The 57,671-nt window shown below is 34.8% G+C and carries 47 protein-coding genes (2 of these 47 cut by a window edge); 27 read left to right on the top strand and 20 right to left on the bottom strand.

Going from position 1 to position 57,671, the window contains the following annotated elements:
• Both FLA105534_RS04710 and FLA105534_RS04705 read right to left on the bottom strand, forming a co-directional pair.
• Nucleotides 1–571: the 5' portion of a hypothetical protein gene (locus FLA105534_RS04710; protein ID WP_173964878.1), read on the bottom strand. It extends 464 nt beyond the left edge of the window; 571 of the gene's 1,035 nt are visible here — the first part of the coding sequence; its start codon is at nt 569–571; its stop codon lies off the left edge, out of view.
• 242 nt (nt 572–813) lie between these two features.
• A complete protein-coding gene (locus FLA105534_RS04705) occupies nt 814–1,443 on the bottom strand; it encodes a nitroreductase family protein (RefSeq protein WP_173964877.1) in 630 nt (209 codons plus the stop codon).
• Between the two features lie 267 nt (nt 1,444–1,710).
• Here FLA105534_RS04705 and FLA105534_RS04700 point away from each other — a divergent pair, with 267 nt between their 5' ends.
• The 4 genes from FLA105534_RS04700 to FLA105534_RS04685 all read left to right on the top strand — a co-directional run bounded on the left by FLA105534_RS04700 (nt 1,711) and on the right by FLA105534_RS04685 (nt 5,555).
• Nucleotides 1,711–2,763, top strand: a complete 1,053-nt coding sequence (locus tag FLA105534_RS04700) for a DUF1852 domain-containing protein (RefSeq protein WP_173964876.1) — start codon at nt 1,711–1,713, stop codon at nt 2,761–2,763.
• 30 nt (nt 2,764–2,793) lie between these two features.
• Nucleotides 2,794–3,825, top strand: coding sequence for a methionine synthase (locus FLA105534_RS04695; RefSeq protein ID WP_173964875.1), 1,032 nt, complete (start codon nt 2,794–2,796; stop codon nt 3,823–3,825).
• A gap of 58 nt (nt 3,826–3,883) precedes the next feature.
• The gene (locus FLA105534_RS04690; protein ID WP_173964874.1) at nt 3,884–4,876 is read left to right on the top strand and encodes a bile acid:sodium symporter family protein; all 993 of its coding nucleotides are present in this window, start codon (nt 3,884–3,886) and stop codon (nt 4,874–4,876) included.
• A 226-nt stretch (nt 4,877–5,102) separates the two neighbouring features.
• Nucleotides 5,103–5,555, top strand: a complete 453-nt coding sequence (locus tag FLA105534_RS04685) for an Lrp/AsnC family transcriptional regulator (protein ID WP_173964873.1) — start codon at nt 5,103–5,105, stop codon at nt 5,553–5,555.
• 222 nt (nt 5,556–5,777) lie between these two features.
• On the opposite strand, the gene FLA105534_RS04680 is transcribed toward FLA105534_RS04685, so the two are convergent.
• Nucleotides 5,778–7,673, bottom strand: a complete 1,896-nt coding sequence (locus FLA105534_RS04680) for a flavin monoamine oxidase family protein (RefSeq protein WP_173964872.1) — start codon at nt 7,671–7,673, stop codon at nt 5,778–5,780.
• Between the two features lie 2,668 nt (nt 7,674–10,341).
• Between FLA105534_RS04680 and FLA105534_RS04670 the strand changes: the two genes are divergently transcribed.
• The 8 genes from FLA105534_RS04670 (at nt 10,342) to FLA105534_RS04635 (ending at nt 22,203) form a co-directional block, all read left to right on the top strand.
• Entirely contained in the window at nt 10,342–12,525 is a 2,184-nt protein-coding gene (locus FLA105534_RS04670) for a lantibiotic dehydratase family protein (RefSeq protein ID WP_173964870.1), read from the top strand.
• Nucleotides 12,522–13,463 carry a thiopeptide-type bacteriocin biosynthesis protein gene (locus tag FLA105534_RS04665; RefSeq protein WP_173964869.1) on the top strand — a complete coding sequence of 314 codons (942 nt, stop codon included), beginning with the start codon at nt 12,522–12,524 and terminating at the stop codon, nt 13,461–13,463. The genes FLA105534_RS04670 and FLA105534_RS04665 overlap by 4 nt, the downstream gene beginning before the upstream one ends.
• A 124-nt stretch (nt 13,464–13,587) precedes the next feature.
• Entirely contained in the window at nt 13,588–15,648 is a 2,061-nt protein-coding gene (locus FLA105534_RS04660) for an erythromycin esterase family protein (protein WP_173964868.1), read from the top strand.
• A gap of 241 nt (nt 15,649–15,889) precedes the next feature.
• Nucleotides 15,890–16,039, top strand: a complete 150-nt coding sequence (locus FLA105534_RS04655) for a class I lanthipeptide (protein ID WP_173964867.1) — start codon at nt 15,890–15,892, stop codon at nt 16,037–16,039.
• Nucleotides 16,040–16,112: 73 nt separating this feature from the next.
• A complete protein-coding gene (locus FLA105534_RS04650; protein WP_217427685.1) occupies nt 16,113–17,327 on the top strand; it encodes a lanthionine synthetase LanC family protein in 1,215 nt (404 codons plus the stop codon).
• A gap of 104 nt (nt 17,328–17,431) precedes the next feature.
• Nucleotides 17,432–19,624 carry a peptidase domain-containing ABC transporter gene (locus tag FLA105534_RS04645; RefSeq protein ID WP_173964865.1) on the top strand — a complete coding sequence of 731 codons (2,193 nt, stop codon included), beginning with the start codon at nt 17,432–17,434 and terminating at the stop codon, nt 19,622–19,624.
• A 3-nt stretch (nt 19,625–19,627) separates the two neighbouring features.
• Nucleotides 19,628–20,920 (top strand): HlyD family secretion protein, encoded by a 1,293-nt coding sequence (locus FLA105534_RS04640; RefSeq protein ID WP_173964864.1) that lies wholly within the window; start codon nt 19,628–19,630, stop codon nt 20,918–20,920.
• Nucleotides 20,921–20,958: 38 nt separating this feature from the next.
• The gene (locus FLA105534_RS04635) at nt 20,959–22,203 is read left to right on the top strand and encodes a carboxypeptidase-like regulatory domain-containing protein (protein ID WP_173964863.1); all 1,245 of its coding nucleotides are present in this window, start codon (nt 20,959–20,961) and stop codon (nt 22,201–22,203) included.
• Between the two features lies 1 nt (nt 22,204).
• Here FLA105534_RS04635 and FLA105534_RS04630 read toward each other — a convergent pair whose 3' ends face one another.
• From FLA105534_RS04630 to FLA105534_RS04620, 3 genes are all read right to left on the bottom strand, one after another.
• Nucleotides 22,205–22,912 carry a tRNA1(Val) (adenine(37)-N6)-methyltransferase gene (locus tag FLA105534_RS04630; RefSeq protein ID WP_173964862.1) on the bottom strand — a complete coding sequence of 236 codons (708 nt, stop codon included), beginning with the start codon at nt 22,910–22,912 and terminating at the stop codon, nt 22,205–22,207.
• Between the two features lie 134 nt (nt 22,913–23,046).
• Entirely contained in the window at nt 23,047–23,571 is a 525-nt protein-coding gene (rimM, locus tag FLA105534_RS04625; protein ID WP_173964861.1) for a ribosome maturation factor RimM, read from the bottom strand.
• A 15-nt stretch (nt 23,572–23,586) separates the two neighbouring features.
• Entirely contained in the window at nt 23,587–24,159 is a 573-nt protein-coding gene (locus FLA105534_RS04620; protein ID WP_173964860.1) for a 30S ribosomal protein S16, read from the bottom strand.
• Nucleotides 24,160–24,355: 196 nt separating this feature from the next.
• On the opposite strand from FLA105534_RS04620, the gene FLA105534_RS04615 reads away from it, so the two are divergent.
• Together FLA105534_RS04615 and FLA105534_RS04610 are read left to right on the top strand one after the other, a co-directional pair.
• Nucleotides 24,356–24,838, top strand: a complete 483-nt coding sequence (locus FLA105534_RS04615; RefSeq protein WP_173964859.1) for a DUF6252 family protein — start codon at nt 24,356–24,358, stop codon at nt 24,836–24,838.
• A gap of 134 nt (nt 24,839–24,972) precedes the next feature.
• Nucleotides 24,973–25,323 carry an RNA recognition motif domain-containing protein gene (locus FLA105534_RS04610; protein WP_068844832.1) on the top strand — a complete coding sequence of 117 codons (351 nt, stop codon included), beginning with the start codon at nt 24,973–24,975 and terminating at the stop codon, nt 25,321–25,323.
• Nucleotides 25,324–25,435: 112 nt separating this feature from the next.
• Here FLA105534_RS04610 and leuB read toward each other — a convergent pair whose 3' ends face one another.
• The 4 genes from leuB to leuC form a co-directional block, all read right to left on the bottom strand.
• The gene (gene leuB / locus FLA105534_RS04605) at nt 25,436–26,497 is read right to left on the bottom strand and encodes a 3-isopropylmalate dehydrogenase (protein ID WP_173964858.1); all 1,062 of its coding nucleotides are present in this window, start codon (nt 26,495–26,497) and stop codon (nt 25,436–25,438) included.
• A gap of 121 nt (nt 26,498–26,618) precedes the next feature.
• A complete protein-coding gene (locus FLA105534_RS04600) occupies nt 26,619–28,139 on the bottom strand; it encodes an alpha-isopropylmalate synthase regulatory domain-containing protein (protein ID WP_173964857.1) in 1,521 nt (506 codons plus the stop codon).
• 122 nt (nt 28,140–28,261) lie between these two features.
• Nucleotides 28,262–28,858 (bottom strand): 3-isopropylmalate dehydratase small subunit, encoded by a 597-nt coding sequence (gene leuD, locus FLA105534_RS04595; protein WP_173964856.1) that lies wholly within the window; start codon nt 28,856–28,858, stop codon nt 28,262–28,264.
• Nucleotides 28,859–29,013: 155 nt separating this feature from the next.
• The gene (gene leuC / locus FLA105534_RS04590; RefSeq protein WP_173964855.1) at nt 29,014–30,408 is read right to left on the bottom strand and encodes a 3-isopropylmalate dehydratase large subunit; all 1,395 of its coding nucleotides are present in this window, start codon (nt 30,406–30,408) and stop codon (nt 29,014–29,016) included.
• Nucleotides 30,409–31,011: 603 nt separating this feature from the next.
• On the opposite strand from leuC, the gene FLA105534_RS04585 reads away from it, so the two are divergent.
• The 3 genes from FLA105534_RS04585 (at nt 31,012) to FLA105534_RS04575 (ending at nt 37,283) form a co-directional block, all read left to right on the top strand.
• Nucleotides 31,012–31,431, top strand: a complete 420-nt coding sequence (locus FLA105534_RS04585; RefSeq protein ID WP_173964854.1) for a DUF417 family protein — start codon at nt 31,012–31,014, stop codon at nt 31,429–31,431.
• A 167-nt stretch (nt 31,432–31,598) separates the two neighbouring features.
• Nucleotides 31,599–36,137: a DNA polymerase III subunit alpha gene (gene dnaE, locus FLA105534_RS04580; protein ID WP_173964853.1), complete on the top strand. Its 4,539-nt coding sequence runs from the start codon at nt 31,599–31,601 to the stop codon at nt 36,135–36,137.
• Between the two features lie 177 nt (nt 36,138–36,314).
• The gene (locus FLA105534_RS04575; protein ID WP_173964852.1) at nt 36,315–37,283 is read left to right on the top strand and encodes an outer membrane beta-barrel protein; all 969 of its coding nucleotides are present in this window, start codon (nt 36,315–36,317) and stop codon (nt 37,281–37,283) included.
• Between the two features lie 452 nt (nt 37,284–37,735).
• On the opposite strand, the gene FLA105534_RS04570 is transcribed toward FLA105534_RS04575, so the two are convergent.
• The 5 genes from FLA105534_RS04570 to FLA105534_RS04550 all read right to left on the bottom strand — a co-directional run bounded on the left by FLA105534_RS04570 (nt 37,736) and on the right by FLA105534_RS04550 (nt 45,003).
• Entirely contained in the window at nt 37,736–37,972 is a 237-nt protein-coding gene (locus FLA105534_RS04570) for a hypothetical protein (protein ID WP_173964851.1), read from the bottom strand.
• 573 nt (nt 37,973–38,545) lie between these two features.
• On the bottom strand, nt 38,546–39,538 hold the full coding sequence (locus tag FLA105534_RS04565) for a Gfo/Idh/MocA family protein (RefSeq protein WP_173964850.1): 993 nt from the start codon (nt 39,536–39,538) through the stop codon (nt 38,546–38,548).
• Between the two features lie 441 nt (nt 39,539–39,979).
• Nucleotides 39,980–42,088 carry a prolyl oligopeptidase family serine peptidase gene (locus FLA105534_RS04560; RefSeq protein ID WP_173964849.1) on the bottom strand — a complete coding sequence of 703 codons (2,109 nt, stop codon included), beginning with the start codon at nt 42,086–42,088 and terminating at the stop codon, nt 39,980–39,982.
• 195 nt (nt 42,089–42,283) lie between these two features.
• On the bottom strand, nt 42,284–44,491 hold the full coding sequence (locus FLA105534_RS04555; protein ID WP_173964848.1) for a TonB-dependent receptor: 2,208 nt from the start codon (nt 44,489–44,491) through the stop codon (nt 42,284–42,286).
• A 158-nt stretch (nt 44,492–44,649) separates the two neighbouring features.
• The gene (locus tag FLA105534_RS04550; RefSeq protein WP_173964847.1) at nt 44,650–45,003 is read right to left on the bottom strand and encodes a hypothetical protein; all 354 of its coding nucleotides are present in this window, start codon (nt 45,001–45,003) and stop codon (nt 44,650–44,652) included.
• Between the two features lie 424 nt (nt 45,004–45,427).
• Between FLA105534_RS04550 and FLA105534_RS04545 the strand changes: the two genes are divergently transcribed.
• Nucleotides 45,428–46,141, top strand: coding sequence for a porin family protein (locus tag FLA105534_RS04545; RefSeq protein ID WP_173964915.1), 714 nt, complete (start codon nt 45,428–45,430; stop codon nt 46,139–46,141).
• Here the strand turns inward: FLA105534_RS04545 and FLA105534_RS04540 are convergent.
• A complete protein-coding gene (locus FLA105534_RS04540; RefSeq protein ID WP_246253163.1) occupies nt 46,136–46,741 on the bottom strand; it encodes a hypothetical protein in 606 nt (201 codons plus the stop codon). The genes FLA105534_RS04545 and FLA105534_RS04540 overlap by 6 nt on opposite strands.
• Before the next feature lie 309 nt (nt 46,742–47,050).
• Between FLA105534_RS04540 and FLA105534_RS04535 the strand changes: the two genes are divergently transcribed.
• From FLA105534_RS04535 to FLA105534_RS04500, 8 genes are all read left to right on the top strand, one after another.
• On the top strand, nt 47,051–49,522 hold the full coding sequence (locus tag FLA105534_RS04535) for a bifunctional UDP-N-acetylmuramoyl-tripeptide:D-alanyl-D-alanine ligase/alanine racemase (RefSeq protein WP_173964846.1): 2,472 nt from the start codon (nt 47,051–47,053) through the stop codon (nt 49,520–49,522).
• A gap of 68 nt (nt 49,523–49,590) precedes the next feature.
• Nucleotides 49,591–50,004, top strand: coding sequence for a large conductance mechanosensitive channel protein MscL (gene mscL, locus FLA105534_RS04530; RefSeq protein WP_173964845.1), 414 nt, complete (start codon nt 49,591–49,593; stop codon nt 50,002–50,004).
• Nucleotides 50,005–50,171: 167 nt separating this feature from the next.
• The gene (locus tag FLA105534_RS04525) at nt 50,172–51,161 is read left to right on the top strand and encodes an aspartate-semialdehyde dehydrogenase (protein ID WP_173964844.1); all 990 of its coding nucleotides are present in this window, start codon (nt 50,172–50,174) and stop codon (nt 51,159–51,161) included.
• A gap of 191 nt (nt 51,162–51,352) precedes the next feature.
• Nucleotides 51,353–51,979: a hypothetical protein gene (locus tag FLA105534_RS04520; RefSeq protein WP_173964843.1), complete on the top strand. Its 627-nt coding sequence runs from the start codon at nt 51,353–51,355 to the stop codon at nt 51,977–51,979.
• Between the two features lie 143 nt (nt 51,980–52,122).
• A complete protein-coding gene (locus FLA105534_RS04515) occupies nt 52,123–52,587 on the top strand; it encodes a DUF7832 domain-containing protein (protein ID WP_173964842.1) in 465 nt (154 codons plus the stop codon).
• A 97-nt stretch (nt 52,588–52,684) separates the two neighbouring features.
• Entirely contained in the window at nt 52,685–53,041 is a 357-nt protein-coding gene (locus FLA105534_RS04510) for a DUF5713 family protein (protein ID WP_173964841.1), read from the top strand.
• Nucleotides 53,042–53,126: 85 nt separating this feature from the next.
• Nucleotides 53,127–53,636, top strand: coding sequence for a DUF4303 domain-containing protein (locus tag FLA105534_RS04505; RefSeq protein ID WP_173964913.1), 510 nt, complete (start codon nt 53,127–53,129; stop codon nt 53,634–53,636).
• A gap of 48 nt (nt 53,637–53,684) precedes the next feature.
• On the top strand, nt 53,685–54,188 hold the full coding sequence (locus FLA105534_RS04500) for an SMI1/KNR4 family protein (RefSeq protein ID WP_173964840.1): 504 nt from the start codon (nt 53,685–53,687) through the stop codon (nt 54,186–54,188).
• A gap of 68 nt (nt 54,189–54,256) precedes the next feature.
• Here the strand turns inward: FLA105534_RS04500 and FLA105534_RS04495 are convergent, their stop codons facing one another.
• The 4 genes from FLA105534_RS04495 to FLA105534_RS04480 form a co-directional block, all read right to left on the bottom strand.
• A complete protein-coding gene (locus tag FLA105534_RS04495; RefSeq protein ID WP_026982672.1) occupies nt 54,257–54,574 on the bottom strand; it encodes a 2Fe-2S iron-sulfur cluster-binding family protein in 318 nt (105 codons plus the stop codon).
• A gap of 59 nt (nt 54,575–54,633) precedes the next feature.
• Nucleotides 54,634–55,116: a hypothetical protein gene (locus FLA105534_RS04490; RefSeq protein ID WP_173964839.1), complete on the bottom strand. Its 483-nt coding sequence runs from the start codon at nt 55,114–55,116 to the stop codon at nt 54,634–54,636.
• 217 nt (nt 55,117–55,333) lie between these two features.
• Nucleotides 55,334–55,573, bottom strand: a complete 240-nt coding sequence (locus tag FLA105534_RS04485; protein ID WP_026982674.1) for a NifU family protein — start codon at nt 55,571–55,573, stop codon at nt 55,334–55,336.
• Between the two features lie 89 nt (nt 55,574–55,662).
• On the bottom strand, nt 55,663–56,793 hold the full coding sequence (locus tag FLA105534_RS04480) for an Mrp/NBP35 family ATP-binding protein (RefSeq protein ID WP_173964838.1): 1,131 nt from the start codon (nt 56,791–56,793) through the stop codon (nt 55,663–55,665).
• Nucleotides 56,794–57,210: 417 nt separating this feature from the next.
• Between FLA105534_RS04480 and FLA105534_RS04475 the strand changes: the two genes are divergently transcribed.
• Nucleotides 57,211–57,671: the 5' end (the start) of a L,D-transpeptidase family protein gene (locus FLA105534_RS04475; protein ID WP_173964837.1), read on the top strand. 1,159 nt of this gene lie beyond the right edge of the window; 461 of the gene's 1,620 nt are visible here — the first part of the coding sequence; it begins with the start codon at nt 57,211–57,213; its stop codon lies off the right edge, out of view.

Raw genomic sequence — 57,671 nt, 5'->3', positions numbered from 1 at the left:
TTTCTTCGATCATTTTATTTAGAAGGTTTTCATTTGGTAAAGTACCAAGTGTTACTATTTTATCTACACCCGGGTATGATTCTCCTAACCAACCGCTATTTTGTAGTCTATTAGGCATTTCGGAATTCAATGAAAAGAATCGGATTTTATCAATTCTGTTTTTTTCATCGTATTGGTAAGAACTGATCTTTACGATGCCATTATTATAATCAATGCTTGCTTTTTTATCAATCAGCCCTTTTGGATTGTAGTAATTTCTTATATAGAAAGTTGTGTCTCTTTTCTCTTTATTGTGTCGTATGTTAGTTATACTCACGACTTGGCCATCCGGGTTAAAATTGTAAATATAATTTATCCCATTTTCATCATTATTTTTTAGAACAATACTTTTTACCTTATGGTTCTTCATAAAAGAGGAATTGAAAGGAAAGACTGTTTTTGTAAAATAAATTTCTTCCTCAAAAGGCATGACAGTGTAAAAAGGTTTTACCTGTGCTTTACCATTAAAGATGATACAGCAGATAAAAATGCTGGTCAAAAATGAAATAAGTTTGTATTTTGAGTATAACATTTTTTGCGAAATTCAAGAATAGTAACTTTATTTAAGATCTTATTGTTAACAAATGTATTCTATATTTATTTAGCATTAATAGCCCGCTTATAAACTTAACTATATAAAATTTAATTATATAAGAGGAAATTTTATATTTTCAGATGTTTAATATATTCGAACCTAAACTTCTTAGGTCTTTATTTTGTTGAATTTTTAATAGTTAAAAAAACATTGCGCCATGATTTTGTCACCTTACAACATTAATAAACTTTCGTTATCATTTCATTTATAGGCAAGCGAACTTTTTTCATAGTTGCCATGTAGTCTTTTTCCAAATCACGGTATCCTAATGCAAGTATAACTGTGGAATGCAGCCCTTTCTCTTTCAAACCCAAAACGGCATCGATAATAGAAGCATTAAATCCTTCGATAGGAGTGGCATCCACTTTCAATTCTGCTGCAGCAATAAGTGCCGTTCCTAGTGCAATATAAGCCTGTTTGGCAGCCCAAAGTGCTTTTTGCTCTTCGTTGATATCGCTAAAATAGGAATGCAATCCATTTCTAAATCCTGATAAGGCACCAGCATCAAGACCTCTTTGCTTTTCTGTCATCGCTATGTAATTGTCAATGTAAGTCGAAGAAATGTCAGTGAATGCGGCAAAAACCAGCAAATGAGAGCAAGAGTGAATCTGTCCATTATACGAATCAGCACCTAATTTTTTTTGGATTTCCGGATTGCTTACAACAAAGACACGGTAAGATTGCAGACCACAAGAAGATGCTGAAAGATTTATAGCCTCTAAGATCTGATCGACCTTTTCTTCTGTTACTTTAATGTTATTGTAAGCTTTTGTGGCGTAGCGCCATTTTAAAATTTCTATCAAATTCATTGCTATATCTATCTTAATTTTTGGCAAATATAAATGATATTGTTTTCTTTTTCGAGTTTTTGAAGCGCTCTGGGAAACTCCAAATCACTCATCTTAGGTCGCTAAAGAATAATTATCTGTTTCTTTTCATTATTATACATCTTTAAAGATTAATAATCTTTAAAAACACATGTAAAAAGAATGATTAACTGATTTTGTATATAAATAAAAATATTTAATCTTTTATTTTCAAATTTGCAGGGTAAAAAAACTAAATAGTATCATCAGATGAAAGCAAACATACAAGAAGATAGGGGAATAAACGAAAAGCAGGATATTGAAAACACCCAGAATACAATCAGGAATGGTTTTGCATTCACACTAAAGAGCACTTGTTTAGATGAAAATTATCACCCCTCAAGTGAAACGCGGTTGACAACCAATTTTGCAAACCTGGCTAGAGGAGGTAATCGCCAACAAAACTTACGTAATGCATTAAATATGATTAACAATCGATTCAATGCATTGGCTCATCTGGATAATCCAAAAGCGGATCGTTACCTTGTAGAACTTGAAATCATTACAGTAACGATGCGTATTGATGATAAGAATGGTAGTAGCAATCTGCCGTTGATTGAAGTTTTAAAAACGAATATTTTTGACCGCAAGACTAGTCAGCGTATCGAAGGTATTGCCGGAAATAATTTTTCGTCTTATGTTCGTGATTATGATTTCAGTATTTTATTGATCGAGCACAATAGAAATAAACCTAATTTTTGTATTCCTGAAAATTTTGGTGATTTGCACGGAAAACTTTATAAGTGCTTTGTGGGTTCAGCCACTTATAAAGAGCACTTTAAGATGTCACCGATTATTTGTCTAAGTGTATCGAGCAACAAAACTTATACTCGGACTGAGTATCAGCATCCGGTTCTGGGTTTTGAATATTTGCAGGATCAGTATTCTATTACGGATGAATATTTCTCTAAAATGGGCTTGAAGGTTCGTTTTTTCATGCCTTTGAATAGTGTTGCACCAATGGCTTTTTATCATTCAGGAGATCTGCTTGCTGATTATACTGATCTTGGATTAATCAGCTCAATCAGCACGATGGAGACTTTCCAGAAGATTTATCGCCCTGAAATTTACAATGCAAATTCAGTGGCCGGGGAAATCTATCAACCTAGTCTTAAACACGAAGATTATTCATTGACTCGCGTGGATTATGACCGCGAAGAGCGCAGCCAATTGGCTGTTGAACAGGGTAAATATGCAGAAGAGCATTTCATTAAGCCTTACAAAAGTCTCCTGGAACAATGGTCTGCTAATTTTACCCTTTAATTGATTACAACGCATTAAAATTATATTATTATGAAGAAATTATTATTACCTACCTCTATTGTTGGAAGTTTACCAAAACCTGCCTGGCTAGCACCACCCGAAAAACTTTGGTCACCATGGAAATTAGAAGGCGATCAGCTGCTTGAAGGGAAACAAGATGCTTTACGCATTTCTCTGCAGGAGCAGCAATTGGCAGATCTGGATATCATTTGTGACGGCGAGCAAACACGCCAGCATTTTGTAACGACTTTTATCGAGCATTTAAGCGGTGTAGATTTTGAAAACCGTAAAACAGTAAAAATCCGTAACCGTTATGACGCGAGTGTTCCAGTGGTAGTAGGTGAGGTTGCACGTCAAAAAGCAGTTTTTGTTGAAGATGCTAAATTTTTACGTAAACAGACTAATAAGCCTATAAAATGGGCATTGCCAGGCCCGTTGACAATGGTAGATACCTTGTACGACGACCATTATAAAAGCCGGGAAAAATTGGCGTGGGAATTTGCGAAAGCACTCAATGAAGAAGCAAGAGAACTTCAAGACGCAGGGGTAGATATTATCCAGTTTGATGAACCTGCATTTAATGTGTTCTTTGATGAAGTAAACGATTGGGGAATGGCGGCATTAGAAAGAGCCATTGAAGGTTTACATTGTCAAACTGCGGTTCATATTTGCTATGGTTATGGAATACAGGCAAATACTGATTGGAAAAATACATTAGGTTCAGAGTGGCGACAATACGAAGAAATTTTTCCGAAAATTCAAAAATCTAAAATTGATGTGGTGTCTTTAGAATGTCACAATTCCAATGTGCCTTTAAATTTAATGGAACTTGTTCGCGGAAAAAAAGTAATGGTCGGTGCGATTGATGTAGCAACCAATACTATCGAAACACCAGAAGAAGTAGCTGCGACCCTGCGTAAAGCTCTTGAGTTTGTAGATGCCGAAAATCTTTACCCTTCTACAAACTGCGGTATGGCGCCGCTATCTCGAAACATAGCCAGAGGTAAGTTAAATGCTTTAAGCGCAGGAGCAGAAATTATACGCAAAGAACTTGGGATTTAGTCTCAATATATTAATAATGGAGTCCTTGTCTTCACGGAGGAATAATATTTAAAACACATTGAAGAAATTATTAGAAGTATTAAAAAAAGCAGGTTTCGACGGTTTCCTGTTAATGATAGCCACTATGATTCTGATGGCTTATTTTTTGCCACAGCCAGGTATGGTCAAAGAGCCTGTTTCGCTGGAGGAGATTGCCAATGCAGGCGTTTCCTTGATTTTCTTGTTTTATGGCATGCGACTGAGTGTTGAGAAACTAAAAGCAGGACTTTCCAATTGGAAAATGCACATTGTCGTTCAGTTGACAACCTTTTTATTTTTTCCGCTCATCGTTTTGGCATTTCGTCCGTTGTTTGTCAATAACGGCTTCGAGCTGCTTTGGCTGGGTGTATTTTTTCTGGCAGCTTTACCATCTACAGTATCCTCTTCGGTGGTCATGGTTTCCATCGCTAAGGGAAACATTCCCGCAGCCATTTTCAATGCGAGTATTTCCAGTTTGATCGGAGTAGTCGTTACGCCGCTATGGGTTGGGCTGTTTATAGCTTCTGCCACAGGCGATTTTGATGTTACTCATATCGTCATAAAGTTGATTCTTCAAGTCTTGCTGCCTGTTATCATTGGCATAAGCCTCAATTCCCGTTTCGGCGCCATTGCCGAAAAATACAAGAAACAGCTCAAATATTTCGATCAGTCAGTTATTCTAACGATTATTTACACATCGTTTTGCAAGTCATTTTCTGAACATCTTTTTGAAGGCTTCACCGCGCTTGAACTTGCTGGACTCGCTGCAGGGATGATGGCGTTGTTTTTTGCTGTATTCTTTTGCATCGGACTACTTAGCCGCTTGCTTGGTTTTTCAGATGAAGACCTTATTACTGTTTTATTCTGCGGGTCTAAAAAGTCATTGGTACACGGCACCGTTATGTCAAAAGTACTTTTTCAGCACAGTACCATCACCGGCATCGTATTGCTGCCGCTCATGCTTTACCATGCCTTGCAATTGATTGCTGCCAGTATCATCGCTCAGGGTATGGCTCGACGAAAAGAAGTATAATGTTTATTTATGACGTGGCCCTTTATCTTTTTTCGATAAAGGGCACCAAGGATAACGATTCCTGCTATAAAATAATGCCTTTTAGATTTTTATACTGTAAAAATAAAAGCTGCAGTATGTTATGTTTTTAACTTGCCTAAAATAAGATTTTTGTATTGTTTTTGGTTATATTTGAAGAATTTTATTCTGATTTAAAAATAAATAAACCTGTTTAAAGTAATATTCTATGGAGCAGATAGATGAAATTGATCTTCAATTATTAAATATACTTCACGATAATTCTAAATACACTGTAAAAGAGCTTGCTAAAATGGTGAATCTTTCGGCATCGCCTGTTTTTGAGCGGATTAAAAGATTGGAAAACAGCGGATATATTAAAAAATACATTGCCCTGCTTGATGCAGAAAAATTAAATAGAGGTTTCATTGTTTTTTGTAATATCAAACTTAAACAGCACGATCGTAATATCGGCAATCAATTTGTTAGTGATATTATGAAAATAGAAGAAGTTGTGGAATGTTACAATATTTCAGGAGATTACGATTTTTTAATGAAAGTTTCTGCCAAAGATATGAAGCATTATCAGGATTTTGTGTTTAATAAATTAGGATCAGTTGAAAGTATAGGAAGTACCCAAAGTACCTTTGTTATGTCGGAGATAAAAAATATGTATGGATAGTTCCGCGATGGCTTATTTATTTGAAATTCGCCTTAGCTTTTGTGACAGAAAATGTATTGAGTACATTATGTTTAAATTTGATTTAATTCTTTCGTTATTGTAATAAAATATTGATCTATTTTTTTTTTAGTTGTTCTACTGATAATTTCGAATCAAACATATAATAAAAAAAACGACGCAGAATACTTTCCGCGTCGTTCCATTCATTTCTATTTAATTGATTTAGATACCTTCCACCATCAAACGAGTGTCTGGTAAATTTTTCAATGGCTGTATTTTAACCTCTGGTTTTGCCATTCTCGAAATTGCATTTAATGCAGCTGCAATAGCGCCTTCTTGCCAACCAGGAAGGGAGGAAATTTGATCACCAACAATAAAAAAGTTAGCATTGCTCGCATTTTTTGTTTTCGGATCTATAATTCCAGATCCTTGTGCAATAGCGTTAAATTGTTTCGTTGAGTAGTTCGCATCTCCAACGGCTTGCCAATATGCCCAGCCACCCTTGATATTTGGCATATTTTGCCAAGCTATGGCAACACCTTCTTCCAAGCCTTCGGCAAATTTCTTACCGAATTTACTGGCATCATTTCGTGCTTTGGTAAGTCGCTCATCAACGGGTAATTTTCCCCAATCGTGTGCTACTTTATCAAAATTATAAGCGCCTGTTAGCACGCCTTTTTCGTCTTGATACGCCGTAGATGGATACCAAATTTGTTGAATTTCATTGTCTGTCCAAGAGATTCCTCCAAAAATAGGTACAACTCCCACTTCGGATTTTTCAACTCCCATTGTCTTGAGATTTATTGGGCTTCCTTGCCATAAAGATCGATTTGCTTGCCAGCCCACTTTGGAGGTACAGGCTAAAAAACGCGGAACGTATCCGTCTCTTCGCGGTTTATAACCTGGAGCTTGTGTTGGTTCAAATTGTGCCACAAAAACGGCTGTTAATGCATCTTTAAATTCAGGTTCTAGTCCCGATTTTAGGAGATCAGAGTCTAGAATATTTTTCAAAAAAGGCATCGCAAGGTTGCAAACACAATAATCAGCTTCGTAAAAGATCGGTTCTTCTGTTCCAACTTGTCCAACCGAAATGATGTACTTCTTTTTAGTTGAGTCCCATTTTATTTTTTTTACAGGACTATTCAAAAGAATATTTCCTCCCAAAGCTGCCACTTGTTGAGCAAAAGCGTGTTGCACCTGATCCATTCCTCCAACGGGTTGAAATAAAGTAGGTTGCCAAAGAAAATCTGTAGGTTGATAGAATTTTGTGCCTTCCCAAAATTTTGATTCGAGCAATTTATCAAAACTCAAAACATCGGCTACAATTCCAGCCGCAACACCAGGTAAAACTTCATATCCAGCGCGTGTTTTTCCATCCTCGAAGCCAGGTGATCCAGCCGTTGCGCTATAGGTTCCATCTACATCAAGCTCTCCGAAACTGATCATCAAACTTTGTAATTCTTCAACGCGTGTATTAAGATTACTTTCACTAATTCCCACTTGTGAATTGCGAAGTAATTCTTCCGCATTTTTGTATACCATGTGCGCCAACCAACCTCTTGTATTATGATCCAAACGACGGTAAACCATAGGTTCACCTCCAAAACTTTCGTCCTTTTGAACCAAATTAGATTCAGAGTTCATCACATATATTTCAACGTCTACCGAAAAACGTTTTAAGTAAGAAAGGAGTCGTTTGTGACTGCTTGGAATACGACCAGGTCCTGCATTAAGGTAAGGTTCTGAGTCTCCCACTGGGCGTTTAAATCGAACAACTTGTGGTTTTCCAGGTTTTGAATCGAACAAATCACTGTTTGCATCTTCGATGAGTGTATCCCCTGTGCGTAAGCTCATGCAGCGTCCTCCCGTTTTATGAGATGCTTCCAGAATGGTTACTTTTGCACCAGACCCTTGAGCGAGTAGTTCGTACGCGGTGGTAAGTCCCCCAACACCAGACCCGATGATTATAACCTCCTTTCCTTCTAGTTGATTTGGACTAAGTTTAATCGCTTGATTGGTAATCTTGTCTTGCATTTTTGTTGCTTTGGCCAATGCGGCGAATGCAATTGATCTCGGATTGTTTTCTAAAAATTCCTGACGACTTTTGTACTGTCCCATTTTGTATAAATTTTATGTTAAAAAATAAAAAATTTTGATTTCTATGGTATTCGTATTTTCTTTGGGTTAATCTCGAAAACGCTTTCTAACTCTAGATTTTATTTTCTGAAATGAAATTAATGATTGAAAATAAAAAAAATGAAAAAGATGTCGTTAATGAAGGTTTTTCTGTCGTGAATGGATGTTTTTTTGTTGTGAATAAAATTGATTTATCCCTATAAAATAAATTACTTAAGGTTATTGTATGAATGCGGTTTTATAAAGAAGATCAGGTTCTGTGACATCTAAAGCTAAGTTTTATCTTTGCCTTTTTTAAATTTTCAAATTGATGAATACGATAGCTTAGGTTTACATTAAGCTATCGGGATCTTGAAGAGATCATGAAAATGCGTGGAGTTCATGTTGATCACGCTACTATTCAGCGTTGGGTTTATAAGTTTACACCTATTATTGAGTCAGAGATGAAGAAGAGAAAGGGTAAAGTAGGTACAAGTTGGAGATTGGATCAAATTTATATCAAAGTAAAAGGTATTTGATGTTATTTATATCGAGCAGCAGATAAATTAGGCTATACAGTAGACTTTCTTTTGACCAGAAAAAGACAGAGAATGAGTGCTCAGTCTTTACAAGGCCGCCTTATCTTTTTGTGGTAAAAAAGTATCCCTTCCATCTAAGTTTTGCCGCAATTTTGCCACAGAACTTTTGAGTGTTTTTACAAAGATTGAAAACTGTCATAAATGCAAAAAAACCTGCGAATCCTATGATTTGCAGGTTTTACTATGTTTTTTTGTGGGGAGAGCAGGATTCGAACCTTAAGCTTGAAACCCTTGCCTATACTGCATTTGTTATTTTTTTTTAATCACTGTGCCACGATGTTGCCACAAAACTTAGAATGATCAATTTCTGAGAACATTGTCTTGTTTTTAAATGAGCGATGTAATTCTATTTATATCAAAAATAGACAATTACTTTTGATAAATTAAGAACCTTAGTTTTTTTGTGGCAAAAAAGGTATCCCTTCCAGTCTAAACCCTTGCTTATACTGCATTTGTTATTTTTTTAATCACTGTGCCACGATGTTGCCACAAAACTTAAATGATCAATTTCTGAGAACATTGTCTTGTTTTTAAATGAGCGATACAATTCTGTTTGTATCAAAAATAAGCAATTCTGTTTGATAAATGCAGGAAATTAACAACCTTAGTTTTTTTGTGGCAAAGTAAGAGATAATTCCAAATTTATATAACTCAAAATCCACTACGATATTTTGCAAAACCGCCTTAACTTTTTATGACAAAAAAGTTATCCTTTCCAAAATTCCAATTCGGCAAATATGTCGATTATTTAAAATTTCATTATTCGACTTTTGAATGATGTCAGAAGAATTTTTAATAAATCTAGCTCAGAATATAAGCGTAAGAGCGAAAGCCAAATTTAATAGTAATTTGGAATTTGCACCTGCGTGTAATGTTGATGAAACCAGTATCAGGAGAATTTTAAAAGGAAAACAGAACTTTTCTATCAATATCGTTTTAAAAATCTATAACGCATTAGATATTAAAATGTCGGAACTTCTTTGAAAGCCCAAAATGTAACGTTGGCCTACAATACTTTTAGTCACTCTTTATAAAGCTCTCATATACGTAACAAGATTATATATTCTGCTTATTCTTCTAAGAGTTTTAATCAAATAATAAATTTCTCAAATGTGCTGTTCGAAAATCTTCTGACTTCGTACCCACAATCAAAAGCAAACATAAAAAGTCATTCATAACGGAGTGGTTTTTGAGTTTTATCTGCGATATCAACCGATTACAAGTAAACTAAACTTACAATTTTGTAGTGTATTTAGCACGTAATTACTATGCGATTCAAAAATAATCACGATTCGAATTCAATACTCCCAGTCCTCCCTGTATCGGCTATTTCAATACTAAATTCTCCGATTTAGTTAGTCCAGTTATCCGCCCGTGATATAAAAAGTGTACCTCATTTAACCTCTCCCGCCTATACTAGAGTTTCTTCTTTGAAAAACGGAGCGGAACAAGACCAGCTGTTTTAAGCAGGTGCATGGTCTTTATGATTATCTGTACTAAAATTACGGAGCATCAACAGAAGTCTGATTGTTCTTTACTACTGAACCTTTCCCAAATGGAAAAGGTTGTCACAATCATTTTGTGATCTACATTCCTGATAAAAGACTTCATGAGCAGATTGTGACGGATATTCAGGACGAGTAATGTAAAATAAAGCAAAGTATCCTTTTGAGATAAAAAAAACTCAAGGGAATTGTATAATAATTTGTAAAAAAAAAATATTTAACTGCTACATTACTAGTAAGATCAAATAAATTTCATTTTTCTCAAAAGTTTTTGGAAGTATTTTTTATCAATAATTTTGCTGTAAATGCGGAAAACCGTAAAGATTGAATGGTTTAATATCTTAGTTTTGCTGAAAATTGTGTAGTTGTTAACTGTTAAAAAACAGTGATAATCGCAAAAAAAAGGATTTTTTTTTATTTTTTAATTGTAATTGTAATTGTTGTTTTAGAATAGTGACAATAAATAAAAATTAAAAGATTTAAAAATTTTACAATAGTATACAAAAAAAATAGTTCAAATGATTTATTCTAAATTATTATTATCTGGACTTATCATTTAAAATAAAAGTGAATAAAGAAATCAATTACATACCATTTGATAAATACATATTGAGAACGCCCTATCTTACATTTAATGAGGTATGCGATTTAAATATAAATAAAGTAAGGGAATTATGTACTGATTCGTCAGTTTCTGAAGCAATTTATTTAGCATCACCAGAATTACATCAGGAAATGTTGAAATATTTGGGAAGAGACCATGAAGATACTGATGAAAAGTTAGTGCTTTCGCTGTTTAAATATGTAGTAAGGATGGGAACACGCTGTACTCCGTTTGGATTATTTAGTGGATGTTCAGTTGGTAAAATCGAAAATAAAACAAATATAGTTTTAAGTAATGTTGTTGATTATAAAAGAGTTACACGTTTGGATATGAATTATTTATGCGCTCTATCTCAAAAATTAGAGTCCAATAAAGAAATCAGAAAAGAACTTTTATACTTCCCGAATACAAGTTTATATACTATAGGCGATGAAATGAGGTATGTAGAATATCAATATGTCAATACAGATAGAAAACACTATTTAATGTCGATCGATTCCAGTGATTTTATTGATGAAATACTTGAGAAATCAGAGGATGGTATTACGATTAATGAACTAGCTTCTTTTATAGTAGATACAGATATTTCATTGGATGCTGCGACAGATTTTGTACATGAATTAATAGATAGTCAAATATTAATTAGTTCTATTTCTCCTACAGTTACGGGTGGAGATTATTTTGAAGTATTGAGAGATGAAGTGAAGTCAAAACCGATTGCGGACAAGTTTAACGAAATTAAGGAGAAGTTAGATTCATTAGATAATAAGAAAGGGGATAACTTTTTGTTATATAGTGAGATAGAAGAAATAGGTTCGTCATTAAATATTGAAGTAAATAGAAAATACCTTTTTCAAACAGATCTTAATGTAACTTTTAAAGAGAATAGTCTTGATTCTGATATTATTGAAGATATTAAAGATGGAGTAAAGATACTAAACAAAATGGCTTCTAACTTAGAGAATAAGAAACTGGACCATTTTAAAAAGAAATTTCATAAACGATTTGAAGATGAAGAGGTTCCTTTAGGGTTGGTCTTAGATGTAGAAACTGGAATTGGATTTGGAGAGGAGCATGAAAATTCAGATGCTTTTAGTATTTCAAACCTTGTAGACGATATATCAGTAAAAATTCCACCAGCAAGAAAAAAAAGTAATCCAGTAACAAAGGTTGCTACTACAAAATTAAGCAGACTTTTATTGAATAAGATAGTTTCAGGTTTTGATGATAAAGAAAAAATAATAGAATTAAAACAGGAAGATTTTGTCGATTTTGAAGAAAATTGGGATGAGATGCCAAATACTTTTTCGTCTTTGATTAAAATATTTGAAACGGATAAAGCAAAACCACTGATCTATTTCTCAAATTTAGGTGGCACAACAGCTGCTATTTTATTGAGCAGATTTAGCCATGTTGATAAAGATATATACAATTTTATAGAAGAAATATTGATTAAGGAGAAGCAGAAAAATGTAATTTTTGCTGAAATTGTACACTTACCTCAAGCGAGAGTTGGAAATGTATTATCTCGTTCTAATTTGAGGGATTATGAGATACCTTATCTGGCTAAAAGTGCATTGCCTAAAGAAAGACAGCTAAAGGTGTCAGATCTTATGATTTCTCTAAGGAACGGACGCATTGTGCTAAGGTCGAAGACGAAAAACAAAGAAGTTATACCGATTTTATCTAATGCTCATAATTTTGAAGCGGATCCATTACCTATATATAGCTTTTTAGCCGAGATACAAGCTCAAAATTCCAGAGTTTATTTTGGATTTGACTGGGGCGATATTCTAATAAATCAGCCTTATTTACCAAGGGTAATGTATAAAAATATTATTTTTTCATTAGCAACTTGGAACTTCAAAAAAGAAGAATTTTTGAAGTTAAATACAATCGAGCAATTGAAGAAATGGAAAGAAATTAAATGCATTCCGGACAGAATTCAAATAATTGATTTTGACAATAATTTATTTGTTGATTTTAAAAATGAATTGAGCTGTAAAATGTTCTTATCAGTAATTAAAAACAAAGAATTCTTAACTATTAAAGAATATTTATTTAATGAAAAGAAAGCACTTATAAATAAAGAAAAGAAAGCAGTAGAAAATGAATTTATTTTTTCATTTTATAAAGAAATGCTATGAGAGATATTCCGAATGAGCCAATACGATCGTTTATAGTTGGAAGTGAATGGCTGTATTACAATATATATTTAGGTCCCGAAACCTCAGATAAGTTTTTAATTTATGCACTTGCGCCACTGACGCAGATTCTTATTGAGAAAGGTATTATTGATAAATGGTTTTATATACGGTATATGGATGAGAATGGTTTTCATTTAAGAGTGCGCTTTCATTTATGTGATACTAAAAACAATAGTGAAATTATTTTAAGGTTTTGTCACCTGCTTATGCCTTATTTAAAAGAAAGGACGATATCGGATGTTACCATTAACACCTATAAAAGAGAGTTAGAGCGATATGGATTTAATACTATTGAAGAGTTTGAATCATTATTTTTTATAAACAGTCAGCTAATATTAAAATTACTAATCATAACAGAAGACAGTCAGGAGAATAGATGGCTTTATGGAATGAAAGCAATAGATGCTTTTTTAGAAAGTTTCAGTTACAGTTTGCCGCAAAAGAAAGAATTATTGGAATCTTTAAAAGTAAGTTTTGGAAAAGAGTTTGGTGCTGATAAAGAGATCAGGAAGCAATTGAGTAAAAAGTATAGAGATAACAAATATAAAATTGAAGCTGTATTTAATGATGAAAATCCAGAACTAGATGCTTTAATTAAAGTATTTGCAGAAGAAACTAAAGGTTATTTTGAGATAATACTTAAAAAAGTGAAAGCCGATACTTTGGATAAATCTATAATAATAGAAGATTTTCTGGCGAGTTACATACACATGCATTGCAATAGACTTTTTAAATCCAAACAGCGCAAAAATGAATGGGTTTTATATGACTTATTGTATGAATATTATTATAGTAAAATAGCGAGACTAAAGTATTCTTCGAAACAACAACAACAACAACAACAACAACAACAACAAATAGATCTTATCTCATTCTAAATAAATGAAAAAAATATTTTTAGTACTAATTTTTAATGTTTTTTGCTCCATTAGTAACGGGCAAAATTCTAATCTGAAAGTTTTGAATTTGCCCGAGAATCCTACTAAAGAAGATTTTTCCTTTTTGAAAGAAGAGTTAAAAGGGGTACAGGTGTTACTATTAGGAGAGAAAACACATTTTGATGGGAATGTGTTTGAAATGAAAACTAAGATCATTCAATATTTACAAAAGGAACTCGGTTTTAACACCATTGCATTTGAATCCGGAGTTTACGATGTTTGGAAAGCTCAGAATGAAATTAAGAAAGGAGTCAGCGTGCCATTGGCTTTTAAAAATTCTCTATTTCCCATCTGGTCTGGTAAAAAAGAATTCCAAAGTTTTGTTCAATTTTATGATATAAACAAATCGAATTTAAAACTGTTTGGTTTTGATAATCAAATTACTGGAAGATATGGAGACGAAAACTTATTTATTGATCTGTTTGAATATTGCAACAGCAACCAGTTGGAGCTTAAATTAGACAGAGGGGATTTAGAATTGCTAATTGAGTCGATCAATTCATCTTTTGTATTTGATGAAAATGATATTACTTATAGCCAGTATAAATCATCTTTTGAAAATTTATTAAAAGCAATTTCTAAAAAGTCAAAAACAGAACTAACTTTTTATTGGACGCAAATAATAAAAAGTTTGCTGGTATTAGGTGAAAACTGTTATTCTAAAAAGACACTAATTTTAAGCCCTTTTAATACAACTTCTGATGATAACAGCAGAGATAAACAGATGGCTGATAATCTTTTGGAATACATTAAAGAGCATCCGGATGAAAAGATAATTTGCTGGGGGGCAAATCAACATTTTGTCAATAATATGTCTTCTATAAGTACTCCGGTTCTTAAAGATTTTGTTCCTATGGGGACTTATATAAAAAAAGCATTAAAGGAAAGTATGTACAGTTTAGCGGCTGTGACAGCTTATGACTCGATTTTTTTGGGAGGAAAATGGAACAGGACCTTAATAGATAATAAGTCTTTTGAATATTATTTAAGAAGCAAAAATATTCCTCACATGTTTATTTCGTCCAAACAAGAAGAAATGGTAAAACCGCAGTTAAATAGGCTGTTTAGTCCTGAGGTTTTTGTTGAAGCAAGATTAAATTCAATTCATGACGGCTATTTTTATTTTAATAAAGTAAATCGGTCTACTTTGGTTGAAAGTGATGAGAAAGAATTAGATACAGATAAAAATAGTGTTGTAGAAAGTGATAATCGCTTACCGGTTATTGATAATCAAAAACAATGGAACGAAAAGGGGATTGCCTTAAACGAAATTGTTATTCGAGGACGGAAATATCCATATAGCATTGTAAAAAAGGCAATTATAAATAAAAAAAACAATTATGCGTTAAAAGACTTTAATTCAAAATTCATTTCAAGTATTGATGTTAAGGTTAGGGATACCACAATGTTGAACTTTGATTTTATTGCAAAGCAGTATGAACTTGGTTATGATAAGGTAAATCGAAGTTATTATCAGCTAAAGGAGATACGTTGGAATATAAAAAATGGATATGCTCCAAAAAGCTTAAAATCTGATTTTTTTTATATTTATGGTGATAATCCTATAATTTTTGGCAAATACCTGGATGAAAAAAAGTTTAAAAAATTTGTTTTTAAAGAGGATGAGGAGATAACCTATAACGGCAAGGAAGTTTATGTAATTAATTTTTCTACACTTCGAGATCAATATAGTTATACGAACAGAAGTTTTTTGTGTGATTTTTCTGGTACATTGTACATAAATAAAGATGATTATGCCATTGTAAAAGTAATTGAGAAGTGGGAAGTTAAAAAGTACGATAGCCGTTTTGATAAAAGAATAGAGTTACAAGGCTGGCCGAAAAATTATATTCAAAAAGAATCTACATTAGAGATTACAGAAACTGATTTTAAAAAAATAGATGGGCTTTATTATATAAGTGAAGTAAAAAATAAGGTCTATGGCAACATAGTTGACAAAGACAATAGCACTCACCCGTTTCAAATCGTTGTCAATTCATTTTGGAATGATTTTAATGTTCTCAACCCCGAGAAATTTACATACCGTCAAGAGCAAACTTTATTTGAGAAAGCTCAGTATAATAAATCATTTTGGGATAATTATGACTCTCTCAATAAATTATAAGAGATTTTGGGAATAAAGTAATATCTACCAAAGAAATGAAAATTTTAAAGATGAATCTTCATCAATTCGTAGTGGTATAACTTCTAATAATAATCACGCTTGTTGTCGTTGCCTGGAACAAAAATACAGGAACCACTCTCGCAATTAAACTTTCGAATAAATAATAAATCTGCGCAGATTTTAGGGGTTAGCTGAAAATCCTATCTAACAGAGTAAGCAATAAATATAAAGTTATTTTAAAATGAAAAAATTACAATTAAACAAAAAAACAGTTTCAGTATTGGACAAAAAAGAAATGAAAACCGTAAACGGTGGATTTTTATCAATCTTCAGCTGTAGTGCTTCTAATGGAAATAGAGGTTGCTGCCGTCACGAAGAAAGTAATTACTAAATAGTTTTAGCAGGTGCTTGTTTACAAGTACCTGTTTTTTAATATACAGTATGAATTAAGCTTTAGTTAAGAAATGGATAGTTTGTTTAAGAAGATTGATAAAATTTTATTTGCATCTGCAAAAAATATGTCGAAACCGGTAATTAATCATGATTTAGGAGTTTTGATTTATTTTGCCACGAGATATAAAATAAATAAAGAACAGTTATATAAAAAGAGATGTATTTATTTACTAAATAAATTTGTTACTATTTTTAATGATCATGAATTTTCAAGAGGGTCTTTTGATGGTTTTGAGAGTGTTTTTCTAACTTTCGAATATCTTCAGAAATGTGAAATTATTGACGATGCCAGCTTTTTTCTAGAAGAATTAGAAGGTAATTTATATCAATCTATATTGAATGATATAGAAGAGAATATGTTTGAAGTTTTTTACGGAAGTATAGGTAAAATACACTATTTTCTTGATGCAGATAAAATTAAGAATAATAAAAATTCTGAACTAATTAATCAATTAGTGAATTCTTTGTGGGAAAACCGAAAAGAAACTGAAGGTCAGATTTATTGGATTGATAAAGTAAGAAATGATGAGGAGTTAGAAATCATAGATCTTGGTATGGCGCATGGTATTTGCTCCGTTTTGATTTTTTTTATACGACTAAAGGAACTTCAGTTTAATAATCCATATTTAGATAATTTAATAGCAGGACTTGTAAAAACCTTTAAAAATGCAGAAAATGCAGTTAAGGGAACTTCTTTCTTTCCAGATGTCTATAGTATAAAAAATAAGCACCTCAATTTAATTAATAGCAGACCTGCTTATTGCGTCGGTGATCTACCCATTTCCTACGCATTTTGTTATGCAGGCAGAGTTATGAATAATGATGAGTGGATTCAATATTCTAAACAAATAATAAAAGTAAAGGCTAATGCGGCAGTTTCAACTTCTTCACTATATTATTTTGAAGAGTATGATTTTTTTGACATTGGATTTTGTCATGGAATAAGTAGTTTTCTATTCTTATTTCATAAAATAAACAAATATCATGAAAATGATTTCATAGATTTTAAGATAAGGTATTGGAAGAAAGAATTAATTAAGAATATTTCTAAAATTATAAAAATAAAAGAGACAATTTACTATTCGTATCCTTATAATGAAGTAAGGTATAAGGTCCCGGTTGATAAAAATTCGTTTTTAAATGGTTTGTCTGGTGCGGCTTTGGCACTATTATCTGTAGAATATAATGAAACTGAGTGGAGCGGATTTTTATGTCTGGGTGAATAATTTGCTTCTTACTATTTGGCAAAATCAATAAGTTGGCAGAAAGTGTTTTTAGAATTAATTTTAGTTAAGGTAGATTATTAATCTTCGACAAATAACGAATACAGATGAATGGATTTCCATTTTTGATACAGGCCGATGCTAAAGATTGTGGACCAACTTGCATAAAAATAATTGCAAAACACTATGGTAAAACTATTCATATTCAGGATTTAAGAAATTACAGCGAAACTACACGGGAAGGAAGTAACTTACTTTTTTTAAGTGATGCTGCTGAAAAGATTGGCTTTAGGACATTAGGTATTAGAACAGATGCTGACACACTTAGCGAAGTTCAATTACCGTGCATTCTGCATTGGAATAAAGAACATTACATTGTATTATATAAAATTAAAAATAATATCTATTATGTTTCCGATCCTGCTTTTGGCTTGATAGAATACAATAATGAGGATTTTATTAAATTTTGGATCGGAAACAATGCAAATGAATCTACTCAGGAAGGAATAGCATTATTGATTGAAGCGACTCCTAAATTTTTTCAGTCGGATTTTGATAAAGAAGACAATCGCGGACTCGGATTTGGTTTGTTGTCACAATACGTGCTTCGGTACAAATCATTTTTAATACAGCTTAGTATAGGGTTGCTGGCAAGTACGCTACTGCAGCTTATTTTTCCGTTTTTAACCCAAAGTATTGTTGATGTTGGGATTCAAAATCAGAACATTCACTTTATTTATCTGATTCTTTTTGCGCAACTATTTCTCTTTGCCGGAAGAACAGGTTTGGAGCTTATCCGAAGCTGGATATTACTACATCTTTCGACCCGGATAAACATTTCGCTAATCTCTGATTTCTTTATAAAATTAATGAATCTGCCCATCTCGTTTTTCGACGTTCGAATGACAGGGGATATTATGCAACGAATTAACGATCATCACAGGATTGAAAAAATTCTAACCACATCGTCACTAAATGTCTTGTTTTCAACAATAAATATGTTTGTTATGGGAGGCGTTTTGGCTTACTTTAACCTGAAGATCTTTTTTGTGTTTTTTGCAGGCAGCGTGCTTTATTTTGGATGGATTACTTTATTCTTAAAAAGAAGGGAAGTGCTGGATTATAAACGTTTTGCCGAAGTTTCCAGTGAGCAAAGTAAAGTGATGGAGCTTATTAATGGAATGCAGGAAATTAAGCTTCATAACGCCGAGAAACAAAAGCGCTGGGGATGGGAATATATACAGGCGAGACTTTTTAGAGTTTCGATAAAAGGTTTGGTTCTGGAGCAAACACAAACTATTGGTTCTTCGGTAATCAACGAGCTAAAAAACATATTCATTATATTTCTTTCCGCAAAATTGGTAATCGATGGGTCAATTACACTCGGAATGATGTTGGCTATTAGCTCGATAGTGGGAAGTTTAAATGGACCAATTACCCAATTGATCGAATTCGTCAGAGAACTTCAGAATGCCAAAATATCATTGGCCAGATTATCTGAAATTCATGAGAAAGAAGATGAGACCCAACAGGAAGTTTATCAAACCGGTGATGTTCCTTTTGATTCAGATATCGATATTAATAATGTTTCTTATCGGTATTTAGGTTCTGATATACCAGTTCTGGAGGATTTAACGCTGAAAATTCCCGCTAACAAAGTAACGGCAATAGTAGGAGTGAGCGGAAGCGGAAAAACGACATTGATGAAGCTGCTGTTAAAATTCTATGAGCCTGAAAAAGGTGAGGTGAACATCGGAAATGCACAATTGAAAAATATCTCACAAAAGGCCTGGCGATCTAATATTGGTGCCGTCATGCAAGAAGGCTTTATTTTTAGTGACACCATCGCTAATAACATCGCAATTGGCGTTGATAAAGTTGATAAAGAACGATTGGTTTATGCCGCTGATGTAGCCAACATAAAAGAATACATTACAGGCTTACCGCTAGGATACAATACAAAAATTGGAGGTGAAGGATTAGGAATGAGTACCGGACAAAAACAACGTTTGTTAATTGCCAGAGCGGTTTATAAAAATCCGGAAATACTGTTTTTTGACGAAGCCACTTCGGCATTAGATGCAAACAATGAAAAAGAAATAATGCAAAAACTGGATATTTTCTTTAAGGACAAAACCGTTGTGGTTATTGCGCATCGTTTAAGTACTGTTATGAATGCTGATCAAATCGTAGTTTTAGACAAAGGAAAAATTATCGAAATTGGCAGTCATTCTGTTTTGGTAGAGCAAAAAGGGAATTATTTTGAACTGGTTAAGAATCAATTGCAATTAGGAAATTAAATCATGGCAGAAGATACTACATTTGAACTAAGAAGTGAAGAAGTTCAGGACATCCTTACTAAGGTGCCACATTGGATGATTCGTTGGGGCACAGTGCTTATATTCGTTATCATTTCTATGCTTTTTTTCGTGTCCTGGTTTGTCAAATATCCTGATGTTGTTACTACCCAGATTGTAATTACAACCAATATCCCTCCGGAGAAAATAGTTTCTAAATCTTCGGGTCGTATTGAGGCGATTCTGGTAAAAGACAAATCTATTGTTTCAAAAAACAGCACACTTGCTATCATTGAAAATACGGCCAATTATAAAGATGTGTTTTTACTGGAAAAAATTGTTGAAGACTATAATGTCAATGATCCTAAAAAAGCCTTTCCTTTTGAATTGTTAAAAAACACTCAGTTGGGAGAGATTGAAAGTGCTTTTGCTGTTTTTCAGAAAGACTATCAGGCAGAACAGCTAAATAAAAATTTACAGCCTTTTGAAGTCGAAAACCGGGCGCAGGTTTCTGAAAAAGTTCAGATCAAAGACAGATTGGAAATTTTGCAGCAGCAAAAGGTAATTAACGAAAGCGAACTACAGCTTCAGAAAAATGAAATTGCAAGATTCGAAACCTTATTCAATAAAGGAATCATCTCTGCACAGGAAATGGAGGCTAAAAAACTGGGATATCTCCAGGCGCAAAAAAATTATAGAACCCTTTTGTCTTCCATTTCTCAGTTAAAATCGGCTTTAATTACCAATACTAAATTGAGTCAGAACTCACAAATCAGCGGTACTAAAGAAGAAGTTACTTTAGGGAGGAATATGGCGCAGTCTTTTTATCAGCTTAAAAAAGTAATAAAAGATTGGGAGCTGGCTTATGCTTTAAAATCATCTGTAAGCGGAGTGGTTACTTTTCTACAGGTTTGGACAGAGAACCAAACCATCAGTGTTGGTGATAATGTTTTTTCGATTATTCCCGATACTAAAAATGGTTTTGTAGGTAAGGTGAAGGCACCGGCATTAAATTCGGGAAAAATAAAAGTAGGACAGATGGTGAACATTCGATTAGCAAATTTTCCAGACAGGGAGTTTGGAGTGTTAAAAGGAAGGATTCAAAATATTTCTCTGGTTCCGGATAAAGACGGAAATTTACTATTGGACGTAGCACTTCTAAACGGATTGGAAACGTCCTATAAGAAACAAATTGTTTTTCAGCAGGAAATGAAAGGAACTGCCGAAATTGTAACCGAAGATCTGCGTTTAATAGAGAGGATTCTATATCAGTTTAAAAGTATTTTTGAGCAGGTTTAAGTTGTAACGATTAGTGAAAAATAATGCAGTTAAAAATAATGATTAAACAAACAATTGTGATAGTGTTTCTATTGTTGCAAACGGTCTTGTATGCGCAAAAAGCGAAAAATTTATATGATTCGTTTAGTATTTCTGGAACGGTTAAAGATTCAAAATCAGATGCGATGATAGTAAATGCAGATCTTTATCTTCTTAATTGCAACAAAAGTGTGGTTTCAAACTCAGAAGGAAATTTTCAATTTAATATTTTTAAAGGAAGTTTTAATGATAAATTGATTATTTCGGCTTTAGGATATTTTTCAGATACAATCATGGTTTCTCAACTTGAAAAGTTGCAAAGCGAACAACTGCATATAAAATTAGACAGAGAAGCAAATGCTCAGGTTTCATTGAATGAGACGGTCGTTGTTTCTTCTAAAAAGAAATCCAAAACCTTATCTGCAGCGACAATTTTACAAAAGGCAAGAGCAAATATTGAAAATAATTATTATCAAAAACCATTTAATCAGAAATTCTTTTTTAGGTCTCAGACCAATAAAGATGGCATTGCTGTAATAAATGAAGAGGCGTCAATTAATACCTACAGCCCAAATGGAGTGAAAGTTTCAGATGATGCAGCAGCTAATTATTTTGGGGAAATATTGCAGTTTAGAAAAAAACTGAACGCAGAAACCATTGAAAACTGGAAAGGAATAGGGTATTTTGGAGTTGTAATTTTTAGAAACATAATGCTGAGCAATCAGAATTTGCTTTACGAAACAAAAGATTTCGAATTAAAGAAAGAAGGAACGACAACTTATGGCGGTAAAAATGTCTATGTAATAAGTTTTGCAAATCTGAATCCGACAGTTTTTTCTACCGGTTTTGGAAACCCTGCTCCAAAATCTGCTATTGGTTTTATTTACATCGAAACCGATTCTTTTGCAATTGTAAAATTTGAGCAGTATGTAGTTTTAAAGAGAGACAGATCGAATGATAGTGACGATATTTGGATAGAGTCTTCATTGAAGATCACACAAACCTATAAAAATGTCAATGGACGCTATTTTATTAACTATTGTAATGAAAAAGTGGAAAGCAATTATTATTCATTAGTGGCTAAAAAACAAATAAGTACTGTAAATTCTAATTATGACTTAATGTCTGAAGATATTATTACAGAAAATGTATCGGTTATAAAACGTCCTATTGATCGTTTGAAATTAGATGTAAAAGTTAATGAAGATGTGGAATATTGGAAGAATAACAATTTGATTCTCGAGAGTAAAAAATTGGAGTTTTGAATTACATCTTCAGGTAAAAATCTTTAGTTAGTTCAATGTATTCCGGAGTATAGACATGTCTTTCGATTTCGATTGTTAATTCATTTGTCTCTGTTTCCGGGATTTCATTTCGGCTAAAAGCAATCAGGCTTCTTTTGATTTCTGATGTTGGAGTGCCTTTTACCCTTGTGATTTTGATAGGATATAATTCTGATTCTTTGGCTAAGGCAATGAAATTTTCTTCCTCTTTATGGGGAAGAATTACCGCAAAAATTCCGTTTTCTGAAAGCAATAAATCTGCGGCTTCTATTAATTCTTCAAAAGGCATTGCGTCCTGAAAACGTGCCAGATCGCGCTGTTCATTTTCAGTTTTGTAATTTTCGGAATAAAATGGAGGATTTGAAACAATCAAATCGTATTCGTCTTCTGGTTCTTCAATAAATTCATCTAATCCGGCATGAAAACAAAATAAACGGTCTCCCCACGGCGAGTTTTCGAAATTATCAACAGCTTGTTCGTAGGCATCTTCATCAATTTCAAGTGCGTCAATCTGCTCTGCAGGAGTGCGTTGTGCCAACATTAAAGCAATAACTCCGGTTCCGGCTCCAATGTCTAAAATGCTAAACGGATTATGATTTATTGGTGCCCAAGCGCCCAGTAAAACACCATCTGTACCCACTTTCATAGCGGTTTTGTCTTGTAGAACTGAAAATTGTTTGAATTGAAACATCTTGATTTGTGATTGAAGATTAACGATTTTTAATTTCAGATTGGGTAATAAGGATGACAAGACTTTTAATTGTAGATCGAAGTAGATTTGAAATCTAAAATAGTCTAAAAATCTAAGTTAGTCTAACAATCTAATCAAAGGTACATTTCTACCAATCCTTCGGGTAAATTCATAATGACCTTTTTGTTATCACGGTCTATTTTTACAAGGAATTGATCGATCATCGGAATTAACATTTCGACTTCGCCATTCAAAACTTCAAAAAGAGGTTGTGCTGTCGTGTCATTTACGGCAGCGATTTTTCCAAAAACGCCTAAACGTTGGTCTTCGATTTCAAAACCGATTACTTCGTGGAAATAAAACCTGTTGCCGGAAAGTTTTGGCAACATGCTTAAAGGAAGATAGATTGCATTACCAAGAAGGGCATCTGCATCTTCTTCTGTGTTTACATCTTCAAAACGGATTCTTAAGAAATCGTTTTTGTGTAAAGAACTTGTTTCAATAAAAAAAGGAACCAAGTGTTTGTTGCATTCAACAAACACTGATTCCAGATTTTCGTATAACTCAGGTTCGTCCGTGTCTAAATAAGCCAGAACTTCACCTTTGAAACTAAATTTTTTAGCGATTTTACCTAAATAAAAACATTCTTCTTTACGCATTCTCGCTGGCTAAAATTATGCTTCAGTTGTTTCGTTATTCTCTTCAGCAGCAGGAGCTTCTTCAGCTGTAGCATCAGCTTCAACTTCAGTAACTTCTTCTTCAACTGCAGGAGTTGCAGCAGCGATAGCATCAGCTTCAGCTTGAGCTGCAGCAGCTAAACGTTTAGCGTTAACTTCTTGTTCTGCTTTTAAAGCTTTAGCTTTAACATCAGCTTGCGCTTTTGTTAAACCGTCTTTTTTAGCATCAACTTTTCCAGATTTAGCTTCTAACCAAGCAGCTAATTTAGCGTCAGCTTGCTCTTGAGTTAAAGCTCCTTTACGAATACCTCCATCAAGGTGGTGTTTCAATAAAGCACCTTTGTAAGAAAGAATTGCTCTAGCAGTATCAGTTGGTTGTGCACCATTGTGTAACCATTTAACTGCGCTATCAAGGTTTAAGTCGATAGTTGCCGGGTTTGTGTTTGGATTGTAAGTACCGATTTTCTCTAAGTATTTACCATCTCTTTTTGAGCGTGCATCTGCAGCTACAACCCAGTAAAAAGGTTTTCCTTTTTTACCGTGTCTTTGTAATCTAATTTTTACTGACATAATCGTATGATTAAATTTTGAGGTACTCGACCCCTATTAATTAAGGGCGCAAAGATATAATTTTTTTATGAATTATACGTTCGAAATCATATTAAATACATCTCGGGTGTATTTCTAGAGCTTTTTTGTCCTTTTTGACTTCATTTTTTAAATAATTATCTTAAATGAGGTACTTTTGCCTCAAATTCACTGTGATATGAAAAAAATAGTTTCTTTAGTATTGCTGCTTTTTATCGTTTCCTCCTGTTCAGAAGACGTAAAATTTAATAATCCTGCTTTTCAAAGCCTAAAAGAGAATGTATTTTGGCGTGCGACGACTTATAAAGCGACTAGTGGTGCGAATGGTAGTTTTGTTATTGAAGGTGATCTCGGATTTGAAAAAGTAGTTTTAAAAGTATCGGGTTCAACAGCACAAACTTACATTTTGGGGCGTGATAATAGTACGACCGCAACTTACTTAAATATGCAAGATTCGAAATCATCTCGGTTTTCTACAGGAACAAATAAAGGAGATGGGCAAATTGTGATTACTGAATTTAACGCAGAGAACAGAACTATTTCAGGAACTTTTAAGTTTAATGCATGGAATGAGGATGAAAAGGATACCGAAAAACCAAAAGTTAGTTTTACAGAAGGTGTTTTTTACAAAATTCCAATTTCGACAACATTTGAGAATTAGAATTTTAATTTGTGACAGTTTGGTTTTGTTGATTTCTATTTTTTTAAATCAAAATAAAAGCATAAATAAACTAATATATAGTAGATTACAGAAAAATAAGACTACATTTGCTACATTATTATAAATAAGTACATATGAACATTTTTGTTGGAAGCCTTCCATTCAGTATTGAGGAAGCAGATTTAAGAGAGTCTTTCGAGGCTTACGGAGCAGTAGATTCAGTTAAAATCATTACTGATAAATTTACAGGAAGAAGCAAAGGTTTTGGTTTTGTTGAGATGCCAAACGATGCTGAAGCTCAAAAAGCAATTGATGAATTGAACGGAGCTACTGTTCAAGGTCGTGCAATTGTAGTTAATAAATCTGAGCCGAAACCTGAAGGTGAGAGAAGAAGCTTCAATAACAACCGTGGAGGTGATTCTCGCGGAGGTTACGGAAACAACCGTGGTGGAAATGACCGTGGTGGTAACAGAGGAGGATATTAATATTTTTTTCTAAATATATAAAAGGGATCAACTTGCGTTGATCCCTTTTTTTGTTTCAAGTTTCAAAGTTTCAGTTCCAACAACCTGAAACCTGAAACTTGAAACAAAAAAATTATAAGTTAGCAACAAGCCAATCTCCAACTTCACTGGTTTTGTATGCTTTAGAGCCTTTTGGGGCTAAATCTTCTGTAACAATTCCTTCTTCCAGAGATTTGTTTACAACTGCTCTAATCGCCTCGGCTTCATCTTTTAGTCCAAAAGCATCTTCAAACATCATGGCAGCAGATAAAATAGTGGCCAATGGATTTGCAATATTCAATCCTGTAGCTTGTGGATAAGATCCGTGGATTGGTTCGTATAATGAAGTGTGTTCTCCAACAGAAGCAGAAGGCATTAATCCCATCGAGCCTGAAATGACAGAAGCTTCATCGGTTAAAATATCTCCAAATAAATTCTCTGTAATTAGTACATCATAGGAGTTTGGCCATTGAACCAGACGCATGGCAACAGCGTCTACAAATTCGTAGGATACTGTAACCTCAGGATAATCTTTTTCCATTGCCTGAACCGTTTCTCTCCATAGACGTGAAGTTTCCAAAACGTTTGCTTTGTCAACGCAGCACAATTTTTTGCTTCGGGTCATAGCCAGTTCAAAACCTTTTTTTGCTAAACGTTGCACTTCGGCTCTGGTGTAAACACAGTTGTCAAAGGCTGTATCTCCGTTGTCTGTTCTTCCTTTTTCTCCAAAGTAAATTCCGCCTGTTAACTCTCTCAGGAAAATCAGATCAGTTCCTTCGATTCTTTCTCTCTTTAAAGGAGAATTATCAATTAAAGAAGGAAAAGTAAAAGTTGGGCGTACATTGGCAAACAATCCTAGTTTTTTGCGCATTAGTAACAAACCTTGCTCCGGACGAACGGGTGCGCTTGGATCATTATCATATTTTGGGTGACCAATTGCTCCAAATAAAACAGCATCGGCTTTCATGCATATTTCGTGAGTCTCATCAGGATAGGGAATCCCCACCGCATCGATTGCGCATGCTCCTGTTAAGGCTGGTGTCCATGTTATTTCGTGATTGAATTTTTTTGCAATAGCATCAGATACTTTTACAGCTTCATTTATGACCTCAGGACCAATTCCGTCTCCTGCTAAAAGGGCTATATTAAATTTCATTATTTTTTTATATTTTGTTTTTTATTAAGGTTCATAGAGGCAAAGGTTCAAAGGTGTTGGGATGAAAACTCTATTTTCTAGCCTTTGTCCCTTTGCTTCTCTGAACCCTAGTTCCTTTATATCAAGTAACTATATTCAGCATTTTTTGAGTGGCAATGATTGCTGCGACCGTTTGATCAGAATCTAGCCCTCTTGTTTTAAATTCTTTTTCGTTGTTTACCCAGGTGATAATAGTTTCGCACAAGGCATCGGAGCTACTTCCCGGAGGGATTCTTACCGCGTAGTCAATTAATTTAGGAAGTGTTAGTTTTTTGCTTTTATAAATCTTAGATAAAGCATTCATAAAAGCGTCAAACTGACCGTCTCCCTGGGCGTTTTCTTCGATGATTTCATCTCCGAATCTTAAGCATAAAGTAGTGGACGGACGCATTCCTTTGGAGTGAACTAATATATAGGATTCGATCTTTATTCTTTCTTCGTAAGTATGGCTGTCCAGGACATCAGAAATAATATAAGGAAGATCTTCCTTCGTTACGGTCTCTTTTTTGTCGCCTAGTTCAATGATTCTTTGTGTAACCAGCTTCAAATCTTCCTGGTTTAGTTTTAAGCCTAGTTCCTGAAGATTTTTTTCGATATTGGCTTTTCCGGAAGTTTTTCCTAAAGCATATTTTCGTTTTCTTCCAAAGCGTTCCGGAAGTAAATCGTTAAAATATAAATTGTTTTTATTGTCTCCGTCCGCATGAATTCCGGCAGTTTGGGTGAAAACATTGTCTCCAACAATTGGCTTGTTGGCAGGGATTCTGTAGCCTGTGAAAGTTTCTACCAGTTTGCTTACGGTATATAAAGAAGTTTCTTTGATGTTGATACTTACTTCGGGCAGATAGTCGTTTATCACGGCTACTGTGCTTTCAAGTGGTGCATTTCCAGCGCGTTCGCCCATCCCGTTTACCGTTACGTGAAGTCCGTTGATACCAGCTTTTATGGCTTCCATTACATTGGCAACGCTTAAGTCGTAGTCGTTATGAGCGTGGAAATCAAAATGAATTTTAGGGTATCTGGCTCTGATTTTCGAAAGGAACTCGAAAGTCAAAGACGGAATTAATACGCCCAAAGTATCCGGAAGTAAAATTCGTTTGACAGGTTGAGTTGCCAGGAAATCCAGAAATTGAAAAACATATTCAGGAGAATTTCGCATGCCGTTGCTCCAGTCTTCTAAATACACATTGGTTTCGATATTGTTTTCTTTTGCTAACTTGATAGTGTGCGCGATTTCAGAAAAGTGTTGTTCGGGTGTTTTCTTTAATTGATGTGTGAGGTGATTTAATGAGCCTTTGGTTAATAAATTCTGGACTTTTGCACCTGCTTTTTTCATCCATTCTATCGAAACGCCGCCATCTACAAACGATAAAACTTCAATGCGATCAATGTATCCTTTTTCGGTTGCCCAGGTGGTAATGCCTTTTACGGCCTGAAATTCTCCCTCACTTACGCGTGCAGAGGCAATTTCGATTCTGTCAATATTTAATTCATCCAACAATAATTGTGCAATGGTCAGTTTTTCTGCGGCAGAAAATGATACTCCCGAGGTTTGCTCACCATCGCGGAGTGTTGTATCCATTATTTCAATTTTTCTTTTTTCCATATTGATTTTCCAAATTCCTTTATACCGGTAAATTGTTGTTGTGTTGTCTTGGTTTAAGTTATAAAGACCCGACAGATTTTTAAAAAAAATCTCCCGGGCCTCAAGGGACTAGACTTGATTTTTTAATAAGGAAGTTTGTCGGCAAAAGCTACAATGTCTTCTTTGATATTTTGTAAATAATCAATGTCATCAAAACCATTGATCATATTGTTCTTTTTGTATCCGTTAATTGCAAATGATTCTTGTTGGCCTGTTGACAATAAGGTAATCGTTTGATTTGGTAAGTTGATTTCTAATTCTGTTTTAGCATCAGCTTCAATTGCTTTGAAAATGGTATCCGCAAATTCAGGACTCACCTGAACGGGTAAAACTCCAATATTCAAACAGTTTCCTTTGAAGATGTCGGCAAAGAAACTTGAAACTACAGCTCTAAATCCGTAATCGTAAACTGCCCAGGCAGCGTGCTCTCTTGAAGATCCTGAACCGAAGTTTTTTCCTCCAACAAGAATTTTTCCGCTGTAAGTTGAATCGTTTAAAACAAAATCAGTTTTTGGAGAATCGTCTCCGTTATATCTCCAGTCTCTAAACAGATTGTCTCCAAAACCTTCGCGTTTAGTGGCTTTTAGGAAGCGCGCTGGAATGATTTGATCGGTATCTACGTTTTCAATTGGCAGCGGCACTGCACTGCTGGTAAGTATATTAAATTTATCGTATGCCATTTTCTGGAATTTTAGATTTTAGATTTCTGGATTTTAGATTTTTTTTGAAAACTTAAAACTTAGAAACTAAAAAGTTTTGTATTAAATAATGTAAGTCAATTTTATCTGAAGAGGTTTAGATCAGCAATCTGAAATCTAAAATCTTCAATCTAAAATTAAAATAACTCTCTCGGGTCTGTTAGTTTTCCGGTAACAGCGGCTGCGGCAGCCATAATCGGACTTGCTAATAATGTCCTTGAACCGGGACCCTGACGGCCTTCAAAATTTCGGTTAGAGGTACTTACAGCATATTTTCCGGCAGGAACCTTATCGTCGTTCATGGCTAGACAAGCCGAACAACCCGGCTGACGTAATACAAAACCGGCATCCGTAAGAATGTCTAAAATACCTTCTTCTTTAATTTGAGCTTCAACAACGTGAGAACCGGGTACTAACCAGGCTGTAACATTATCTGCTTTTTTTCTTCCTTTTACAATCTCGGCGAAAGCTCTGAAGTCTTCAATACGTCCGTTTGTACAGCTTCCTAAGAAAACATAATCAATTGGTTTTCCAATCATCACATCGTCTTCCTGAAAGCCCATGTAAGCAAGGGATTTTTTATAAGTTTCCGCACCGCCTTCGACTTGGTTGGCGTTCGGAATATGTTTTGAGATACCAATTCCCATTCCTGGGTTAGTACCGTAAGTAATCATTGGTTCAATATCTGAAGCATTGATGTTCAATTCGGCGTCAAAAACAGCATCCGAATCTGTTTTTAATGTTTTCCAGTAGGAAACCGCTTTGTCCCAGGCTTCTCCTTTTGGAGCATATAGTTTTCCTTCAAGGAAATCAAAAGTGGTTTGGTCAGGAGCGATCATTCCTCCTCGGGCACCCATTTCAATACTTAGGTTACAAACCGTCATACGGCCTTCCATGGTCATATTTTCGAAAACATCTCCGGCATATTCAACAAAATAACCCGTTCCACCTGAAGTAGTTAACTGAGCAATAATATAAAGTGCAACATCTTTTGGACCAACACCTTTGCTTAATTGACCATTTACGTTGATACGCATTTTCTTTGGTTTTGGCTGCATGATACATTGAGTAGAAAGTACCATTTCAACCTCAGAAGTTCCGATACCAAAAGCAATTGCTCCAAAAGCACCGTGAGTAGAGGTGTGTGAATCTCCGCAAACAATGGTAGCACCTGGCAAAGTAATTCCGTTCTCAGGGCCTACTACGTGTACAATTCCATTTTTAATATGTCCCAATCCCCAGTGTGAAATTCCGTATTCATTGGCATTGTCTTCAAGAGCCTGAAGCTGATTGGCTGATAAAGGATCCTGAACTGGTAAATGTTGGTTTATAGTTGGTGTATTGTGGTCGGCGGTTGCAAAAGTACGCTCCGGGTATAAAACGGAAACGCCTCTGGTTTTTAATCCTAAAAAAGCAACAGGACTTGTAACTTCGTGAATGAAATGGCGGTCAATAAAAAACACATCTGGTCCATCTTCAATTTTACGCACTACATGTGAATCCCATACTTTGTCAAATAATGTCTTACTCATTTTTTATTTTTTTAATTGTAATTTCTATAACCACAGCGATCTCCTGCTTATATAATAGGAAAACAAAATTAGAAAAAGCTTCAAGGTGGTCAATTTCAATATTTCATTATATACGATACCCAAACTGAAAATACAAATTAGGATTGACTTTAGTGCGATCGGTTTTGAATGGTAAAAGGAATAAGAAATTGGTTTTGTTTTTCTTTTTCGGATTAATTTTTAGCGAACTGCTTTGGTTCTTAATAGTTGATGGAATCCTCTATAAATCACTATGAAATATGATGTTTTCATTTTAAAAATGTAACAAAATCAATAAAAACGGCAGTAATTGTTGGTTTTTGATTCTTTTTTAAGTTTTTGGAATATCAAATACAAACACTTTTTGAGGACGCTTAGATGCATTTAACAGCTTTGTTCGATTGTATTTTTTTAATGGAAATAATACGACATCCAAGAGTTGTATTTTTTTCTTTTTTAGAATGAAATTAAATGAAAAGGAGTGGGATTGTTTAGGAACAAATTAATAGGTAATGACGGGTATCTGACATTTGCTTTTAAAAGCAAGTGCTAATTTTGAACATTCTAATTTTTAAAAATAACATTATGAATTTAAATGAATTTGCGTACAAGCTGGGAGTTTTAGGAACTGTAATCATTTTGCTATGGGTCGGGCTTTTTAAGTTCACAGCAGTTGAAGCCGGAGCGATAAAAGAATTGGTTGAAAATCATTTTGCCATGGGCTGGATGTACAAAGTAATGTCGGTTCAGCAGGTTTCAAACCTTATCGGAATTTTCGAAGTACTGACCGGGATTGGTTTACTGACCTCTTTGTTTGTAAGGAGAATTGGTTTTTATGCCGGTTTTGCTTCAGCGATTATATTTGTAACGACACTGAGTTTTTTAGTGACCACTCCGGGAGTTTTTAAAATGGTGGAAGGTTTTCCGGTAACTGATTTTTTTATTCTGAAAGACATTCCGTATTTGGCTATTTCGCTGATGGTTTTTGTAAATGGGAAAGAATAAAAAATATTGAGAGGTGTTGATAAAATCCTGCGCTCTTTCTCTAAAAAAAAGACTAAATTTGAACTTCCTCAATTTTGTATCTCAAGTTTTTTTATAGTTCATAAAATCAACGATTTATGCGATGCGAAACTTGGAATTTGGAATTTTAAATTTGTCTTTTTATACCTATGTACTTAATATTCGATACCGAAACTACTGGATTACCAAAACGTTGGGATGCTCCAATAACTGATTCTGATAACTGGCCCCGCTGTATTCAGATCGCATGGCAGCTGCATGACGAAATGGGGCAGCTTATAGAGCATCAGGATTACCTGGTGAAGCCTGACGGATTTAATATTCCGTATGATGCAGAACGTATTCACGGAATTTCGACAGAGCTGGCAGATGCCGATGGAATCACTTTGGCTGAAGTTTTGGAGAAATTCAATATTGCTTTAAGTAAAACCAAATTTATTGTAGGTCAGAATTTAGGTTTTGACGTCAATATTATGGGAGCCGAATTTCATAGAATGGGAGTGGATTCTCCTATGAGTTCAATGCCGGTTTTGGATACTTGTACAGAAGTTACCGCTTCATTATTAAAACTTCCGGGAGGACGTGGAGGAAGATTCAAATTGCCAACGTTAACAGAATTACATGAATATCTTTTTAATAAACCTTTCGCAGAAGCGCACAACGCAACTGCCGACGTTGAGGCAACTACGCGTTGTTTTCTGGAATTAATAAGAAGAGAAGTTTTTACTAAAGAAGAACTGGATGTTCCGAAGGATTATTTTAAGGAATTCCAAACTAGAAATCCTCAGGAGTTTCCGTTAATCGGTTTAAAACATATTAACCTAAAAAAAGCTTCTGATAAAATCAGAGAGCAATTAAAGGCTTTAGAATCTGTTGGACAAGAACCTACCGTTTCGCATTCTGACAGAGAAGATTTTAAAGAGGCAAAATATGCACATTTACACAATCATACTCAATTTTCGGTTCTACAATCTACTATAGGTATTGGGAATATTGTTTCGGCTACAGCCAAAAACGGAATGCCTGCCGTTGCGATGACGGATACTGGAAACATGATGGGGGCTTTTCACTTTGTGAGCGCCGTTATGAACCACAATAAAGGGGCATCAGCCAAAAATAAAGCTTTGGTGGAAGCAGGAGAGGAACCAACGGAAACAGAGATAAAGCCAATAGTAGGTTGCGAATTTAATGTTTGTGAGAATCACTTAGATAAAAGTAAAAAAGACAACGGAAACCAGATCGTATTATTAGCCAAAAATAAAAATGGTTACCACAATCTGGCAAAAATGTCGTCGATCGCTTTTACAAACGGATTTTATTATGTTCCGAGGATTGATCGAAAAATTGTCGAGAAATACAAAGAAGATATCATGGTTTTGTCCGGGAATTTATATGGAGAGATTCCAAGTAAAATTCTGAACGTTGGTGAGAATCAGGCTGAAGAAGCTCTGATCTGGTGGAAAGAGCAATTTGGAGATGATTTTTATCTGGAAGTCATGCGCCATAATCAGGAAGATGAAAATCGTGTAAACAAAACACTGATTGAATTTTCTAAAAAGCATGATGTTAAATTAATTGCCACCAATAATACTTACTATTTAAATAAAGAAGATGCCAATGCCCACGACATTTTGTTGTGTGTAAAAGACGGTGAAAAACAAGCAACGCCAATTGGACGTGGTCGTGGATATCGTTACGGATTGCCGAATCAGGAGTACTACTACAAGTCGGGAGACGAGATGAAAAAACTCTTTGCCGATTTGCCGGATGCGATTATTAACATCCAGGAAATCATAGATAAAGTTGAAGGATATTCGCTTTATCGCGATGTATTGCTTCCTAAATTTGATATTCCGGAAGAGTTTGTGGTTGCCGAAGATGAAGCTGATGGAGGTGTTAGGGGAGAGAATAAATATTTGCGCCATCTTACTATGGTGGGGGCAAAAAAGCGATACGGCGAAATTACAGAGTCTATTCAGGAACGTTTGGACTTTGAGCTACTGACCATTTCGAACTCCGGATATCCGGGATACTTTTTGATCGTTCAGGATTTCATCGCCGAAGCCAGAAATATGGATGTTTCGGTTGGTCCCGGTCGTGGATCTGCTGCCGGTTCTGCGGTAGCATATTGTTTAGGAATTACCAATATTGACCCGATTAAGTACGATTTGCTTTTTGAGCGTTTCTTAAATCCGGATCGTGTATCGATGCCCGATATTGATATCGATTTTGATGACGAGGGTCGTGGTCGTGTTATGGAGTACGTAATTAATAAATATGGTCAGAATCAGGTAGCGCAAATTATTACCTATGGTAAAATGGCGACCAAATCTGCTATTCGTGATACGGCTCGCGTACTGGATTTGCCATTGTTTGAGGCCGATAGAATTGCAAAACTGATTCCGGCAATGATGCCTTCAAAATGGAATTTAGCGCGTTTTATTTCGGAAAGTGAAGATGAGGTTAAAAAAGCTCTTCGTTCCGATGAATATGATAATGTAAAAGAATTGATTGCTATTGCCAATGAAGATGATTTGGCAGGAGAAACCATTCAGCAGGCAAAGATTCTTGAAGGATCAATGCGAAATACCGGAATTCATGCCTGTGGGGTAATTATTACTCCATCGGACATTACGAATTTCGTTCCTGTTACCACAGCAAAAGATTCTGATTTGTACGTGACCCAGTTTGATAACTCGGTTGCAGAAAGTGCAGGATTGCTGAAAATGGACTTCTTGGGTCTGAAGACCCTTACTCTGATAAAAGACACCGTTAAACTGGTGAAATATAGAAACGGAATTGATCTGGACCCCGATACATTCCCGATCGATGATGTTGAGACTTATGCACTTTTCCAAAGAGGAGAAACGGTTGGAATCTTCCAGTACGAGTCACCCGGAATGCAGAAGTATATGAAAGATCTGAAACCTACGGTTTTTGGAGATTTAATTGCAATGAATGCCTTGTATCGTCCGGGACCTTTGGAATATATTCCGTCTTTCGTTCGAAGAAAAAATGGAGAAGAGGAAATTAAATACGATTTAGATGCCTGTGAAGAATATTTAGGAGAAACCTACGGAATTACGGTTTATCAAGAGCAGGTAATGCTTCTGTCGCAATCGCTGGCTGACTTTACAAAGGGTGAGGCCGACGTTTTGCGTAAGGCGATGGGTAAGAAACAAAAGGACGTACTGGACAAGATGAAGCCTAAATTTGTGGAGCAGGCAGCAAAAAAGGGTCATGATGCAAAAGTTTTGGAAAAAATTTGGAAAGACTGGGAAGCCTTTGCGAGTTACGCCTTCAACAAATCGCACTCGACTTGTTATGCCTGGATTGCTTATCAGACAGCTTACTTAAAGGCACATTATCCGGCAGAATATATGGCGGCGGTTCTTTCCAATAACATGAACGATATTAAACAAGTATCGTTTTTTATGGAAGAATGTAAACGAATGGGATTACAGGTTTTAGGACCGGATGTAAACGAATCCTATTATAAATTTACCGTAAATGATGAATATGCGGTTCGTTTTGGAATGGGAGCGATTAAAGGAGTGGGTTCCGGAGCAGTTGCAACTATTGTAGAAAACAGAAAGGACGGAAGATACAAGTCGATTTTTGACTTGGCTAAGCGTATTGATTTGCGTGCTGCCAATAAAAAAGCAATTGAAAACCTGGCTTTGGCCGGTGGTTTTGATTCATTTGAAGGAACAACAAGAGCGCAGTATTTTCATGATGATGGCGACGGAATTACGTTTTATGAAAAAGCAATGCGTTACGGATCGAAATTTCAGGAGAACGAAAACTCGTCACAGGTAAGTTTATTTGGAGAAGCAAGTGAAGTGCAGATTGCCGAACCTGTCGTGCCTCCATGTGAAGACTGGAGTACCATGGAAAAACTGGCAAAGGAAAAAGAAGTAGTCGGAATTTATATTTCAGGACATCCGTTGGACGATTTTAGATTCGAGATGAAATACTTCTGTAACTCTCGATTAGAATCCCTGAAAAGTATGAATGAATATGTGGGTAAAAATTTAAATTTTGCCGGAATCATAAATAATGTTCAGCATCGTGTGGCTAAAAACGGAAAGGGCTGGGCTGTATTTAACTTAGAAGGTTATGATGAAAGTTATGAGTTCAAGATCTTTGGTGAAGAGTATTTAAAATTCCGCCATTTCCTAATTCAGAATAATTTTGCTTTCATCAAAATATTGATAAAAGATGGATGGGTGAATCATGATACGGGTAAAAAATCGGATCCAAGAATGCAATTTGTTGAAATAAGACAATTGCAGGATATTCTGGAAGCTTTTGCTAAAAAATTGATTTTGCTATTAAACATAAAAGACTTGGGGACCGAATTTATTCATCAATTAAGTCATTTGTTTAGTGAGAATAAAGGCGATAATTCAGTGACTTTTGAGATCATGGAATTAGAAAAAGTAAAGAGATTGGTTGAGGTAGAAACGCCAACAGATTTTGAGGAAACTGATGATGCCGTTTTTGTGGATGAAAATGATCGGGAAGATGATGGAATTGAAGAAACAAAGATTCAGGAAGTAAATGAGGTCGAGGAAATTAAGGTTGTGACCAAATTAACGATGCCAAGTCGCAGGCTAAAAGTCAAAATCTCAACGGAGTTATTGATAGAATTGGAAAAAATGCAGGTAAATTTTAAGCTAAACTAAATTTTAACAGTTAAAATTTAAAAGAATGCATTTTTTTTAAGTTAAAATTATGCATGCATAATAGTTTTTTAGTAATATTGCCTAAAATTACAACGATTTCGTTCCAAGTCTAACATCGCAAACCAGAAGATTATGTTAAAATAATCTATGTTTGTAAAAATTAATTAAATCAAAATTATGAAAAAGAACCTATTTTTATTAGGATTATTAATTTGCTCTATGGCCACAATGGCGCAAACAGAAAAAGCAGATAAACCAGAAAGTTGGTATTTTAAATTAGGAGCATCTTATTTTAATCAAACTGCTTCTACAGAATTTCCTGTTGTTGGAGGTCAATTGCCAAACAGAGATGTTTATGCAGGTACTTTAGCAAATAATAAATTAGCATCTAGAGAAAGTGTTACAGGGTCTTTTGGACAAGGTTTTAGAAGTGGAATTACTGCAGGTTATAGATTTTCAGCACGTTTAGGAGTTGAAATGTCAGCGAACTATTATGTAAGTAATGAAAAAACGATGTCACAAACCACAAACAGACTTATTTCATATAATCCAGCTACGAGCCCAGCAGCTACTTATGTAAGTTTTACAGCAAATGGAGAAATTAAAGCTTTTGACTTAGCTCCGGCAATTGTAATGTTCTTAGGAGAATCTCATGGTTTTGAACCATATACTAAAGTTGGAGTTATTGTTCCGGTTCATGGTACATTAGATATTAAAACGGATAGACAATATTCGACGTTTGTAGGAGCTAATCAAGTTGCTTCAACAAATGCTTTTTCAAAAGATGTGGTTAAGCCAAATCCGACACTTGGATTTATGGCATCTTTAGGAACTTCTTATAAATTAGGAAAACATATTTCTGCTTTCGCAGAATTAGAATACCGTAACTTTACTGTGCACGGAAAAACTAAAGAAACTACAATATATACTGAAAATGGTGTAGATAAATTAAATGAAACAACTGCTTTCAGAACGGCTTCATACTCTGCAACTCATACTAAATATGTAGATCATTTAGATGGAAGCTCTAATAATAAAGAATATAATCCAGCAGGATACGATTCTACTAAACCAATGAATGAATTAAGTTCTTACGTTGGAATTTCAGGTTTAGGATTGACTTTAGGTCTTAAATACAGCCTATAATTTTATAGAAGTTTTTTAGTTTTTAGAAAAAAGAGGATATTCATAACGGATATCCTCTTTTTTTGTACAATCCTTTCATCTTGATTTTTTTAACGAAACCAAATCTTTTTTCAGGAGCTAATCCCGCTATCCGTTCCAATCTTTTGTGGCGAACCCCGCCACAAAAGGATTTCCACTCCTATCGGGGCTAGGAGAATCATTTTCATAAGAATGTTTTCATTTAATTTGTCATTTCGACCGAAGGGAGACTCGAGCGACAGCGAACAGGCGAAGCAAATCACACTAGTAGTTCGACAAAGATTGGAGACTGCCTATGAGCAGTTTTTTGTGCGATTTAATTCGTCTATTCGCTATCGCTAGAGTCTCCCTTTTATCGAAATTAAAAACGAAACAAAAGAGTAAGGGATAAAAACAAAAAAAAAGCCACTTTCTATAGTGGCTTTGCAATTTTTTTAATCATTCACATCCAGATAAGGATTTAAAATTTCGGCTAATTGATTGAGCCAGTAAAATCCATTTTGGAGGTTGGTCCTCTCGGATTGTAGGGATTCGTGTTCCTGCATTACGCTTAAGGCAAGTGCATAGTTTACCTGACGAATGGTTTTGGCCATTGTTTCAGGATCGATCGAATTGCTGAAAAAATCAGCTAACCTCAATTCGGTTTCTTTGTTGAAGGTGTTTGTACTCATAATCTCGAAATTTAGGAAATAAATAACCCGCATGGGTTAGCTGTCCTACGCCTTCGAGAACGCGTTGCAGTTGTTTCCAATACCGCCAGCATACCATGCGGGCAAAAAGTTTTGTTGTGTTCATATTCTCGATGTTTAGGACTGCGAAGATATGAAAATCAGAAAAACTGGGAGTAATTTTCTTAGTTTTTATAGAAAAAGAGGATATTCGAAATGAATATCCTCTTTTTTTGCTTCCTGTCATTTCGACTGAAAGGAGACTCGAGCGATAGCGAACAGGCGAAGCAAATCGCACAAACAATTCCGCAAAGAAACTCCGTACAGAAAGTCGCCAATCTTTGACGAGCTGCTAATGTGATTTGCTTCGCCTGTTCGCTATCGCTCGAGTCTCCCTTCGGTCGAAAATGACAAGATTATATTGAATTGCCTCCAGCTTTAGCTGGAGCAACAAAATGTAAACAAAAAAGGCTTTAGCCAAAAAGATCCAAATCCTTTGGCTAAAGCCCTTTTTTAAACTAAGGCTCTAAACTCCAGCTAAAGTTGGAGACAATTCAGAACTTACAATTGTAATCATTATTTAGAATCTCTAAACTCCTTCAAAACTTCATCGATAACCCAGGTTGTTCTGGCAGCAGAGGTTCCTTTTGATGGAGAAAAATCTTCTTTGCCTAAAATTTCAGCTACCACGGTTTCAACAAGTGGCTGCTGAATGTGAAGCGGATTTTCGATCGTAATGCTTTCTTTTTCACCATTTGCATACTGAATATGAATTGGATCATTACCGAAGGTAGAGAACGAAATTTTCCCTTTATCGCCTACAATATCAGTATTGTCGTAACGTTCAAAACTGGCAAAATTCCACAAACCAGTTCCATGGATTCCATTCTCGAATAAAAATGACATAGAAACCGAATCTTCTGCGGGATAGGCTTTCAGCTGTGAGCTAGCGTGTCCGCGAACTGATTTTATAGGGCCAAACACGAAATCAAGAAAATCTAAGGTGTGACAAGCCAAATCAACAAATATTCCGCCACCGGAAATGTGCGGTAAAACCGTCCATGGCAAATTGATTTCATCGTCATAACGCTTTTCAAACGGATGATATAAAACACAATTTACATGTCTGACTGTTCCAATCTTGTTTTGGTCGATTAGTTCTTTTATTTTCAGGAATCTAGGAAGGCACCTTCTATAATAGGCAACAAACAATGGTACATCATGTTCTTTGCAAACACGAATCATTTCATTGCATTCTTCAAAATTTAAAGCCATTGGTTTTTCCACATAAACAGGTTTTCCGGCTTTGGCACATAAAATAGTATATTCTTTATGAGAAGATGGAGGTGTGGCAATATAAACGGCATCAACTTCAGGATCATTAATTAAATCGATGGCGTTGGAATACCATTTCGGAACGTTGTGACGTTTGGCATAGTCTTCGGCCAGAGCTGCGTCTCTGCGCATAACAGCAACTAAAGCTGAATTTGAAGCTTTCTGAAAAGCAGGACCACTTTTAACTTCAGTTACATTACCGCAGCCTATAATTCCCCATTTTACAATTTTCATGTTTTAGATTTTAGTTTTTCAAATTTAGAAAGTTTGCCACGAATTACACTAATTTTCATTAATTCTTTGTGGTTAGAATATTTGTTATGAATTATTTTTCACGCAGATTTAAAAGGATTTGAGCAGATGCCCGCAGATTTTTTTAAATTGAATCGGTTCTGTATGCGAAAAAAGTTTAGTCACGAATTCATAAATTATTTTTCACGCAGATTTAAAAGGATTTGAGCAGATGTTTAAAGATCTTTTTAATTCAATTCACTTAGGTTTGCCTAAATGTGCGGAAATGAGCGACAGCGAATAGACGAAGCGATCTGCATGAAACAATCAAACAGATGAAGAAAAGAAATTCGTGAAAATTCGTGAAATTCGTGGCTAAAAAACAAAACCACGAACTCACAAAATAATTCGTGAATTCGTGGCTAAAAAACTTAGCTTAAAGTATTACTTTTTAGGTAAAGCTTTAAAACCCATATTGTAAAGTGTAAACGCTTGGATGTCTACGCTTTCCTGAATACTTGCGGCAACAGATTTACCTGCTCCATGACCTGCTTTTACATCAATACGAATTAAAACTGGGTTGCTTCCGGTTTGTTTGTCTTGTAATTCGGCAGCAAACTTAAAACTGTGTGCAGGAACTACACGGTCATCATGATCACCAGTTGTTACCATAGTTGCAGGGTACTGAACACCTTTTTTTACGTTTTGTACCGGAGAGTATCCTTTAAGGTATTCAAACATTTCTTTATTGTCCTGAGAAGTTCCGTAATCGTAAGCCCAACCTGCACCAGCAGTAAAGGTATGATAACGTAACATATCCATTACACCAACAGCCGGTAAAGCAACTTTCATCAAATCAGGACGCTGTGTCATGGTTGCTCCAACTAACAGACCTCCGTTAGAGCCTCCGCGAATGGCAAGGAAATCAGAAGAAGTGTATTTTTGCGCAATCAAATATTCGCCTGCAGCAATAAAATCGTCAAACACATTTTGCTTTTGCAATTTAGTTCCGGCATCGTGCCATTTTTTACCATATTCACCACCGCCTCTTAGATTGGCAACAGCATAGACCCCTCCGTTTTCTAACCAAACGGCATTTGCAATACTGAAACTTGGAGTTAAACTAACGTTGAATCCACCATATCCATAAAGCATTGTTGGGTTTTTACCGTCTAATTTTAATCCTTTTTTATACGTGATAATCATCGGGATTTTTGTACCGTCTTTTGAAGTGTAGAATACTTGTTTTGATTCGTAATCCTCGCTTTTAAAATCAACTTTCGGTTTTTCATATACTTCAGACTTCCCGGATTTTGGTTCGAAAGAATAAATTGTTCCCGGAGTTGTGTAATTTGTAAAGCTATAGTATAAAGTTTTCTCTTCTTCTTTTCCTCCAAATCCGCCTGCAGTTCCTACTGCCGGAAGTTTGATTTCGCGGATTAATTTTCCATTGTAATCGTACTGTTGTACAAACGAAACAGCATCTTTGGTATAATTGGCAAAGAAGAATCCTCCACCGGTTGAAGGAGACAAGATGTCCTTAGTTTCTTTGATGAAATCTTTCCAGTTTTCAGGTTTTGGATTGCTTACATCAACCGTAACCACACGTGTGTTTGGTGCTTTTAAGTCTGTTTCGATAAACAATTTAGTTCCTTCATTCTCGATAATCTGATTGTTGCTGTTAAAATTGTCTACAATAGTTACAATCGGACTATTCACTTTCGTAAGGTCTTTAATGAATAACTCATTTCCGTAAGTAGAATTGGCAGCAGAAATTACCAGGTATTTGTCATCTTCGGTAACATAGCCACCTATATACCTGCGTTTCTGATCGGCTCCATAGATAACTTTGTCTTCTTTTTGAGAAGTTCCAAGTTTGTGGAAATACAATTTATGCTGATCGGTTTTTGCGGATAATTCGCTTCCTTTTGGTTTGTCGTAACTGGAGTAGTAGAATCCAGTGTTGCCATGCCATGAAACACCGCTAAATTTTACATCAACCAAAGTATCTTCTAAAACCTTTTTAGAGATAGCATCGATAATGATTACTTTTCTCCAGTCGCTTCCTCCTTCAGAAATAGCGTAAGCAGCTTTTGAGCCGTCTTTAGAGAAATTTAATCCACCAAGAGAAGTTGTTCCGTCTTTAGAAAAAGTATTTGGATCTAAGAAAGCCTCTTCTTTGCCGTCCTTACCTTTTCTATATACTACAGATTGATTCTGAAGTCCGTTATTTTTAGAATAATACGTAAATTTTCCTTCTACAAATGGAGCACTGATTTTCTCGTAGTTCCATAATTTTTCCATGCGTTTCTTAAGTTCATCGCGGAATGGAATTTTATCTAAATAACCATAAGTTACCTCGTTTTGAGCTTTCACCCAGGCTGCTGTTTCAGCTGATTTGTCATCTTCAAGCCAACGATACGGATCGCTTACTTTAGTGTCAAAATACACATCAACAGTTTCACCTTTTTTAGTTTCGGGATACTGAATTTTGCCTTGCCCGAACGAAATTCCTGCAGTTGTGATTGCCATTAGAAGAAATGTTTTTTTCATAATTTGTGTTTAACAGTTATAGCAAAAATAAAGTTTTTTGTGAGATGAGTAAGTATTTAACCGCAAAGCACGCAAAGATTTTTTCTAATTGGAGTTATTAGAAAACGCAAAGTCCGCAAAGCTTTGCGTGCTTTGCGTTTGGATAAACTTTGCTATGTATAAAAAGCTTTGCGTGCTTTGCGGTTAAACTAAAAATTATAAGTTGAAGTTAACTCCAAGAACAATATTTCGTCCTATATTTGGTATGCCGTCCGTTTTTAATCTTGACAGGTGAGCAATATATTTTTTATCCAATAAATTGTTTCCGTTTAAGTTAACATCAAAAGCATGTTTACCCAGTTTTACTGTTCCACCAAAACCTAAATTCACTAAAGTATATCCTTTTGAAGCAGTTTCAAAACCACTTACATTATTTTGGCTAAAAGTAGAAGAAACATTTAGAGAAGCATAACCTTCCTCAAACCAATTTTTGATTTTGAACTCAGTTCGTAAAGTATTATTCCAGTTATTAGCTGGAATTAAAGGCAGGTAATCATTGTTTTGTTTTTTACCGGTTACCGTTTCAAAACTGGTTTCAAAATGCAGCCAGTCCAGCGGATGAGGGTGAAAGTGTAAACCTGCTTCACCTCCGTATAATTTGGCGTCATTTTGAACATAAGCAAAAACATCGTTGTTATCACGTACTTCGCCTGTTGGTGAAGTATAAATGTAGTTGTTCACATGATTGTAGAATCCGTTGATGAAAAACTCAAAGTGTGTATTTTTATATTCTAAGTTTAAATCAGTTTGAACGTTTTGCTCGTTTTTTAAAGCAGCATTTCCAACTTCATAACGGTTTGTTCCTTCGTGAACCCCGTTTGAAGTAAGCTCGGCTAAATTTGGCGCTCTGAAACCTGTTGCTACATTCAATCGAAGTGTTAGTGGTTCTGCAAGTTTGGTTTTATATCCCAAAGAAGCATTAAAGCTATCAAAGGAACGGTCTAAAGGCAGAAAATAACCTTCTTCACCTTCGGTACCGTGAGCTTCAGAAGTTACTTTTCGATTGTCAAAACGTAATCCGGCTTGTAAAACATTATTATTCCATTCGTAATTTGCAGTTCCAAAAGCACCAAAGTCATTTGTAGTTGCATTCGGAATTAAATATTCTTCCCCAGAATTTTTATTAGTCTGATGCATTCCCTGAACTCCAACAATCGTTTCAATTTTACCGAATTTTGGAAAATGATATTTGGCATTGTAATTAAAAGTATTCAGTTTCATATGAAGTGCAGCAACATTACTGTCTTCAAATTCGCTTCTGTCATTGGCAATGTAGCCTAAATCGACATCCAGTTTAGAGTTTTGAAAAAAGATCACATTGTTCAAACTCAATAAATGATTGAAGATTCCTTGTCTTGGGAACATCGTATTTTTGCTTGATGACTGCTCTGCGATTCCTTCTTCGGGAATACCAATGTCGAGCTTGTTGTAATTGTAACGCAAAACACTTGAGAAACTAGAGTTGCTGTATCCAACTCCGGTTTTAAAATCGGTTTCATTATAGCGGGAATTTGTAACGCGGTCGCCATCGGCAATTTTGTAATCAGAGTGTGTGTTGAAACTTCCTCTGGCTAAGAATTTCCAGTTGTCTGTTGAAGTTTTTAAGCCAATAGAAGAGTTACTTCCCTGTGTATTGGTGAAATATTTTTGACTGAAATTAGCTTTAAACGTATTTGCATCAGCAAATTTTTCAGGATTAAAATATAAGACCCCACCTAAAGCATCAGAGCCATACAATAAAGAGGCAGGTCCTTTGATTACTTCAACACTTTCTATACCGGCATCATTAAGGCCTAGTCCGTGTTCGTCTCCAAATTGTTGGTTTTCGATACGAACCCCCTGAGAATATACTAAAACGCGATTTCCGCTTAAACCTCTAATTACCGGTTTCCCAATCGAAGTTCCGGTAGAAATTTGAGAAACCCCAGGAATAGTTGCCAAACCTTCAATTAAAGTTGAAGTTCCTTTTTGCTGTAATGTTTTAATGCTTTCGTGTTCCACTTTCATTACGTTTTGCGATTGCAATTTATTGAAAGGCGTTGAAACCACCACTTCGTCCATTTCAAAAACAGATTCGGTAAGTGTGATATCTAAGGTGTTTTGTTTTAGTAATCTAGTAATTGTTTTGCTTTGTGTTGTATAACTGATAAGCGTAAAAGAAAGTCGGAAACTCCCGTTAGGAAGATTCTTAAAATCATATTTTCCGTTTTCGTCTGTTGTCGTTCCTTTGTGTAGTTCAGCTGCATAAACAGATACGCCGGCTAAGGGTTTGTTCTGAAGATCAATTACAGTTCCCGATACCGAATTTTGAGCAGAAAGAATGCCCGTAAACCCTAAAATAAGGGCTAATATTAGTTTTTTCATTTGAAAATGATGCTATAGTTAATTGAATTTGCCTCTCAATCAGAAACTAAAATGAATTGTAAAACTTGCCGATCCTGAAAGTTTCAGGATGGGGAAATCCACTAATTTTTTTAGAATTAGATAAAAAGATTTAGAATTGATTTCGTGTATTTCGAAATTTAGTAAACTATAGCTTGTGGAGGTCCGCGTAATAAATAGGCACTTTCTGAAAATGAAAAGATTCTCTCGGAAAGCGTAAAGAAATAGGGAATTTCGTTATCGAAATGGTGAAACTGAAGCGCCATTTCTTCGGGAACAACATAACTGCCAAAAGCAAAATGACAAACATAACATAAGTCATAATTATGGTGCTGATGCGTTATTTCACCACTTGGATCATTGTAATCGTGGTGGCATTGTTTTTCTGAAAGCTGCTTTACAATATGCTCATAACTGTGTATGGACTGAAAGAATATTGAGAACAATACCATCAGGGCCAAAGAAACACTTAATATGAGTTGTTTTCTTTTCATTACGGACAAAGGTATAAAAGATCGAAGAAAAATAGATTTATTTTTTGGATTCTGTTAACGATTCATTGAAAAAAGTTTAGAAAAAGCATTTTTTAGGGATCGAAAAGCGAATAATTACATTCAAATTGCATCCTGAACTAGCATTATATTATATTTGTAAACCGTTGGATGTAATTAACAAAAAAATGATTTAACATATAGAAATATAGATTTTAAGTGTAAAAAATAGAATTAAAAAAAGAAATATATTTCTTTCACATAGTAAGATATGTGTATTTAAATGAAGTGAAACGTCTTTTTTAGGAATACAGAATCTATGTCACTATGTGTTAAAATGAATTACACCAAACGGGTTATTTGTAATTGAAATAAAACTACTATAAAAAACGTTTACTTGAAAAACTCTTTAAAACCAAAATACGATATGCGATTACTTTTTAGTTGTTTGTTTTTAGTATCGTTTTTTAATTCTTTTGCCCAGGAAGTTAAACCGGAGGTAAAGCCAGAAGTGAAGCCTGCGGTTAAAATCGATTCTTTGTATCGGGAAGATCAGTTTTATTTTTCGGTTACCTATAATCTTCTGACAAAGATTCCGCAAGGGCTTAAACAAAATAAATTTTCTGCCGGACTTTCTGCCGGTTTTCTGCGTGACATGCCAGTCAATAAAAGCAGAACCGTTGCTATTGCTACAGGTTTGGGTTTGAGTTATCAGAATTATAATCAAAATCTAACTATCGCCAAAGGGGCAGATGGAGCTTTGACCTATGAAGTAACCGATTATAATGATATTTCGTCCAACAGATACAAACAATATTCGGTTGATCTGCCAATAGAATTTCGCTGGAGAAATTCGACTTATGAAAGTACTAAATTCTGGAGAATCTATAGCGGATTTAAACTAAGCTATGTATTCTCTAACAAATCCATTTTAGATACCGGGGAAGAAACGTATAAAATTTCGAACAATCCGGATATAAACAAATTGCAATACAGCGTATATCTGGCTGTAGGGTATAACACTTGGAACCTTTATCTCAATTATGGATTAAGTCCATTGTTTAAAGACGTAAAAACAGTTTCCGGACAAAATATTAACGTAAGAACGCTTAATGCCGGATTGATATTCTACATTTTATAACCACAAATACAAAAACAATAGCTGCGGTAAAATTCCAATAAAAGTTCCCATTACCAATTCATTAGGCGAATGCGCTTCCATTTCTAGGCGTGATGAAGCGACAATTCCCGTCATTAAAATCAGGAAAGCACTCCAGTAAGGATTTTGCATCTGAAGATGGATGTTTAGTCCAATTACAAAAATGGTGAATCCGCTGAGGGCCATCATGTGTAAACTTGCTTTTATTTTAAACAATGAGCAAACCAGAGCCAGTATAGTACTAAACAAAGCGCCCAGAAAAAAGAAATGCAGTTCAGGATATCGCGTAATGATAATGCTTCGTTTTACTAGTAAAATATATAAAAAACACTGTAAAATCAGAGGGATTTTACGTTGCGAGGTTTCATGAATCATAACAGAATCTACATGTCCTGTTGAACGAAGCAAAAGGAAGAACAATATTGGGACCAGAATAGTGATAATCAGAATCTGAAATAACACAAAATATTTTTCCTGAGTACTAAAAAGATCCTGCTTGCAAAAAAGGTAAAACAGGGTGGCGTACATCGATACAAAAATTGGATGAAAGATATAAGAGAATATAGGCAGAATTCTTTTCAAAGCACAGTAATTTTAGGTGTTGAACAAATATAACTAAATAATATTTTTTTGCCACGAATTGCGCGAATTAGCACAAATTTTAATTTGTGCCCTATTTTTTAAATGCGACAGGTACTTGTTTAAAGCAGATCGATTTATTGGATATGAAAAAATCTGCGTAAAAAATAACCGGAAAGGATTAGCAAAAAAATGTGCAATTCGTGGCTAACGATTTTATTTTTCGGTGGTAAAAATCACCACAAATAATTAGTGAAAATTTGTGAACTTGCTGGCGAACCTTTTTTTAAATTTGACAAAAAGAAAATCTTAATGAGCATAAATATAAAAAGCCTGATTCCGGTTCTCGAAGCCCAATGGACTGGTTCAGATTCTGATGTTTTTGTCGATCATATCTCGATCGACAGCCGTTCTTTACAAAACGGATCTAAAACTTTGTTTATTGCCCTGTCAGGGGTTAATAATGATGCTCATTTATATATAGAAGAACTTATAGAAAAAGGAGTTCAAAATTTTGTAGTACAGTATATTCCCGAGAATGTAAAAGGGAAAGCTAGTTTTTTAGTAGTCAAAAATACGTTACAGGCTTTACAGGAATTTGCAGGATATTATCGCGATCTGTTTATCTTTCCTATTATCGGATTAACAGGAAGCAACGGTAAAACGATCGTAAAGGAGTGGTTGAATTTCCTGCTGAGTCCGGACTATAATATTATCCGAAGCCCTAAAAGTTATAACTCTCAGGTGGGTGTTCCATTGTCAGTAATTGCAATTAATGAAAAGCATAATCTGGGTATTTTCGAAGCCGGAATATCGACGGTTAATGAAATGGTGAAACTCGAAAAAATCATTAAACCTAATATTGGAGTTTTAACGAACATCGGTTCTGCACATGACGAGGGGTTTAAAAATCTGGAAGAAAAAATCGATGAAAAATTACTACTGTTTAAGAATGCAGCTGTTATTATCTATCAGAATAATAAACTTGTAGATGAATGTCTGGTAAAGTTAAATCAGGAATATTTTTCATCAGAAAGAGTACTTTTTTCGTGGAGTTTTACCGACGAATCGGCAGATGTTTTTGTGGTGAAGCGAGTTAATGAAGACGAAACAACGAGTATTCAGGCCCGTTACGGGAATGAAATTTTCGATTTAGAAATCCCATTCAGTGATTCAGCCTCCATAGAAAATGCGATCTCCTGTTTATTGGTTATGCTTTACCTAAAGTACGATGCAGAAACCATTCAAAATCGATTTCAAAATCTGTATCCCGTACAAATGCGTCTTGAGGTTAAAAACGGAATCAACAATTGTAGTATTATCGACGATAGTTACAGTTCAGACTTCCAGTCACTCAAAATAGCACTGGATTTTTTAGAAAGCCAGCAGAAAAAAAATGCCTCAAAAACGGTTATTCTGTCGGATATCTTTCAAAGCGGATTTTCTAATGAAGAATTGTATACAAAAGTAGCACAGTTAATTGCGGACAATAAAATAAACCGAGTAATAGGCATCGGATCAACCATTTCTTCCTTTGCTGCTAAATTTTCGAACTGTACCACTTTTCAGAATACAGCCGAATTTATAGCAGAAATTGAAAGTCTGAACTTCGAAAATGAAACCATTTTAATCAAAGGAGCAAGGTCATTTCAGTTTGAAGAAATTGTATCGTTGCTGGAAGAGAAAACCCACGAAACGATTCTGGAGATTAACCTGAATTCGATTAGTCACAATCTCAATTATTATAAATCGAAATTAGCGGCAAACGTTAAGCTGATGGTAATGGTCAAGGCCTTTGGTTATGGAAACGGAGGATTGGAAATTGCCAAATTGCTCGAACATCACAAGGTAGATTATTTGGGAGTGGCATTCGCCGATGAAGGAATTTCACTTAAAAACGGCGGAATAAAACTGCCAATCATGGTTCTGAATCCGGAATCGACCAGCTTCCCTTCAATTATACAATACCATTTAGAGCCCGAAATATATAGTATTAAGGGACTAAAAGCTTTTTTAAAAATTGCCAGAGAAAAGAATCTAAAAGACTTCCCGATTCACATAAAACTGGATACGGGAATGCATCGTCTGGGTTTTGAAGAAAACACTTTAGACGAATTAATTGAAACACTGAGAGGGAATTCGACTGTAAAAGTAAAAAGTGTGCTTTCGCATTTGTCAACAAGCGATGAGGAAAGGCATTTCGATTTTGTGCGATCTCAGATTCGCTTGTTTGAGACCTTGTCGGTAAAATTAATTACAGCCTTAAATATCAATCCTATTCGCCATATTTTGAACACTTCCGGAATAAGTAACTTTCCGGGTGCGCAATACAATATGGTGCGCTTGGGCATTGGTTTGTATGGTGTATCAAACGATCCTGCCGAACAGAAGTACCTCGAAAATGTGGGAACGTTAAAATCGATTATTTCTCAGGTAAGAACAATTCCGGCAGGAGACAGCGTTGGTTACGGACGCCGCTTCATGGCAGAAAAAGAAACCAGAATCGCTACAATTCCTATTGGATATGCAGACGGAATTTCACGTTTATGGGGTAATCAGGTAGGTTATGTCGTTATTAAGAATCAAAAAGCATTTATTTTAGGAAGTGTTTGTATGGATATGCTCATGGTAGATGTAAGCGAGATTGATTGTAAAGAAGGAGATTCTGTAATCATTTTTGGCGAAAATCCAACAGTTACCGAAATGGCAACAGCCTTAAAAACAATACCCTATGAAATCATGACCAGCATCTCGCAACGGGTAAAAAGAGTGTTTTTTAGATAATCTTAACAAATTGTCAGGAAAATTATGTATTTTCGAGATCAATTAAGTATAAACTAAAATAATCGATTATGGGATTTTTTGCAGATTTTAAAGCTTCTTTGCTAAAAGGTGATGTGCTTAGTTTAGCGACAGCAGTCGTTATTGGTGGCGCATTTGGAAAAATAGTAGGTTCTGCTGTAGACGATATTATTATGCCAGTTGTTGGTTTACTTACAGGAGGAATAGATTTTACTCAAAAATTTGTTACGCTGGATGGTAATACGTATCCAAATTTAGCTGCTGCTAAAGCCGCCGGGGCTGCAGTAATTACGTATGGAAATTTGGTTCAGGCGATAATTAATTTTGTGATTATATCGTTTTTTGTATTTGTTGTACTAAGAGCCGCTGAAAAAGCTAAGAAAAAAGAAACTGTGGTTGCGGCACCTGCCGGACCAACTCAAGAAGAGTTACTTACGCAAATTAGAGATTTGCTTAAAAAATAATTCCGCTACACTAAGTCTAACTAAACCGTTCCTTAATTGGGGCGGTTTTTTTTACTATTTGTTTGTTTTGTAACATTTTGTTATTTTTTGTGAAGGGCGTTGTTTTGACTTTTATTATGTATACTTTTGCATAATAAAATAAATTAATTCATACTAAACATATAAAAATGAGAATAGCAGTCGTAGGTGCCACTGGTATGGTTGGCGAAGTAATGCTTAAAGTTTTAGCAGAAAGAAATTTTCCTGTTACAGAGTTAATTCCGGTAGCTTCTGAGAAATCAGTAGGAAAAGAAATCGAGTATAAAGGAACAAAATATAAAGTGGTAGGATTGCAAACAGCAGTTGATATGAAAGCTGATATTGCTGTTTTTTCGGCTGGAGGAGAGACTTCACTGGAATGGGCACCAAAATTTGCTGCAGCCGGAACAACTGTTATTGATAATTCTTCGGCATGGAGAATGGATCCGACTAAGAAATTGGTAGTTCCGGAAATCAATGCTTCGACTTTAACCAAAGAAGATAAAATTATTGCAAACCCAAACTGTTCAACCATTCAAATGGTGTTGACTTTGGCTCCATTGCATAGAAAATACAATATTAAAAGAGTTATCGTTTCTACTTATCAATCAATCACTGGAACTGGTGTAAAAGCGGTAAGACAATTGGAAAATGAGTATGCTGGAGTTCAGGGAGAACTGGCTTACAAGTACCCAATTCACAGAAATGCTATTCCACATTGCGACAGCTTTGAAGAAAACGGATATACTAAAGAAGAAATGAAATTAGTTCGTGAGACTCAAAAGATTCTTGGGGATAACACGATCAGAGTCACAGCTACAGCGGTTCGCGTACCGGTTGTTGGCGGACATAGTGAGGCTGTAAATGTTGAGTTTACGAATGACTTTGATGTAAACGAAGTTCGTGAAATTCTGCACAATACTGATGGAGTAGTAGTACAGGATAATTTAGATACCTTTACCTATCCAATGCCATTATACGCAGAAGGTAAAAATGATGTTTTTGTTGGTAGAATTCGTCGTGACGAAAGCCAGCCAAATACTTTAAACCTATGGATTGTTGCTGATAACCTAAGAAAAGGAGCTGCAACCAACACGATTCAAATCGCTGAATACTTAATTGCAGCTGGTTTGGTATAAACAGAGATTAAATAAAATTGTTATAGAGAGAAAACCGTAATTGCAGTAATGCAGTTGCGGTTTTTTTGTATTATGCTAAAAGTCTTATTACGATATTCTTATGGCTTATTTGAGTGATTGGATTTAATCATTAGAATTATTTTTGTTATTTAAATAAATGTTTAAGAGGGTAATTAAATTATGAGATTGAAATGGATATGAGATGTGATGAAAATGAAGGAATAAAAATTTTAAGAGATTTCGCAGAAGGGACTCTTGGAGTTAGGGATTTTGAAAGCCAGATTTATACCAACAAAAAATTAGAAGAAGTTCTTTTAGGTTCAGGTTTGAACTGGCAAAACACGTATATTAAGAACACAACTCCGTTTCTTTATTTAGCTGAGATTAATTACAATAACTATGCAGGAAGGCTGAATGCTCATGGTTTTGTACAGCTGTTTTTAGAGAGAAAGAATATTACATTTTCGGAGTTTAAAGGATATTCGGATGAATTTGATTTAATTTCGGTTTCTGAACCCAAATACATTGATGCTTGTTCTTCTTTTATTGAAAAGTATATTTTGCCACAAGATAAAAGTTTAACCAAAAAAGAACAGAAAGAGAAAATTAAAAATAATTTTGCTAGCCTTTTTAAGTTTCAAAGTAAACCACCAAAATGGATACAAAGTCCCGATTGGATAATTAAAAATGACAAACCTTTATTTTTTCTAGGTCAATTTGATATTAAAAATTGTAATCACTTTCATGATGATGGAAGTGTGTATTTATTTGTAGATACAGAAACAGGAGAAATTGAAACCGTAAAGCAATTCTACTGAATAATGTCATTAAAGTAATGTAGTTGCGTTTTTCTTGTATTGTGTTAAAAGTCTTATTGTAATAGTCTTATGGCTTATTTGAGTGATTGAATTTATTTTTTATAATTAGGTTTGTAATTCATAAATTTATAAAATAACAAAGTATGGCAAAGTATGATGATGCCTCCTGGCATTATGGAGGTGATTACCCGGATGGATTACCTGATGAAAACGCTTCAACTCATATAGGTATGTTTTTAACATGGTGCATAGACCATGATCTCTTGTCTGAGGAGCATTTGGAAGGTTCAGAAGAGGAAATTGATGCTGTGAAAAATAGAGAATTGACAGGAGCTGAATTTCTGATTAGCAATTGTGACGAAAAATTTACCCAGTATGATCTTAATGATATAGGAAATGCATTTGCTAAAGCTTATTATGAAGATGAATCGAATTTTGCGAAAAAATTTGGAGCATACTGTGACGATTATGCAAAACATTTTGATAAGGAAGCAGAAAAAAAAGGGTTTGAATATGAATCTTTTTATCATGTTGAAAACACTTGGGAGAATTATAATTCATTAAAACCAATTATAGATTCACGTTTTGAACAATGGGAAAAGTATTAAAAAAGATGATAATGAACGCTGATTCTGTGGATATGGATATAGAAATTTTAGCTATAATAGTGGGAAGGAGTTTTAATAATAAATAATTAAGTAAAAGATGGCAAAAGACGAGAAAAGTTTAAATAACGAAACGATGCAGAATTATTCATTCTTGAGCGAAATGTATCAGGATAGATACTTCCCTGAAAAATGTGTTGATAAAGGTAAAAGAATTTTAATTGACTTATGTTTTCAGATTGAAGAAGAAAATCCAAAAGACTTAGGAGGGTTGTACAAACTGACACATTCTGCAACAGATAAATTCAATGATTTACAGGAAGATTTCGATGAAAATGACAGTGAAATAGAAACTGTTGCAAGAGATTGTATAGGTAGAGATTTTGAATTTATTGCATTTTCATATGGCTTTAAAGATGCTGACACAGAAGAGCTAATAGCAACTAGAGATTGGTAAAATGTTAAATTAAGGAATGGGTGCTGTTGATTGTATATGATTTGAAATTTTATTTCTATGGATAAACTGAAAATAAAAAAAACAGATAATTGATTTTACAATTCAGGGAGTAAAGGCATTTTTAAGAGAGAATCCTGCACTTGAGTTCTATGCTTTTGCTTATGATTGTAATGCAGAGTATGCAGAGCTGAGTTTGTGTTTTAACACATTGTCAGATTTCGAGGAAACCCTGCATCATTACCAAAACGGAAGTTTTTCCGAAAAGTATAATTCTGATGAAGGAATAAATGATATAAAATATAATACAGGGGATTGGGAGTATCAGTGTTTTGAAACGATAAATGTACTGTCTGAAGAGCAATTGAATCAGATATTCAATAATTTTCCTGATGATGATTATAAGTATTGGAATCAATTTAAAGAGAGTTTAATGGAGTTATTTTGCGAATGTTTACTTGAGTTTGAAAACTCAGATGTTTTTAAAAGCATACCGAAGAGTGATTCGTTTCTTTTATTATGTATGGATCATGACGATGATTTGCAGCTTGCACAGGAGAGGTTGGAAAGAGTGAAATTTCAATTTAAGAATAGTTAAATTTCGAAGTAAAAAGTATTATTTTAGCTAGTAGAAAAACAAAAAGGGATGAACTTCAATAATTATAAAATAATACCCAATTACAAGACTAATAAGACCGATTTGTTCGTGGCCGATGAAGAAGAGATTCTGGCTTGTGAGAAAACCTTAAATATTGCTTTTGATGAAGATTACAAAGCATATGTTTCAGAATTTGGGAGTGGAATACTTGGTGGGACTTACGTGCGGATCTATCTTCCCGAAACGATAATACTAACCTTGGAAGAATGGAGAAGCCGTATAGCAGAGTATTGGTTCTGGGACGAAGGAAAAGAGGTGCTCACCAAAGAAGAAGTTTTGAATGCTGTTAGAATAGGGGATACTTATGATGGCGATGAAATTATTCTTTTTAAGAATGAATATTTTATTTTGCCAAGGCATAGCGAACTGATCTACAAAGCAGGAAATACACTTGAAGAAGCTATAACCTGGCTGTGTTCGTCAGGAATTCTAACAGAAGCATTTTCGGAAAGAGAATTTGAACCTTTTGATCCGGGCGAGTTACAAGCATAATCTTTAATTGATACAGCATTACAACTCATAAAAAAAGCGAGAATTTTAATTCTCGCTTTTTTTGTGTTTTAATATTCCGGGGCTAGTTCTAATTCCAGACCTTCTAATTCAGTAGTAATTGGAATCTGACAACCTAAGCGGCTATTTGATTTAACATAAAATGCTTCCGACAGCATGGCTTCTTCTTCATCTCCCATTTCTGGTAACGCAACATCATTTAAAACATAACATTGGCAGGAAGCACACATGGCCATTCCGCCACAGGTTCCTTCAACAGGAAGCTCGTATGCTTTGCACAACTCCATTATATTCATTGCCATATCAGTTGGAGCTTGTAACTCGTGTATAACTCCTTCTCGATCTTTAATCTTTATTAATACATCCATTTTAATTAGTGGAATTTTACTGATTCGGATTTTATAACGTGAAAAAATCCTTAATTATATTAACTGTTTTTGATACTAAATGCGTATTCTTTTTTATTGCCTTCTTTAAGGTGCATTTTTACACCAAGGATATTTCCGTTTTTCTCCAATATTGTAACTATAGCAATTACGGAATAATAATCTTTATCAGATTGAAAGACTAAAGTACCTTCATACGTTGAATTCATCACTCCTTGTTTGTCTGTTGTAACAGATACTTTTCTTGGGTGCGAAAATTGTGCAACACTATAGGTGGCTTTGTTGGCAAATTTTGCTTTTCCGCCACAGATGTCAAACAGAAAATCATAGTTTCCTATTCTAAGACTTCCTTCTTCGTCATTTGCGTTAGTCGAAAATACAATCTGACCAGCGTACTTAAAATCTGACCATTCTTCAGATTCATTTAGCCAGGCTTTATCAACAACTAGCGTCTGAGTGGTTTGTTGCGCATAGTTTACAGAAACACAAAATAATAATAAAAAAAGAGCGTAATACTTCTTCATAAAATTTAAGATTTAAGGGTTATGTCACAAATTTAGATAAATATGTCACAATTCCTTAACTAAAACTCTTAAATATTTGTATTATTTTTTGCTAAATACGCAATAACTCGCTTAATTAATATTGTTTTTTTGTGAAATTACAAATCAAACCATACAAAGCGCTATTATTCTTGTTAAATCGATAAAATCGAAATGCTGAGAAAAATTATGTTTTTTATTACATTATATTAACCACAGTTTCTATTTGTGGTGCATATTTCTTTATAGTTGTCTCAACTCCCGCTTTTAGCGTCATTTGATTTACACTGCAGCTGATGCATGCTCCTTCAAGACGAACCTTAACGTGTTTGTCATCGTCTATCGAAATAAGCGTAATGTCTCCTCCGTCAGAATTTAAAAAAGGTCTGATCTCGTCAAGAGCCAATAATACGTTGCTTGTTAATTCTTCTGTTGTCATAATTTTATCAATTAGAAAATTTGTCAATTAGATAATTGGACAATTATATACATTGTCTAATTATCTAATTTTCCCATTATCTCATTATATTAATTCTTTTTTACTGCTGAACAACCTGCCATAGTTGTAATTTTTATGGCTTCGGTTGCTGGTAAGCTATCGTTTCTGTTTACGGTTTCCTGTACAACATTTCGGGTAATTTCTTCAAAAACGGTTTCGATTGCCGAAGCAGTTTGCAAAGCAGCCGGACGACCATAGTCACCAGCTTCACGAATAGATTGTACAATTGGAACTTCTCCTAAAAAAGGAACATTTAAATCTTCGGCAAGATTTTTGGCTCCTTCTTGTCCAAAGATATAATATTTATTATCAGGTAATTCTGCTGGTGTAAAATAAGCCATGTTTTCTATGATTCCCAAAACAGGTACATTAATGTTGTCCTGCATGAACATCGCCACTCCTTTTTTAGCATCGGCCAAAGCCACAGCCTGAGGAGTACTTACTACCACAGCTCCTGTAATTGGTAACGATTGCATGATCGAAAGGTGGATGTCTCCTGTTCCCGGAGGTAAATCGATTAGCATGAAATCTAATTCTCCCCAATCAGCATCAAAAATCATTTGGTTCAGGGCTTTTGCAGCCATCGGACCTCTCCATATTACAGCCTGACTTGGGGCTGTAAAGAAACCAATTGAAAGTATTTTGATCTCGTAGCTTTCGATAGGTTTCATTTTTGATTTTCCGTCAACAACAATCGAAACCGGTTTTTCGTTTTCAACATCAAACATAATCGGCATTGATGGTCCGTATATATCGGCATCAAGAACCCCAACCGAAAAGCCCATTTTGGCAAGTGTTACGGCAAGATTTGCAGTAACAGTCGATTTTCCAACTCCGCCTTTACCGGAAGCAACGGCAATAATATTTTTGATTCCAGGGATAGCACGACCTTTAATTTCGTTTTTCTCCGGAGTTTCTACTTTAATATTTACTTTTATTTTTGCTTCAGGAGATACTAATTCATGAATTGTTTTTTTGATATCATCTTCGGCTCTTTTTTTGATATGCATTGCCGGCGTATGCAACACCAGGTCTACCACAACTTCATCACCAAAAGTAATAACATTGGCAACAGCGCCGCTTTCAACCATATTTTTTCCTTCTCCGGCTATAGTGATTGTTTCTAGAGCTTTAAGAATTTCTTTTCTGTCTAATTTCATTTTAATGGACTATTTTCGATTGATTGAAATCGATTTAAAGTATTGTATTTATTTAAACTGATTTCAGACTGCAAAGATAACAGATTATGTTCGGATTCAAACCCTTTTTAAATTGTATTTATTGATATTGAGATTGGTCAAAATGATTCTTATAGGCCTTTTTTGATTTCGGAATGTAAAAAAGGATAAGTCGTATTGTATTTACAGGCAAATATTTATAGAAAGCATAACATGAAATCAGGTTAAATTTAAGAATAAGGTCGTTAAAATGTCAATAATCTTAGCTATATTTGAGTACCCCAAATTTGCGATTCCTAACTATTCTGAAAAGTATGTGAAAACTTGTCTTTGGGTAAATTATAGGTTTTTGGTATTTTTTGAATAAAATTTATTTTCTAAAATTTAAATCTGAAAAATATGCGAAATTTTACTTCTTTGTCTGTAATTATTATTGTTAGTTTTTTGCTGTTTTCTATTGAATCTTTCTCCAAAGAGAGCACTGTAAAATATGAAGTTAAGGGGCTTGAGAATGTCTTGGCATCCAAAAAGTATTTTTCTAAAATTGCTGTTGATGCTGAATCAATCAATCAGTTTTACAAAAAGTATCCCAATTTAAAAAAATACCAAAGCGATGTTCTGGATCTTTACAAGAAAAAAGAATATAAAACAATCTGGTATGACGATAAGAGTGTGAGCGAATTTGGGGCGTTGCTGTATCACAAAGTACGCTTGCTTAATGAGCAGGGAATTAAAGCTACCATGCCTTATATGGATTTGGTAGACGACGTTTTTAATGAAAATGTCACAAACGAACTTCCTCAGATTGATACGGAACTTTTACTATCTAATATGTATGTGTTTTATGCCAGCAATGTCTA

Source organism: Flavobacterium collinsii, assembly GCF_902804485.1.
Taxonomy (GTDB): domain Bacteria; phylum Bacteroidota; class Bacteroidia; order Flavobacteriales; family Flavobacteriaceae; genus Flavobacterium; species Flavobacterium collinsii.
Note: the sequence above shows the minus strand (reverse complement) of the source record. Positions and strands in the feature narration are given on the sequence as shown.

What these genes read in the sequence shown, in the direction of transcription:
- leuD (WP_173964856.1), bottom strand. Translation starts at nt 28,858, where the DNA reads ATGGCATACGATAAATTTAATATACTTACCAGCAGTGCAGTGCCGCTG.
- leuC (WP_173964855.1), bottom strand. Translation starts at nt 30,408, where the DNA reads ATGAGTAAGACATTATTTGACAAAGTATGGGATTCACATGTAGTGCGT.
- FLA105534_RS04565 (WP_173964850.1), bottom strand. Translation starts at nt 39,538, where the DNA reads ATGAAAATTGTAAAATGGGGAATTATAGGCTGCGGTAATGTAACTGAA.
- FLA105534_RS04495 (WP_026982672.1), bottom strand. Translation starts at nt 54,574, where the DNA reads ATGGATGTATTAATAAAGATTAAAGATCGAGAAGGAGTTATACACGAG.
- FLA105534_RS04635 (WP_173964863.1), top strand. Translation starts at nt 20,959, where the DNA reads ATGATTAAACAAACAATTGTGATAGTGTTTCTATTGTTGCAAACGGTC.
- FLA105534_RS04680 (WP_173964872.1), bottom strand. Translation starts at nt 7,673, where the DNA reads ATGGGACAGTACAAAAGTCGTCAGGAATTTTTAGAAAACAATCCGAGA.
- FLA105534_RS04545 (WP_173964915.1), top strand. Translation starts at nt 45,428, where the DNA reads ATGCGATTACTTTTTAGTTGTTTGTTTTTAGTATCGTTTTTTAATTCT.
- FLA105534_RS04480 (WP_173964838.1), bottom strand. Translation starts at nt 56,793, where the DNA reads ATGAAATTAGACAGAAAAGAAATTCTTAAAGCTCTAGAAACAATCACT.
- FLA105534_RS04485 (WP_026982674.1), bottom strand. Translation starts at nt 55,573, where the DNA reads ATGACAACAGAAGAATTAACAAGCAACGTATTATTGGCTCTTGACGAG.
- FLA105534_RS04620 (WP_173964860.1), bottom strand. Translation starts at nt 24,159, where the DNA reads ATGTCAGTAAAAATTAGATTACAAAGACACGGTAAAAAAGGAAAACCT.
- FLA105534_RS04655 (WP_173964867.1), top strand. Translation starts at nt 15,890, where the DNA reads ATGAAAAAATTACAATTAAACAAAAAAACAGTTTCAGTATTGGACAAA.
- FLA105534_RS04515 (WP_173964842.1), top strand. Translation starts at nt 52,123, where the DNA reads ATGGCAAAGTATGATGATGCCTCCTGGCATTATGGAGGTGATTACCCG.
- FLA105534_RS04695 (WP_173964875.1), top strand. Translation starts at nt 2,794, where the DNA reads ATGAAGAAATTATTATTACCTACCTCTATTGTTGGAAGTTTACCAAAA.
- FLA105534_RS04645 (WP_173964865.1), top strand. Translation starts at nt 17,432, where the DNA reads ATGAATGGATTTCCATTTTTGATACAGGCCGATGCTAAAGATTGTGGA.
- FLA105534_RS04555 (WP_173964848.1), bottom strand. Translation starts at nt 44,491, where the DNA reads ATGAAAAAACTAATATTAGCCCTTATTTTAGGGTTTACGGGCATTCTT.
- FLA105534_RS04700 (WP_173964876.1), top strand. Translation starts at nt 1,711, where the DNA reads ATGAAAGCAAACATACAAGAAGATAGGGGAATAAACGAAAAGCAGGAT.
- FLA105534_RS04550 (WP_173964847.1), bottom strand. Translation starts at nt 45,003, where the DNA reads ATGAAAAGAAAACAACTCATATTAAGTGTTTCTTTGGCCCTGATGGTA.
- FLA105534_RS04685 (WP_173964873.1), top strand. Translation starts at nt 5,103, where the DNA reads ATGGAGCAGATAGATGAAATTGATCTTCAATTATTAAATATACTTCAC.
- FLA105534_RS04525 (WP_173964844.1), top strand. Translation starts at nt 50,172, where the DNA reads ATGAGAATAGCAGTCGTAGGTGCCACTGGTATGGTTGGCGAAGTAATG.
- FLA105534_RS04640 (WP_173964864.1), top strand. Translation starts at nt 19,628, where the DNA reads ATGGCAGAAGATACTACATTTGAACTAAGAAGTGAAGAAGTTCAGGAC.
- FLA105534_RS04575 (WP_173964852.1), top strand. Translation starts at nt 36,315, where the DNA reads ATGAAAAAGAACCTATTTTTATTAGGATTATTAATTTGCTCTATGGCC.
- FLA105534_RS04490 (WP_173964839.1), bottom strand. Translation starts at nt 55,116, where the DNA reads ATGAAGAAGTATTACGCTCTTTTTTTATTATTATTTTGTGTTTCTGTA.
- FLA105534_RS04520 (WP_173964843.1), top strand. Translation starts at nt 51,353, where the DNA reads ATGGATATGAGATGTGATGAAAATGAAGGAATAAAAATTTTAAGAGAT.
- FLA105534_RS04535 (WP_173964846.1), top strand. Translation starts at nt 47,051, where the DNA reads ATGAGCATAAATATAAAAAGCCTGATTCCGGTTCTCGAAGCCCAATGG.
- FLA105534_RS04630 (WP_173964862.1), bottom strand. Translation starts at nt 22,912, where the DNA reads ATGTTTCAATTCAAACAATTTTCAGTTCTACAAGACAAAACCGCTATG.
- FLA105534_RS04705 (WP_173964877.1), bottom strand. Translation starts at nt 1,443, where the DNA reads ATGAATTTGATAGAAATTTTAAAATGGCGCTACGCCACAAAAGCTTAC.
- FLA105534_RS04570 (WP_173964851.1), bottom strand. Translation starts at nt 37,972, where the DNA reads ATGAGTACAAACACCTTCAACAAAGAAACCGAATTGAGGTTAGCTGAT.
- FLA105534_RS04665 (WP_173964869.1), top strand. Translation starts at nt 12,522, where the DNA reads ATGAGAGATATTCCGAATGAGCCAATACGATCGTTTATAGTTGGAAGT.
- FLA105534_RS04600 (WP_173964857.1), bottom strand. Translation starts at nt 28,139, where the DNA reads ATGGAAAAAAGAAAAATTGAAATAATGGATACAACACTCCGCGATGGT.
- rimM (WP_173964861.1), bottom strand. Translation starts at nt 23,571, where the DNA reads ATGCGTAAAGAAGAATGTTTTTATTTAGGTAAAATCGCTAAAAAATTT.
- FLA105534_RS04610 (WP_068844832.1), top strand. Translation starts at nt 24,973, where the DNA reads ATGAACATTTTTGTTGGAAGCCTTCCATTCAGTATTGAGGAAGCAGAT.
- dnaE (WP_173964853.1), top strand. Translation starts at nt 31,599, where the DNA reads ATGTACTTAATATTCGATACCGAAACTACTGGATTACCAAAACGTTGG.
- leuB (WP_173964858.1), bottom strand. Translation starts at nt 26,497, where the DNA reads ATGAAATTTAATATAGCCCTTTTAGCAGGAGACGGAATTGGTCCTGAG.
- mscL (WP_173964845.1), top strand. Translation starts at nt 49,591, where the DNA reads ATGGGATTTTTTGCAGATTTTAAAGCTTCTTTGCTAAAAGGTGATGTG.
- FLA105534_RS04650 (WP_217427685.1), top strand. Translation starts at nt 16,113, where the DNA reads ATGGATAGTTTGTTTAAGAAGATTGATAAAATTTTATTTGCATCTGCA.
- FLA105534_RS04500 (WP_173964840.1), top strand. Translation starts at nt 53,685, where the DNA reads ATGAACTTCAATAATTATAAAATAATACCCAATTACAAGACTAATAAG.
- FLA105534_RS04615 (WP_173964859.1), top strand. Translation starts at nt 24,356, where the DNA reads ATGAAAAAAATAGTTTCTTTAGTATTGCTGCTTTTTATCGTTTCCTCC.
- FLA105534_RS04510 (WP_173964841.1), top strand. Translation starts at nt 52,685, where the DNA reads ATGGCAAAAGACGAGAAAAGTTTAAATAACGAAACGATGCAGAATTAT.
- FLA105534_RS04560 (WP_173964849.1), bottom strand. Translation starts at nt 42,088, where the DNA reads ATGAAAAAAACATTTCTTCTAATGGCAATCACAACTGCAGGAATTTCG.
- FLA105534_RS04585 (WP_173964854.1), top strand. Translation starts at nt 31,012, where the DNA reads ATGAATTTAAATGAATTTGCGTACAAGCTGGGAGTTTTAGGAACTGTA.